Annotated in this window: 38 protein-coding genes and 1 other RNA gene; 23 read left to right on the top strand and 16 right to left on the bottom strand. The window is 67.1% G+C overall.

Features of this window, described 5'->3' with window-relative positions:
* Positions 1–105: 105 nt before the first annotated feature.
* Positions 106–1,236 (bottom strand): mechanosensitive ion channel family protein, encoded by a 1,131-nt coding sequence (locus tag GGR48_RS16215; RefSeq protein ID WP_183952884.1) that lies wholly within the window; start codon positions 1,234–1,236, stop codon positions 106–108.
* A gap of 218 nt (positions 1,237–1,454) precedes the next feature.
* On the bottom strand, positions 1,455–2,150 hold the full coding sequence (locus tag GGR48_RS16220; protein ID WP_183952885.1) for a hypothetical protein: 696 nt from the start codon (positions 2,148–2,150) through the stop codon (positions 1,455–1,457).
* A gap of 135 nt (positions 2,151–2,285) precedes the next feature.
* Here GGR48_RS16220 and GGR48_RS16225 point away from each other — a divergent pair, with 135 nt between their 5' ends.
* The 4 genes from GGR48_RS16225 to GGR48_RS16240 all read left to right on the top strand — a co-directional run bounded on the left by GGR48_RS16225 (position 2,286) and on the right by GGR48_RS16240 (position 7,382).
* Positions 2,286–2,954 (top strand): response regulator transcription factor, encoded by a 669-nt coding sequence (locus GGR48_RS16225; protein ID WP_183952886.1) that lies wholly within the window; start codon positions 2,286–2,288, stop codon positions 2,952–2,954.
* On the top strand, positions 2,951–4,321 hold the full coding sequence (locus tag GGR48_RS16230) for a sensor histidine kinase (RefSeq protein ID WP_183952887.1): 1,371 nt from the start codon (positions 2,951–2,953) through the stop codon (positions 4,319–4,321). The genes GGR48_RS16225 and GGR48_RS16230 overlap by 4 nt, the downstream gene beginning before the upstream one ends.
* Positions 4,322–4,340: 19 nt before the next feature.
* The gene (treA, locus tag GGR48_RS16235; RefSeq protein ID WP_240455962.1) at positions 4,341–5,924 is read left to right on the top strand and encodes an alpha,alpha-trehalase TreA; all 1,584 of its coding nucleotides are present in this window, start codon (positions 4,341–4,343) and stop codon (positions 5,922–5,924) included.
* A 174-nt stretch (positions 5,925–6,098) separates the two neighbouring features.
* Positions 6,099–7,382, top strand: coding sequence for an Hsp70 family protein (locus tag GGR48_RS16240; RefSeq protein ID WP_183952888.1), 1,284 nt, complete (start codon positions 6,099–6,101; stop codon positions 7,380–7,382).
* A 140-nt stretch (positions 7,383–7,522) separates the two neighbouring features.
* Here GGR48_RS16240 and GGR48_RS16245 read toward each other — a convergent pair whose 3' ends face one another.
* Complete coding sequence (locus GGR48_RS16245) at positions 7,523–9,919, bottom strand: TonB-dependent receptor (RefSeq protein ID WP_183952889.1); 2,397 nt, start codon at positions 9,917–9,919, stop codon at positions 7,523–7,525.
* 393 nt (positions 9,920–10,312) lie between these two features.
* On the opposite strand from GGR48_RS16245, the gene GGR48_RS16250 reads away from it, so the two are divergent.
* The gene (locus GGR48_RS16250) at positions 10,313–10,759 is read left to right on the top strand and encodes a hypothetical protein (RefSeq protein WP_183952890.1); all 447 of its coding nucleotides are present in this window, start codon (positions 10,313–10,315) and stop codon (positions 10,757–10,759) included.
* A 30-nt stretch (positions 10,760–10,789) separates the two neighbouring features.
* Positions 10,790–11,281 (top strand): hypothetical protein, encoded by a 492-nt coding sequence (locus tag GGR48_RS16255; protein ID WP_183952891.1) that lies wholly within the window; start codon positions 10,790–10,792, stop codon positions 11,279–11,281.
* A gap of 242 nt (positions 11,282–11,523) precedes the next feature.
* Here GGR48_RS16255 and GGR48_RS16260 read toward each other — a convergent pair whose 3' ends face one another.
* Entirely contained in the window at positions 11,524–13,782 is a 2,259-nt protein-coding gene (locus GGR48_RS16260; RefSeq protein ID WP_183952892.1) for an NADP-dependent malic enzyme, read from the bottom strand.
* Positions 13,783–13,914: 132 nt separating this feature from the next.
* Here GGR48_RS16260 and GGR48_RS16265 point away from each other — a divergent pair, with 132 nt between their 5' ends.
* The 3 genes from GGR48_RS16265 to mutS are packed head-to-tail and all read left to right on the top strand — an operon-like array spanning position 13,915 to position 16,956.
* A complete protein-coding gene (locus tag GGR48_RS16265; protein WP_183952893.1) occupies positions 13,915–14,094 on the top strand; it encodes an antitoxin in 180 nt (59 codons plus the stop codon).
* Positions 14,082–14,357, top strand: a complete 276-nt coding sequence (locus GGR48_RS16270; RefSeq protein WP_183952894.1) for a type II toxin-antitoxin system RelE/ParE family toxin — start codon at positions 14,082–14,084, stop codon at positions 14,355–14,357. Before GGR48_RS16265 ends, GGR48_RS16270 begins: the two co-directional genes overlap by 13 nt.
* A gap of 28 nt (positions 14,358–14,385) precedes the next feature.
* A complete protein-coding gene (mutS, locus tag GGR48_RS16275) occupies positions 14,386–16,956 on the top strand; it encodes a DNA mismatch repair protein MutS (RefSeq protein ID WP_183952914.1) in 2,571 nt (856 codons plus the stop codon).
* Between the two features lie 317 nt (positions 16,957–17,273).
* On the opposite strand, the gene ssrA is transcribed toward mutS, so the two are convergent.
* Positions 17,274–17,623, bottom strand: a transfer-messenger RNA (tmRNA) gene (gene ssrA, locus GGR48_RS16280).
* Between the two features lie 37 nt (positions 17,624–17,660).
* Here ssrA and GGR48_RS16285 point away from each other — a divergent pair.
* A complete protein-coding gene (locus tag GGR48_RS16285) occupies positions 17,661–18,092 on the top strand; it encodes an RrF2 family transcriptional regulator (protein ID WP_183952895.1) in 432 nt (143 codons plus the stop codon).
* 162 nt (positions 18,093–18,254) lie between these two features.
* On the opposite strand, the gene mscL is transcribed toward GGR48_RS16285, so the two are convergent.
* Positions 18,255–18,707, bottom strand: coding sequence for a large conductance mechanosensitive channel protein MscL (gene mscL / locus GGR48_RS16290; RefSeq protein WP_183952896.1), 453 nt, complete (start codon positions 18,705–18,707; stop codon positions 18,255–18,257).
* A gap of 108 nt (positions 18,708–18,815) precedes the next feature.
* On the opposite strand from mscL, the gene GGR48_RS16295 reads away from it, so the two are divergent.
* Genes GGR48_RS16295 through GGR48_RS16310 form a run of 4 tightly spaced genes read left to right on the top strand, consistent with a single transcriptional unit; the run spans position 18,816 to position 21,513 of the window.
* Positions 18,816–19,409 carry a LemA family protein gene (locus GGR48_RS16295; protein ID WP_183952897.1) on the top strand — a complete coding sequence of 198 codons (594 nt, stop codon included), beginning with the start codon at positions 18,816–18,818 and terminating at the stop codon, positions 19,407–19,409.
* 10 nt (positions 19,410–19,419) lie between these two features.
* Complete coding sequence (locus GGR48_RS16300) at positions 19,420–20,316, top strand: TPM domain-containing protein (RefSeq protein ID WP_183952898.1); 897 nt, start codon at positions 19,420–19,422, stop codon at positions 20,314–20,316.
* Between the two features lies 1 nt (position 20,317).
* Positions 20,318–20,983 carry a TPM domain-containing protein gene (locus GGR48_RS16305; RefSeq protein ID WP_183952899.1) on the top strand — a complete coding sequence of 222 codons (666 nt, stop codon included), beginning with the start codon at positions 20,318–20,320 and terminating at the stop codon, positions 20,981–20,983.
* The gene (locus GGR48_RS16310) at positions 20,980–21,513 is read left to right on the top strand and encodes an NUDIX hydrolase (RefSeq protein ID WP_183952900.1); all 534 of its coding nucleotides are present in this window, start codon (positions 20,980–20,982) and stop codon (positions 21,511–21,513) included. Before GGR48_RS16305 ends, GGR48_RS16310 begins: the two co-directional genes overlap by 4 nt.
* 443 nt (positions 21,514–21,956) lie before the next feature.
* On the opposite strand, the gene GGR48_RS16315 is transcribed toward GGR48_RS16310, so the two are convergent.
* The 3 genes from GGR48_RS16315 to GGR48_RS16325 form a co-directional block, all read right to left on the bottom strand.
* Positions 21,957–22,238 (bottom strand): ETC complex I subunit, encoded by a 282-nt coding sequence (locus GGR48_RS16315; RefSeq protein WP_007406935.1) that lies wholly within the window; start codon positions 22,236–22,238, stop codon positions 21,957–21,959.
* A gap of 12 nt (positions 22,239–22,250) precedes the next feature.
* A complete protein-coding gene (gene hrpB / locus GGR48_RS16320) occupies positions 22,251–24,701 on the bottom strand; it encodes an ATP-dependent helicase HrpB (protein ID WP_183952901.1) in 2,451 nt (816 codons plus the stop codon).
* 315 nt (positions 24,702–25,016) lie between these two features.
* Positions 25,017–26,027 carry a polyprenyl synthetase family protein gene (locus GGR48_RS16325; protein ID WP_183952902.1) on the bottom strand — a complete coding sequence of 337 codons (1,011 nt, stop codon included), beginning with the start codon at positions 26,025–26,027 and terminating at the stop codon, positions 25,017–25,019.
* Positions 26,028–26,136: 109 nt separating this feature from the next.
* Here GGR48_RS16325 and GGR48_RS16330 point away from each other — a divergent pair, with 109 nt between their 5' ends.
* Positions 26,137–26,415 carry a chorismate mutase gene (locus GGR48_RS16330; protein WP_183952903.1) on the top strand — a complete coding sequence of 93 codons (279 nt, stop codon included), beginning with the start codon at positions 26,137–26,139 and terminating at the stop codon, positions 26,413–26,415.
* Complete coding sequence (locus GGR48_RS16335; RefSeq protein ID WP_183952904.1) at positions 26,415–27,086, top strand: nucleoside/nucleotide kinase family protein; 672 nt, start codon at positions 26,415–26,417, stop codon at positions 27,084–27,086. Before GGR48_RS16330 ends, GGR48_RS16335 begins: the two co-directional genes overlap by 1 nt.
* A gap of 409 nt (positions 27,087–27,495) precedes the next feature.
* Here GGR48_RS16335 and GGR48_RS16340 read toward each other — a convergent pair whose 3' ends face one another.
* From GGR48_RS16340 to GGR48_RS16350, 3 genes are read right to left on the bottom strand one after another with little or no spacing between them, the layout of a single operon-like run.
* Positions 27,496–28,089 (bottom strand): NADPH-dependent FMN reductase, encoded by a 594-nt coding sequence (locus GGR48_RS16340; protein ID WP_183952905.1) that lies wholly within the window; start codon positions 28,087–28,089, stop codon positions 27,496–27,498.
* Positions 28,090–28,143: 54 nt separating this feature from the next.
* Positions 28,144–30,195 carry a putative bifunctional diguanylate cyclase/phosphodiesterase gene (locus GGR48_RS16345; RefSeq protein WP_183952906.1) on the bottom strand — a complete coding sequence of 684 codons (2,052 nt, stop codon included), beginning with the start codon at positions 30,193–30,195 and terminating at the stop codon, positions 28,144–28,146.
* Entirely contained in the window at positions 30,192–30,701 is a 510-nt protein-coding gene (locus tag GGR48_RS16350; RefSeq protein WP_244954871.1) for a GAF domain-containing protein, read from the bottom strand. The genes GGR48_RS16345 and GGR48_RS16350 overlap by 4 nt, the downstream gene beginning before the upstream one ends.
* A 237-nt stretch (positions 30,702–30,938) precedes the next feature.
* Here GGR48_RS16350 and GGR48_RS16355 point away from each other — a divergent pair, with 237 nt between their 5' ends.
* From GGR48_RS16355 to nusG, 4 genes are all read left to right on the top strand, one after another.
* The gene (locus GGR48_RS16355) at positions 30,939–32,984 is read left to right on the top strand and encodes a carbon starvation CstA family protein (RefSeq protein WP_183952908.1); all 2,046 of its coding nucleotides are present in this window, start codon (positions 30,939–30,941) and stop codon (positions 32,982–32,984) included.
* A 10-nt stretch (positions 32,985–32,994) separates the two neighbouring features.
* On the top strand, positions 32,995–33,177 hold the full coding sequence (locus GGR48_RS16360; RefSeq protein ID WP_183952909.1) for a YbdD/YjiX family protein: 183 nt from the start codon (positions 32,995–32,997) through the stop codon (positions 33,175–33,177).
* A gap of 543 nt (positions 33,178–33,720) precedes the next feature.
* On the top strand, positions 33,721–33,918 hold the full coding sequence (secE, locus tag GGR48_RS16365) for a preprotein translocase subunit SecE (RefSeq protein ID WP_007407051.1): 198 nt from the start codon (positions 33,721–33,723) through the stop codon (positions 33,916–33,918).
* Positions 33,919–33,928: 10 nt separating this feature from the next.
* The gene (nusG, locus tag GGR48_RS16370) at positions 33,929–34,465 is read left to right on the top strand and encodes a transcription termination/antitermination protein NusG (protein WP_007407052.1); all 537 of its coding nucleotides are present in this window, start codon (positions 33,929–33,931) and stop codon (positions 34,463–34,465) included.
* Positions 34,466–35,288: 823 nt separating this feature from the next.
* Here the strand turns inward: nusG and GGR48_RS16375 are convergent.
* Genes GGR48_RS16375 through GGR48_RS16385 form a run of 3 tightly spaced genes read right to left on the bottom strand, consistent with a single transcriptional unit; the run spans position 35,289 to position 37,829 of the window.
* Complete coding sequence (locus tag GGR48_RS16375) at positions 35,289–35,888, bottom strand: hypothetical protein (RefSeq protein ID WP_240455963.1); 600 nt, start codon at positions 35,886–35,888, stop codon at positions 35,289–35,291.
* Positions 35,885–37,048: a M48 family metallopeptidase gene (locus tag GGR48_RS16380; protein WP_183952910.1), complete on the bottom strand. Its 1,164-nt coding sequence runs from the start codon at positions 37,046–37,048 to the stop codon at positions 35,885–35,887. Before GGR48_RS16380 ends, GGR48_RS16375 begins: the two co-directional genes overlap by 4 nt.
* A gap of 10 nt (positions 37,049–37,058) precedes the next feature.
* The gene (locus GGR48_RS16385; protein WP_183952911.1) at positions 37,059–37,829 is read right to left on the bottom strand and encodes a hypothetical protein; all 771 of its coding nucleotides are present in this window, start codon (positions 37,827–37,829) and stop codon (positions 37,059–37,061) included.
* A 242-nt stretch (positions 37,830–38,071) separates the two neighbouring features.
* On the opposite strand from GGR48_RS16385, the gene rplK reads away from it, so the two are divergent.
* The 3 genes from rplK (at position 38,072) to GGR48_RS16400 (ending at position 40,118) form a co-directional block, all read left to right on the top strand.
* The gene (gene rplK / locus GGR48_RS16390; RefSeq protein WP_007407063.1) at positions 38,072–38,503 is read left to right on the top strand and encodes a 50S ribosomal protein L11; all 432 of its coding nucleotides are present in this window, start codon (positions 38,072–38,074) and stop codon (positions 38,501–38,503) included.
* A 4-nt stretch (positions 38,504–38,507) separates the two neighbouring features.
* Positions 38,508–39,200 (top strand): 50S ribosomal protein L1, encoded by a 693-nt coding sequence (gene rplA, locus GGR48_RS16395; RefSeq protein ID WP_056433483.1) that lies wholly within the window; start codon positions 38,508–38,510, stop codon positions 39,198–39,200.
* A 177-nt stretch (positions 39,201–39,377) separates the two neighbouring features.
* Positions 39,378–40,118, top strand: coding sequence for a FadR/GntR family transcriptional regulator (locus tag GGR48_RS16400; RefSeq protein ID WP_183952912.1), 741 nt, complete (start codon positions 39,378–39,380; stop codon positions 40,116–40,118).
* 235 nt (positions 40,119–40,353) lie between these two features.
* Here GGR48_RS16400 and katG read toward each other — a convergent pair whose 3' ends face one another.
* On the bottom strand, positions 40,354–42,579 hold the full coding sequence (gene katG, locus GGR48_RS16405; protein ID WP_183952916.1) for a catalase/peroxidase HPI: 2,226 nt from the start codon (positions 42,577–42,579) through the stop codon (positions 40,354–40,356).
* Positions 42,580–42,975 lie beyond the last annotated feature (396 nt).

Raw genomic sequence — 42,975 nt, forward strand, 5'->3', positions numbered from 1 at the left:
CAAGCCGTCATTGCGAGCGTAGCGAAGCAATCCAGAGCGTCTTGCCTGGACACTGGATTGCTTCGCTACGCTCGCAATGACGAATCCACCTCATGCCATCCTTCTCTAGGTATGCCCTACGCGGCTACCCCCCTCCACCACCGCTTCGCGGCGGTCCCCCTCCCCGTGCCGGGGAGGAGTGGAATGCTCCAACCGCCGCCGGGGCAGAGCCTCGGGCATCTCGCGCCGGATATACTCCAGCAACCCCTCCCGTATCTCGCAGCGCAAGTCGAACGCGGTCGAGGCATCGCGCGCGGTCATCAACCCGCGCACCTCGATCGAGTCCGGCTTCACGTCGGTCACCTGCATATTGAAGAAGCGCCGGTCCCAGCGTGTGCTCGCCTCGACCAGTTCGCCCATCTTCGCCCGCAACCGGGGAATGTCCGCCGCCGGGTCGAGATACCAGAAGACCGATCCCAGCAACTGGCTGGTCTCGCGTGTCCAGTTCTGGAAGCTGTTCTCCAGGAACTTGGCGACCGGCACGACCAGCCGCCGCTCGTCCCAGATGCGCACCACCACGAAGGTCAGGTGGATCTGCTCGATCCGCCCCCACTCATTGTCAATGATGACCACGTCGTCGAGGCGGATCGGCTCGGTAAAGGCCATCTGCACGCCCGCGATCAGGTTCTTGAGCGCGGGCTGCGCGGCGGCACCGACGACGAGGCCGGCGATACCCGCCGAGGCCATCAGCGTGACGCCGATCGTGCGGATGCCGGGCACGCTGAGCAGCATCAGGCAGACGGTCAGGAACACGATCAGGAAAATGCCGATCCGCCCCAATATCTGCGCGCGCGTTCGCTTGCGCCGGGCGCGGAGGTTGTCCTCGACGCTGATGTCGGCACGCAGATAGACGACGCCCTGCAGCGCACGCAGCGCGGCCACCGCCAGCCAGCCGAGCAGCGCCGGCACGCAGAAGCCCAGCGCCTGCCGCCAGATCTCGCGCCCGTCGCTCGACATCGGCACCAGCCGCATCGCGAAGCTGACCGCGATGGCGATCGCCACCCAGCGGAGCGGCTGGCGGATATGTTCGAGGACCAGATCGTCGCTTTGGCTGGCGGTGCGCCGCGCGGCATGGCCCGCGACGCGCATGGCGACCGCATGGACCAGCACCGCGATCAGCACCGCCGCCGCGATGACGAGGACATGTTGCAGCCACAGCCATTCGGCCGGAATGTCGAGCGATCGAAGCCAGCGCATGGGGGGCTAAAGGGTCAGCGAGGCGAATGTTCCCATTTCGGTGAGGGATTCCCGTGGCCTTCGACTTCGCTCAGGCTGAACGGGTTTCAGTACCAACCTCCGTTCGGCCTGAGCGAAGTCGAAGGCCACGCCCCACCCCGCCCAGTACAAACCCCACCCCCGTCCAGCACAAAAACGCCCCCCGACCAAGGCCGGAGGGCGTCTTCATCACGAACGGATCACCGCGCCGGGCGAACCGCGCCCGTGGGGGCCGGGACCGGAGCCCCGGCAGGCGGCGGGGGCGGCGCCACGGGGGCACCCTGCGGTGCGGCACCGTTGGCCGGCGGCGGGGGCGGAGGCATCATGCCCGGACCGCCAGGGCCACCCGGTGCGCAGCCACCCGGCGGGGGCGGCGGCGGCGCGCCCGGACCACCCGGCGCACCGGGTCCGCCCGGACCGCCGGGGGGCGGGGGCGGCGGCGGGCCGTCACCGCGCGGACCACCGGGGCCGCCCGGACCACGCGGCCCACCCGGCGGGGGCGGGGGCGGACCGACCGGGGTCACCGTCCCCTGCGGATTGACCAGATACTGCGCGTGCATCACGCCGTCGTCATAGCGGCCCTGCACCATCACGTTGCTGCCGACCGCCGGCATGGCATCGCGATTGCTGGCGACCATCGCGCGGCCGGTGGCGTCCTGCACCACGAAGCGGTCGCCGAAGACTTCGGCCACCCGCCCCTTGGCGGTGACGACGCCGCCGGTCGAGGCCAGCTTGGCGATCGGCGTCGGCGTGGTCGGCGCCATGGTGACGGTCGGCCGGGTCATCGAGACGGCGGCGGCGCCACCGCCGGCACCCAGCGCGATCAGGACGGTCGCTGCGGCGGCCAGCGGCGCCTTGCCCTGGAGGCGGAGATTCGAAACATTCCATCGAGACATGGTCTGAGGCTCCTTGGTTGATGCGCCTCTTCTAGGTGATTCGCCGCGATGCCCGCTGAACCACGCGGTTCAGATTGGGTTTAGGCTTTGACGGGATAGCCCGGCATCGGGGGCAAAGGGGAAGACAAGCACGTCATGCGTATCCTGTTGGTCGAGGATGATCCGGATCTGGGCCCCGCCATCGCCCGCGCGCTACGCGCCGAGCATTGCGCGGTCGACCTGTTCGACAGCGGCATCGATGCGGGCCATGCCGGCGATACCGAAATCTATGACGCTGCCGTCCTCGACCTCGGCCTGCCCGATGGCGACGGCATGACGCTGTTGAAGGCGTGGCGCGATTCGGGCCGCAGCCTGCCCGTGCTGATCCTGACCGCGCGCGACGGCTGGTCGGACAAGGTGGCGGGGTTCAAGGCGGGGGCGGACGACTATCTGACCAAGCCCTTCCGCGTCGAGGAACTGGTCATGCGACTGCGCGCGCTCGTCCGCCGCGCGGCGGGGCATGCGCAGCCGCGTCTGACCTGCGGCCCCCTCTCTTTCGACAGCCAGACCGGGCAGTTCGAGCTGGACGGCCTGCCGCTGAAGCTCACCGCGTTCGAATGGCGCGTCCTGTCGGCACTGATGCTGCGCAAGGAGGCGGTCATCCCCCGGCTCGAACTGCTCGAGCGCGTCTATGAGGGCGATGCCGATGTCGATTCCAACAGCCTGGAGGTGATCGTCGGGCGGTTGCGCAAGAAGATCGGGCCCGAGTTGATCGAGACGGTGCGCGGGTTGGGCTATCGCCTGACCGCCGGGGATGCGGGATGAGGCCGCGTTCGATCCGGGGGCGGATGGTCCTGATCGCGGCGCTGGCAATCCTGGCGTCGCTGCTGATCGCCGGCTGGGCGCTGGCCGGCGCGCTGGAGGGCTTCGTCACGCGCGGGCTGGACCAGCGGCTCGATTCGCAGATCACGCTGCTGGCGAGCGCGGTCGATGAACGCGGCGCGGTGGATCGCGCCCGCATCGCGCGGGTGCGCGGCATGCTGGAGGGCGAACCCGGCTGGCGCTGGCGGATCAGCGGCCCCGATGGCACGCTGGGCTCGGCCGACTTTCCGCCGCTGGCGACGCTGCATCCACCGGGACCGCCCCCCGCCGGCGAGGCCGGCCCCGCCGCGCCACCGCCCGGTCCGCTGCCGCCAGACGCCGCCCCCGACCGGCCCAGCCCCGCCGAGGGGCGGACCGAACAGGGCGTCCGCGTTCATGCCCGTCAGGTCCGCCTGCCCAGCCCGCGCGGCCCCGTGACGATCAGCGCCGCCGCGCCGCGCGCGGTGGTCGCGCGTCCGATCCGCGCCGCGCTGCTGCCCCTGCTCGCCATGCTGGCCGGCCTCGGCATCCTGCTCGCGGTCGCCAGTCTGGTCCAGCTACGGCTGGCGCTGCGCCCCTTGCGCCGATTGCGCGACGATGTTGCGGCGATCCGGGCGGGCGAGCGCGCGCGGGTCGGCGAGGACCAACCCGCCGAGTTGCAGTCGCTCGCCACCGAACTCAACGCACTGGCCGCCGACAGCGAGCGCGCGCTCGCCACCGCGCGGACCTCGGCGGCGAATCTGGCCCATGCGCTCAAGACGCCGGTCGCGACCTTGGCGCTCGATCTGGCGGGCGATGCGGCGCGCGCGGCGCAGGTCGCGCGGATCGACGAGACCATCCGCCATCATCTCGCCCGCGCACGGGTCCAGGCAAGCGCCACCCGCGCGACGACAACGCTCGCGCCCGCCCTGGATGATCTGGCGACCGCCATCGGCCGCCTTCACGCCGATCGCGGCCTGACGCTCTCGGTACAGGTGCCCGGCGACCTGGCGGTGGCGCTGGATGCGCAGGATCTGGACGAGGTGGCGGGCAATCTGGTCGACAATGCCGCGCGCCATGCCCGTTCGACGGTGACCGTCACCGCCGCAGCGGAAGGCCGCCAGATCCGGCTGACCGTCATCGACGACGGCCCCGGCATCCCCGAGACCGATCGCCTCCGTGCCACGCAGGCCGGCGCGCGGCTGGACGAGCGGGGCGACGGGCATGGCTTCGGCCTCGCCATCGCGCGCGAATTGGCTGAGCTACATGGCGGGCGGCTGATCCTCGACGAAGCCCCGGGCGGCGGGCTGTCCGCCACGGTGCTGCTGCCCCGCGCCGCCGAAACCGATTGAACAGGAGAGACGCGATCCCATGACGCCCCCGCCCCATCGCCACCGGTTCCGCCAACTGGCGCTGCTGCCCGCGCTCGCCTTGCTATTGCAGGCGCAGACGACGCCACCCTCGCCCGCCGACATTTACGGGCCGCTCTTCGCCGCGGTGCAGGAAGCGCGCGTCTTTCCCGACGGCAAGACCTTCGCCGATGCGGTCCCGCGCGAGGACCCGCAGGCGATCCTGGCCGCCTATCGCCGCGAGAAACCGCGCGACAAGGCCGCGCTCGCCGCCTTCGTCCGCCGGCATTTCGCGGTCCGTGGCGAGGATACACAGGCCAAGCCGCCCTTGCGCGCGCGCATCCGTGAACTCTGGCCGGTGCTGGGCCGCGCGCCCTTCGCCGCGACGCCGGGATCGTCGGCGCTGGGGCTGGACAGCGGCTATGTCGTGCCCGGCGACCGGTTCCAGGAGATCTATTACTGGGACAGCTATTTCACCATGCTGGGGCTGAAGGCCGATGGGCAGGCGCCGCTGGTCGAGGCGATGATCGCCAATTTCGGCGATCTGATCGAACGCTATGGGCATATCCCCAACGGCACGCGCAGCTATTATCTCAGCCGGTCGCAGCCGCCCTTCTTCGCGCTGATGCTGGACCTGTCGGACGATCGCGACCCCGCCCTGGCCAAGCGGCGGCTGGCGGCGCTGATCCGCGAGCATCATTATTGGATGGCGGGGGCGACCTGCCTCGATGCCGGCGGCGCGTGCCAACATGTCGTGCGCATGCCCGACGGCAGCCTGCTCAACCGTTATTGGGATGCGCGCGACACGCCCCGCGACGAAAGCTGGCGCGAGGATCGTGAGACGGCGGCCAAGGCCGCGCCTAGGGCGACCACCATCGTCCAGCGCGATCTGCGCGCGGCGGCGGAATCGGGTTGGGACTTCAGCTCGCGCTGGCTGGCCGATCCGATGCGGCTGGAGACGATTCACACCACCGACATCGTGCCGATCGATCTCAACAGCCTGTTGTGGATCACCGAGAACCGCATCGCCACCCGCGCCCGCGCGCTGGGCGATGCCGCCACCGCCGACCGGTTCGAGGGGCTGGCCACCCGGCGCAAGGCGGCGATCGACCGCTATCTGTGGGTGGCGGGCGAACGGCGCTTCGCCGATTGGGACCGGATGGCGCGCCGCGCGACGCCGTCGCGAAGCGCCGCCGAACTGTTCCCGCTCTTCGCCGGCCATGCCAGCCGCGAACAGGCGCGCGCGGTCGCGGCGACCACCCGTGCGACCCTGCTCGGCGAGGGCGGCCTGCGCACCACCGGCATCCGCAGCGGCCAGCAATGGGATTCGCCCAATGGCTGGGCGCCGCTGCAATGGATCGCGGTCGAGGGACTGGGTCGCTACGGCGAACAGCCGCTGGCGAAGGACATCGCGCGGCGCTGGGTCGCCACCGTCGCGCGCACCTATGCCGAAACGGGCAAGCTGCTGGAGAAATATGACGTCGAGGAGCGCAAGCCCGGCGGCGGCGGCGAGTATCCGACGCAGGATGGCTTTGGCTGGACCAACGGCGTGACGGCGGCGATGCTCGAGCGCTGGCCGGATTTGGGAGCGGAGACTCCCCGCTAGCCTTCTCCCCCTCCCGCAGGCGGGAGGGGGTCGGGGGGAGGGCCGAGAGTCTCACCGAGACCATCGCCTGTGGTCTTGCCCTCCCCCAACCCCTCCCGTTTACGGGAGGGGAGAAGAAAGGGGGGCTCGAAATAAACCCTCCCCCGCCCCGCCACATCGTGTAGCGGACGCCGCATGATCGACACCCCGCACACCATCTTCGGCATCGACTTCGGCACCACCAACTCGGTGATCGCCCGCGCCGAGGGGGGAGAGTCGCATCTCGTCTCCCTCAAGGCTCCGAAGGGCGAGGACCCGGTCTTCCGCTCGGCACTGTGCTTCTGGGAGGATGACGGGATCGAAGTCGAGGCGGGTCCCTGGGCCATCGCCGAATATCTCGACTTTCCCGGCGGCAGCCGCTTCATCCAGTCGTTCAAATCGGTCGCCGCCTCGCCGGTGTTCGAGCATGCGACCGTCTTCGATAAACGCTATCGCTTCGAGGAGCTGGGCCGCGCCTTTATCGATCGGATGACGGCGCGCAGCGGCGGGACGCTGGATGGTCGCGCGGCGCGGATCGTCGTCGGGCGCCCGGTCGAATATGCCGGGCATCGCCCCGACGAAGCACTCGCCCGCCAACGCTATGACGCGATGTTCGCGCGGCTGGGGGCGGAGATCCATTATGTCTATGAACCGCTCGGCGCGGCGTTCAGCTATGCCTCGCGCATTACCGAGCCCGCGACCGTACTGGTCGCCGATTTCGGCGGCGGCACCAGCGACTTTTCGGTCGTCCGCATCGCCGCCCCCGGCGCCGCCCGCCGCTGCGAGCCGCTCGGCCATGCCGGCGTCGGCATCGCGGGCGACCGGTTCGACCAGCGGCTGATCGATCACCTGGTCCTCCCGCTGCTGGGCGCGGGCGGAAAATATCGCTCGTTCGATAAGGTGCTGGAGATACCGCGCGGTTATTTCGCCGATTTCGGCGACTGGTCGCGGCTCGCCCTGATGCGCAACCGCAAGACGCTGGCCGAACTGGAAAAGCTGCGCCGTGCCGCGCTCGACCCGGACGCCATCGCGCGGATGATCGCGATCATCGAGGAGGAGCAGGGATACCGGCTCTATGATGCGGTCGGGCGGGTGAAGCGCGACCTGTCGGCGATGGAGGAGGCGAAGTTCCGCTTTGAGGGCGGCGGCCTGTCGATCCAGGCGGATGTGGCGCGCCGAGACTTCGAACGCTGGATCGCCCCCGACCTGGCGCGGATCGAACAGGCGGTCGACCGCGCGCTGACGGCCGCCGAAACCGAGGCGGGCGCGATCGACCGGGTGTTCCTAACCGGCGGCACCTCGCTGATGCCCGCGATCCGGCGGATGTTCGAAGCGCGGTTCGGGGCTGAGAAGATCGCGACCGGGGGCGAGTTGACGTCGATCGCGCATGGCTTGGCGCTGATCGGCGAGCAGGCGGATATTGGCGCCTGGGCGGTCTGAAAAGCCCCTCCTCCCGGCAGGGGGGAGGGGTTTGGGGTGGGGGCGAGGCCACAAGCGATGGTCTCGGTGAGACTCCCCGCCCTCCCCCATCCCCTCCCGCCTGCGGGAGGGGAGCGGCTAGAGGTTAGCGTAGGACGCTATCAGAACCCCTTTTTCAGCGTCACGAACCACTGGCGCGGTGCGCCCGCGAGCAGCGTCTGCGCGGTGCCATTGGGGTCGGTGGCGGTGAACCCGCCGCTGCCGATGGTCGAGATATAGCGCTTGTCGGTCAGGTTGGTCACGCTGCCCTCGATCGCAAAGCCGCCCCAGGCTTCGGGGAAGCGATAGCCGATGCTGGCATCGACGAGCACGCGCCCCGCCACCGACTGATCGTTCAGATAGGTGAAGTAGCGCTTCGACATATAGTCCGCGCCAACCCGGCCGAAGAACCGGCTGTCGTCATAGACCAGCTCGCCCTTGACCATGTTCTGCGGCGTGTCGACGACATAGCGGCCCTTCTCGGCGAGCAGATTGCCCGATCCGTCGCGCACCGTCTGCTGATAGGTCGCATGGTTGTACGAATAGCTCGCCAGTGCCGAGAAGGCCGGGGTCAGGCGGTAGAAGGCGGAGACCTCCGCGCCATAGCTTTCCACGCCACCGACATTGTTGAGCGTCGGGGGCAGGCCCTGGATCGCGGTGCCGATCGAATAGGTCAGCAGCCGGTCGGAGAAATCGATGTAATAGCCGACCGCCGACAGCTGCAGCCCGCCGGTGCGATAGCGCACGCCGCCTTCGGCGGTCTTCGACTTTTCGGGGCGCACGGTGTTCGCGACCGCGTTGAACGCCGCCTGGCTGATCGAAAAGGGCGGCGCGGTCGCGGCGGCGATGAAGGCGCGCATATTCTCGGTATAGCTGGCGAAGACCTCGGCCTGGTTGCCCAGATGCAGGACCGCGCCGACCTGCGGCAGGAACCAGTCCTGGCTCTGGATCTTACCACGCGCCAGCGTGCCGGCCAGCAGATTGGCCTGGTTGCGCACCCGCATCCCCTTCCAGCCGGCATTGATGGTCAGCTGACCGATGTCGAGCGTGTCGCCGACCGAATATTGCAGCGTCTCGGTGTCGTACTTGCCGTTCCAGGCGGTCGACATCGGGTTCTTCTGGAAATCGCGGGCGTCACGGTTGGGCGTCGCGGTGTCGGTCATGCCATAGAGGCGACGTGCCTGGTGCAGCGTGTTGCTCTCATACCAGCCGGTCAGCTCAAGCCTGTTGGCACCCGTGGTCAGGCCCAGCTTCGCGATCGTGCCCGCCCGGTCGAGGCTGTACTCGGTGGTGCGGAACGACAAGGGCGCGGGGTTGGTGATCGGCGTCCCATCGGCATTGGGCGCGCCCAGCATGGTTGGGCTGTAGGGCGTGATCCACGACCCCTGGCCCTTATTGTGGTGGTAATAGCTGGTCGAGGTCAGCGACAGGCTGTCGGTCAGCTTGGCATCGAAGATGATCCCGCCCAGATAATCGCGGCGAAGGCCGGCGGCGTCGTAATAGCCGTCGTCCAGCGTGACGTTCTGCGGATAGGGCAGGCCGACGCCCGCATAGGGCGCGGAGAAGCCGGTCAGCGACCCGTTGGCACGCTGATAGGCCGCAGCCGCCGCCTGGTTGTTGGCGATCTTGGCGAGCCGGACCGCCAGCGGATAGTCGTTGGTGATGTTGTCGTTGTACAGGCCACGGCGACGGATGATGTCGTAGCTCAGATCCTGATAGTCGTTCTCGCGCCGGTCGGAGAAATTGACGAAGCCGGTGATCGAGCCGCGATCCCCGAAATCCTTGACCAGCTTGGCATTGGCCTGATGCTGGCGCTGGCTGCCGAACCCCTTCCACTTGTCGGTGGTCAGATAGGCATAGCTGATAGTGCCCTTCAGCCCGCCGCCCAGATCGCCGCTGTCCGCGCGGACGAAGGCGCGGATCGTGTCGTTGCTGCCATAGGTGCCCGACGCGGCGAGGCCGGCGATGTCCGAGGGCGCGCGGCTGGTGAACTGGATCGTGCCGCCCAGATTGCTGGTCGACGCGGTGCCGAGCGCGCCGGCGCCCTGCGCCACGCTGGTCGCGGCGAGATTTTCGGAGATGATCGCGCGGCTGATGTGCAGGCCGTTGGTCGGGCCATAGCTCATATCGCCCAGCGGCACGCCGTCGAGCGTGAAGCCCAGCTGGTTCTGATTGAACCCGCGCAAGGAGATGCGGGTCGACCATTCATAGGCACCGAACGGGTCGGACGCCTGGAAATTGACGCCGGGCAGCTTCGAGATCGCTTTCAGCGGCGAGGTGCCGGGCGTCAGCCGACCGAGATCGGCGGCGGTGATCGTCTGCACCTGCCGGCTCTGACCGAAACCGAGCACGACGACATCGCCCGAGGCCCCGGCCTGCTCCCCATCGACCGGCGTGGGATCGGCGGCGACCGGATCGGTCGCGACGCCCGCGACCACGGCCTGCGCGGGCAGCGTCTGCGCCGACACGCCCGATGCGATCAGCGCCAGCGGCGCGACACCGATCAGAAACTTCACCATGAACTTTGGCCCCCAAATGGCTCGTTAACCCAATGGGCCGGGCGCATGGGGCCGGGGCATGACAGGCCCAAGACAGGCGAATGACCGGTTTGTGACTGTTTACGAACCGTTACTCAAAAACAACGGGCAGCGGCTTGCCTGTTGGATGACAATTCCTTGCCGATACTTGGACTTGCTTGGCACTACAGGTTTGTTCACCCTTCTCCGGCCACCCAATGGCGAGAGTCAATGATCATGGGCACGATAACGGCATCGGCAGGGCTGGGGCGGCGGCTACCGAAGCGCCAATCGGAAAGACGCGATGCATTTTGAATGTGGCTTGGCGCTGGTCAGGAGTTTTACGCTATGATGAACCAAACGATCGGGTTCGCCGCACCGCTGGCCATAGGGGGCATGACATCACCCGCCTCACCGCCAAAGCCGCGTCATACGACATCTTTTCCCACCACCTGCCGTGCTTCCGTTCCTGCTCGCTTTTCGGGCCAGCCGTCTCAATGGCTGGGCGCCTGTGTCGCAGGAAAGGCGCAAGGGCTGGGCGTCCTGCGCATCGGTGCGCGGCAACCTTTCGCTTTCCTGGTAGGGCGCATGAAGGAGGGCCGCCCAGCAAGCGGCTTGGTCTTCAATACTGACAAATCCTATGCCGCGGCACGGGGCTTCGATGCCCATGGCAGGATATTGGTGGCTGATGGCTATCATCTCAAGGAACAGGACGCCGTCTGGGCCGACGCCGTTCGCGCCGCGCGCAGCGTCGGCGACCGGTTCGCGAAGGCCGGCAATGCCGGGTCGGCAGCCTATTATCGCCGCTTCGCCTCGGAAATCGAGAATGGTCGCCCCGAATAACAGTTTGTCTTGAGTAAAGGAAACCCAGCCGTGATCTGGAGAATAGGCATTCCGATCGGTTTGCTGGTCTTCACGGCGGCAATTCCAGCCGCGACGCGAAAGTCTGACCGAGCTGTCCGATTTCCAACAACCTGCGCGGCCATTGCGCCGACCGATATTGCCCTCCGCCCGGCGATATGGCTTGGCGATTGTGTCTTAGGCAAGGCTGACGGCCTTGGCATTCTCCGCATGGGTGGGCGGCCACTCCATGCATTTTTCGCAGGGCGAATGAAGGCCGGGCGCCCGGCCAGTGGCCTATTGTTCGACGTGGACAAATCCTATTGGACAGCCCGCGGGTTCGACGCCAAGGGCCATGTGCTTATCGCCGATGGCAATTATCTGAAAGAACAAGACCAGGCGTGGGCCGACGCCGTTCGCGCCGCGCGCAGCGTCGGCGACCGATTCGCGAAGGCCGGCAATGCCGGGTCGGCGGCCTATTATCGCCGCTTCGCCTCGGAAATCGAAAATGGTCGCCCCGAATAATCCCTAGGGCAGATCGACATTCACTTCATTCCTGCCCTGGAAGGGGAGGTGGCAGGCCGCAGGCCTGACGGAGGGGCGTCCCGGCCTGCGAGGTCGATCAAACATCGCAAGCGGTGACACCCCTCCACCATGCTGCGCATGGTCCCCCTCCCCTTGCAGGGGAGGAATGGAGGGAGGACTGAATGTCAATCTAACCCTAGGGCGGTGAAAGGGGCGCTCCGCTCGGGAGCGCCCCTTGGGTATCAGCGTGCGATACCGCCCGCCGCCAGCACCGCCAGCGTGACGAGGTCGCCGGCCGTCGAGGTCATTGGTGCAATCTGCACCGGCTTCTCCATGCCGATCAGCATCGGGCCGATCATGGAGTCGCCGCCCAGCTCGCGCAGCAGCTTGGCCGAGATATTGGCCGACTGGAGGCCCGGCATGATGAGGACATTCGCCGGACCCGACAGGCGCGAGAAGGGGAAGTTCGCCATCTGCTTGGGGTTCAGCGCGACGTCGGGCGACATGTCGCCCTCATATTCGAAACCGACCTGCCGCTTGTCGAGCGCGGCCACACCGTCGCGGACATTGTCGATCCACTGGCCTTCGGGATTGCCGAAGGTCGAATAGGACAGGAACGCCACGCGCGGCTCATGCCCCATGCGGCGGGCGACCGCGGCGGTGCGCTCGGCGATGTCGGCCAGTTCCTCGCCCGAGGGACGCTCGTTGACCGTGGTGTCGGCGATGAAGACGGTGTGGCTCTGCCCGACGAGCAGATGGATGCCGAACGGCACCTTGCCGTCGACCGGATCGATGACCCGGCGGATCTCGCGGAAGCTCTGCGCATAGGTGCGGGTGATGCCGGTGATCATCGCATCGGCCTGACCCAGTTGCAGCATCACCGAGCCGAAGATGTTGCGATCCTGGTTGATCAGCCGCTCGGCATCGCGCTTGAGGTAACCGCGCCGCTGGAGCCGCTCGTACAGGAAGTCGACCATCTGCGGCACCATCTCCGAGGTGCGGCTGTTGTGGACTTCATATTCCTGCGGGTTGGTGACGCCCAGCGCGGCGAGGCGGTCATACACGTCGTCGCGACCGACCAGGACGGGCGTGCCGTAACCACCTTCCTTGAAGGCGATGGCGGCGCGCAGCACGACTTCTTCCTCGCCCTCGGCGAACAACACGCGCTTCGGGTGCGCGCGGGCGCCCTCGTACGCGAGCGTCAGCACCGAGGTGGTCGGGTTCAGGCGCGCGCGCAGCTTCTGGCGATAGGCGTCCATGTCCAGGATCGGCCGCGTCGCCACGCCCGAGTCCATCGCCGCCTTCGCCACCGCCGAGGGGACCAGCTCCATCAGGCGCGGGTCGAACGGCGCCGGGATGATGTACTCCGGACCGAAGCTATGCTGCGTACCGTACGCCAGCGCCACTTCCTCCGGGACCCGCTGACGCGCCAGTTCGGCGATCGCGTTGGCGGCGGCGATCTTCATCTCGTCATTGATGCCCGTCGCCCGCACGTCGAGCGCGCCGCGGAAGATGAAGGGGAAGCCGATGACGTTGTTGACCTGGTTCGGATAGTCCGAACGGCCGGTCGCCACGATCGCGTCGGGGCGCGCGGCCTTGGCGAGTTCGGGGCGGATTTCCGGCTCGGGATTGGCCATCGCGAAGATGATCGGCGACGGCGCCATGTCCTTGACCATCTCGGGCTTCAGCGCGCCCGCCGCCGACAGGCCCAGGAAGACGTCCGCCCCGTGCAGCGCCTCGGTCAGCGAGCGGCGGTCGGTGACGGCGGCATGCGCCGACTGCCACTGATTGATGTCGTCGCGGCCCTGATAGATCACGCCGGTGCGGTCGCACATGATGACATTGTCGTGGCGGACGCCCATCGCCTTCATCAGCTCGGTACAGGCGATCGCCGCCGCGCCCGCGCCGTTGACGACGACCTTGATCTCGTCGAGCCGCCGCTTGGTCAGCAGGCAGGCGTTGATGAGACCCGCCGCGCAGATGATCGCGGTGCCGTGCTGGTCGTCATGGAAGACCGGGATGTTCATCCGCTCGCGCAGCGTCTGCTCGATGATGAAGCATTCGGGGGCCTTGATGTCTTCCAGGTTGATGCCGCCGAAGCTCGGCTCCATCAACTCGATCGCATCGATGATCCGGTCGACATCCTCGGTCTTCAGCTCGATATCGATCGAGTCGACATCGGCGAAGCGCTTGAAGAGGACGGCCTTGCCCTCCATCACCGGCTTGGAGGCGAGTGCGCCCAGATTGCCGAGACCCAGGATCGCGGTGCCGTTGGATATGACCGCGACCAGATTGCCCTTGGCGGTATAATCATAGGCGGTGGCGGGATCGTCGGCGATGGCCAGCACCGGCACCGCGACGCCAGGCGAATAGGCCAGCGCCAGGTCGCGCTGCGTCGCCATCGGCTTGGACGCGATGATCTCGATCTTGCCGGGGCGCCCCTCGGAATGGAACAGCAGGGCCTCGCGCTCGGAGAACTGGTCGGTGGGTTCGTCGGACATGCGCGCGGCCTTCGATGCTGTGGATACAAGGACGCTACGGCTCTTGAAGCTTTCAGGCACGGCTGACAACCCTGTCACGCGGGAGTTTTGCCGCCCTAGGCAAGACGAGCCATCAGCCGTATAAGTTGATCTATGGAGCATGAGCCCGGCATTTTCGAGCAGCGTGACGAGGCGGCGGAGCTGGCCGCCGACGAACGTGCGCTGTCGGATTTCCGGGCGGGCCGTTTCGTGCCGCACGAGAAGATGGCCGAATGGCTGAAGACCTGGGGGACGCCCGATCGCAAGCCCCTGCCCCGCGAATGGCTCGAATAAGCTGGTCGGTCCAGGCCTCGCTGCAACTCGCCGCGATCGTCGATTATCTCGAAGAATTCGATCCCGCCGCAGCCCGACGATTGGGCGTGCGATTGCTGGAACTCGCCGATTCACTAAAGGATTTTCCCGATCGCGGCCGACCGATCGCACAGGGCCGTCGCGAGATGGTGACGGTTCGCCCCTATATTCTACGCTATGTCCATGAGGGCGATACGGTGGTGATCCTCGGTATCCGCCACGCCGCCCAGCTCGCCGAAGATTGAAGATATCTCCATGACCAGCCCCACCCCGATGATGGCGCAGTATCTGACGCTGAAGGCCGAGGCCGAGGATTGCCTGCTCTTCTACCGGATGGGCGATTTCTTCGAGCTGTTCTTCGACGATGCGCGCATCGCCTCGGGCGTGCTCGACATCGCGCTGACCTCGCGCGGGGAGCATGGCGGCGAGAAGATTCCGATGTGCGGCGTGCCGGTCCATGCCGCGACCGCCTATCTGCAGCGGCTGATCAAGGCCGGGCACCGCGTCGCCATCGCCGAGCAGACCGAGACCCCCGCCGAAGCTAAAGCGCGCGGTGGCTCCAAGGCCTTGGTGTCGCGCGGGATCGTGCGGGTGGTGACGGCGGGCACGCTGACCGAGGAGGCGCTGCTCGACGCCAAGTCCGACAACTGGTGCGTCGCGATCGGCGAGGCGGGCGGCGCGGTGGCCTTGGCCGCCGCCGACATCTCGACCGGGCGGTTCGTGGTGATCGACGTGAAGGCCGATGCGCTGGGGGCCGAACTCGCGCGCCTGGCCGCCGCCGAAGTGGTCGCGGCCGAAAATGCCGCGCACGCCGATGCCGCGACCACGCTACGCCCGTCCGCGACCTTCGACAGCGGCAGCGGCGAAGATCGGTTGAAGCGGCTTTATGGCGTCGCGACGCTGGACGGGTTCGGGCAGTTCACCCGCGCCGGGCTGTCGGCGGCGGGCGGGCTGGTCGCCTATCTCGACCATACCGCCAAGGGCGCGCTGCCCTTCCTGCGCCCACCGGTCCTGAGCCAGGCGGCAGGCGCCATGGCGATCGACGCGGCGACGCGCGAAAGCCTGGAGCTGACCCAGACCGCCAATGGCCAGCGGAAAGGCTCGCTGCTCGACGCGGTGGATCGCACGGTGACGGGCGCAGGCGCCCGCGCGCTGGCGGGTGATATCGGTGCGCCGCTGATGGACCGCGATGCGATCGAGGCACGGCTCGATCTGGTGCAGCATTTCCATGACGACGCCGCGCTTCGCGAACGGCTGCGTGCGGCGTTGCGGGCATTGCCCGACATCGGCCGCGCCATCGGGCGGATCGCGGCGGGGCGAGGCTCCCCACGCGATCTGGGGCAATTGCGCGACGGGCTCGACGGCGCCTGGGCGCTGTCCGAGCAGTTGAGCGACGGCCCGCCCCTGCTGCGCGACACCACGCCGCGTCTGCGCGGGCATGGCGCGTTGATCGACCTGCTCCGCCGTGCGCTGGTCCCCTCGCCCCCGATCGAGGCGAGCGAGGGCGGATACATCGCAGCGGGTTATGACGTGGCGCTCGACGATCTTCGCGATGCGGGCGCGGGCGGACGCCGCGCGATCGCCGCGCTGGAGGCGGAGTTTCGCCAGAAGACCGGCATCACCGCGCTGAAAATCCGCCACAACGGCGTGCTCGGCTATCATGTCGAGGTGCCCGCACGCTCGGCCGACGCGCTGATGAAGCCGGAGTCGGGCTTCACCCATCGCCAGACACTGGCGGGCGTGGTCCGCTTCAACACCCCCGAACTACACGAGGTCGCGAGTAAGGTCGCGCAGGCAGGCGCCCATGCGCTCGCCGCCGAGGCCGCCCATCTTGAGGAGCTGACCGCCGCCGCACTCGCCTCGCGCGAATCGATCGCCGCGACGGCGGACGCACTGGCCCGGCTCGACGTCGCGAGCGGTCTCGCCGAACGCGCGGTCGAGGGCGGCTGGGTGCGGCCCGAACTGGTCGATCACGCCTGTTTCGATGTCACGGGCGGTCGTCACCCGGTCGTCGAGGCGGCGGTGGCGCGCTCGGGCGAGCGGTTCGTCGCCAATGACTGCTCGCTGTCGGAAAGCTCGCGGCTCTGGCTGGTGACGGGGCCGAACATGGGCGGCAAGTCGACCTTCCTCCGCCAGAACGCGTTGATCGCCGTGCTGGCGCAGGCGGGGTCCTATGTCCCCGCCACGCACGCGAAGATCGGGCTAGTCGACCGGCTCTTCAGCCGGGTCGGCGCATCGGACAACCTCGCGCGCGGCCGCTCGACCTTCATGGTCGAGATGGTCGAGACCGCCGCGATCCTGGCGCAGGCGACGCCGCGCAGCTTCGTCATCTTGGACGAAGTCGGGCGCGGCACCTCGACCTATGACGGCCTCGCCATCGCCTGGGCGGTGGTGGAGGCGATCCATGAGGATAATCGCTGCCGCTGCCTGTTCGCGACGCATTATCACGAATTGACCCGGCTGGCCGAACGGTGCGAGGCGTTGTCGCTCCACCATGTCCGCGCGCGTGAGTGGAAAGGCGAACTGGTCCTGCTGCACGAGGTGTCGGAGGGTCCGGCGGATCGCTCCTACGGTCTGGCGGTGGCGCGGCTGGCGGGGATGCCGCCCGCGACGGTGGCACGGGCAAAGGCGGTGCTGGCCAAGCTGGAGGCCGGTCGCGCCAAGACCGGCGGGCTGGCGGCAGGGCTCGACGACCTGCCCCTGTTCGCCGCCGCCGCGCAGATCGAAGAGGAACAGTGCGACGCGATCCGGGCGGAGGTGGAGAAGCTCGACGTCGATGCCCTGTCGCCGCGCGAGGCACTGGATGCGCTGTACAAGCTGAAGGCGTTGGCGCGGGAGGGGTAAGCTACCCCGTCATTGCGAGCGCAGCGAAGCAATCCAGGGCGTCCTGATCCGGCTCTGGATTGCTTCGCTGCGCTCGCAATGACGCTCGCCCCGTTCAGCCTGAGCGAAGTCGAAGGCCACGCCCCATCGCCCCGCCTCAAACGTAGTCCGTGCACTTCGACTTCGGCGCTATGCGCCGAAGTTTATCCTGAGCGGCTGGCCTGCCAGCCAGTCGAAGGGCTCAGTGCGAACGGAGGGTGGGATAATCCCATCCTCAACATAGCTATGAAAATCCGGGAAAGTGGGGAGCTTCTGTTGCCCGGTGCTCCCCGTACCGCTGGATTCCCCTTCTGTTGCCCGGTGGGGTCCGACCGCGCTATTTTGGTGTAATCTCAGGCCGTGAGGCCCTCAATTACGCCGCAATCGCGAGTGCTTCGTTATCGTTGGCACTTGTGTGTATGGGCCGTTGCGGTGGTCCCATTCCGAACGAAAACAGCGCTTTTCAACACACGTCGATCCTGGTTCGGCCCCGTCAGAAACGGTGTCCAAGTACACCACCTTTTATGGTGGAGCCGCCGGGTACTGCCCCCGGGTCCGCTGCGTCTATTACTCGCCGCAGTTTATCGTCATAGCCGGGTGAAACCCGGCAAGGACGGATATAGGAAGCCGGGCGGCATTACGCAAATGCCTTTCGCTCGCCCCATTTTGGGTCCATGGAGGCGCCCATGTTGACCCAGCGGTCCCGTTATGCGCTGCGCGCGATGCTGTTCCTTGCCGAAATGCCGGTCGAAGGGCCGCCGACCTCGATGACCCGCATCGCGGCCGAGGCCAATGTGCCGCGCAAGTTCCTGGAGCTGATCCTCGCCGACCTGAAGGGCGCGAACCTGCTCGACAGCCAGCGCGGCAAGATGGGCGGTTATCGCCTGGCCCGCGCGGCGCACCTGATCTCGCTGGGCGACATTATCCGGACGATCGAGGGACCGCTGGCGCTGGTGCCCTGCGTCAGCCGCACCGCCTATCGCCCCTGCAACGACTGCAAGAGCGAGGCGGACTGCGCCATCCGCCATGCGATGATGCGTGTGCGTGACGAGACGGCACGTATCCTCGACGGCACCAGCCTGGCCGATGCCACCGCCAAGAAGCTAGCGGCGGCGTAAACCCGTCTATTCCTCCCCTGCAAGGGGAGGTGGAAGGCCGCAGGCCTGACGGAGGGGTGTCGCCCTCTCGATAGCGGGACACCCCTCCACCAGCTTTGCTGGTCCCCCTCCTCTTACAGGGGAGGAATTTCACATATTGCGTCTTACGCCAGAGATAGGATTTTAAGAACGCCGCGCGCGCAGTTCGTCGCGGATTTCGCGCAGCAGCGCGACATCAGCCGGCTCCGCCTTGGGCTCGGCGGCGGCGACCGCCTTTTCCTTTTCGAACATCGTCGTCGCGCGGTTCACGGTGCGGACCAGCAGGAAGATGATGAAGGCGACGATCACGAAATTGACCGCCTGCGTCACGAACGCGCCATAGCCCAGCAGCGGCACGCCCGCCTTCTTCAGCGCGGCATAATCGGTCAGCGAGCCCGCATAATTGGCCGGGATCGGCCCCATGCGCAGGAAGTAGCTGGAGAAATCCAGCCCGCCGAAAATTTTGCCGATCACCGGCATCAACACGTCGTCGGTCAGCGAGGTCACGATCTTGCTGAACGCCGCCCCGATGATGACCGCCACCGCCAGGTCGAGCACATTGCCCCGCGCGATGAAGGCGCGAAATTCCTTGAGCATCGCCAAATCCCTCTATTTCTCTGATGCAAAGCGTATCGTCGCTTTTGCCCTTCGCCAAGGGACGCGCGCGTCTTATATAGACCAGACAGTTGACGGAGGAATATTCGAATGCGTCGTCCCGTTCTTGCCCTGACCCCGGTCGTGATGGCTGTCGCTTTGTCCGGCTGCGGCATGAACAGCGTGCCCACGGCGGAGGAAAATGTGAACGCGAAATGGGCCGATGTTCAGGCCGCCTATCAGCGTCGCGCCAACCTGATCCCCAATCTGGAAGCGACCGTGAAGGGTGCCGCCGCCTCGGAAAAGTCGATCCTGACCGAGGTGGTCAACGCGCGCGCCAAGGCGACCTCGGTCCAGGTGTCGGGCGACGACCTGTCCGACCCCGCCAAGATGCAGCAATTCGCCCAGGCGCAAGGCCAGCTCAGCGGCTCGCTCGGCCGCCTGCTCGCCAATGTCGAGGCCTATCCGAACCTGAAGAGCCAGGACAATTTCCAGACCTTCATGAGCCAGCTCGAAGGCACCGAGAACCGCATCAACATCGCGATCGGCGACTATAACAAGGCAGTGCAGGCCTATAACATCCGCATCCGCACCTTCCCCGACGCGATCGGCGCGAAGGTCTTCTACGGCGCCAAGCCCAAGGCACCCTATCAGGCCACCACGGTGAATGCCGAGAATGCGCCGACGGTGAATTTCGGCAACTGATCGGTCGCTGATGACCCGGTTCACCCGGCTACTCCGCCCGGTCCTCGGGCTTTGGCTGATCCTCTGCACCGTCCCCGTGATGGCGCAGAGCTTTCCCAAGTTCGACGGACTGGTCGTCGATGCGGCGAACAAGATCGACCCCGCGACCAAGGCCCAATTGGAGGCGAAGCTGGAGGCCCTGCAAAAGGATACCGGCCGCCAGCTGGTCGTCGCGACCATCCCGGACCTGCAAGGCTATCCGATCGAGGATTATGGCTATCGACTCGGCCGGGCCTGGGGCGTCGGGCTGAAGGACGCCAACAACGGCGCGATCCTGTTCGTCGCGCCTAATGAGGGCAAGGGCCAGCGCGGCCCCCGGCTGGAGGTCGGGCGCGGACTGGAGCCGATCCTGACCGACGCCTGGTCGTCGCAGATGATCCGCACGCTGATGATCCCACGCCTGCGCGAGTCGGGCGACATATCCGGCGCGCTGAACGCAGGCGCGGATGCGGTGATCGCGCAGCTCCGTGCCTCGCCCGAGGAGGCCAAGGCCAAGGTGGCCGAGGCCGCCAAGCAGTTCGACCGCCAGCATCGGCGCGGTGGCGGCGATTCGGACGGCTTTCCGATCCTGATCGTTCTGGTCCTTTTCATCGGCGGCTTCGTCGTGCTGACGATCTTGCGCCGCAAACAGGGCCAGCGATTCCACGACGATGACGATGATGATCGCGGCGGCGGTGGTGGGCGTCGCGGCGGGGGCGGCTGGCCGATCATCCTCTGGGGCCCCGGCTGGGGCAGCGGCGGCGGATCGGGTGGCGGCTGGAGCTCGGGCGGATCGTCCGGCGGCAGCGACGGATCATGGTTCGGCGGCGGCTTTACCGGCGGCGGCGGAGGCGATTTCGGCGGCGGCGGCGCATCGGGGGATTGGTGAGATGTTGAGTGAAGCCGATAGCGATCTGGTCACCGCCGCCGTCGCACGCGCCGAGGCGACGACCGATGCCGAGATCGTCACCATCGTCGCGTCCCGTTCCGACGAATATCGCGACATCGCCTTGTGGTTCGCTTTGCCGGCCATGCTGCTGGTGCCAATGTTCGCCGCGCTCTTCCCCGATCTAGGGCTGAAGCTGCTCGCGCTGGTTCATGACGCGTGGAGTGCGCCGGGCGAGGACCTGATCCTGGGCGCGCTGATGATCGCGCAAGTCCTCGTCTTCGGCCTGGTCTACGCGCTGCTCGGCCCCGTATCGCGGCGGATCGCGCTCGTACCCAAGAGCATCCGCCATGCCCGCGTCCGGGCGCGCGCCGTCCTGCTGTTCCGCGTCTCGGCCGAGCGGCGGACCGACAGCCGCTACGGCGTGCTGCTCTATCTGTCCGAGGACGAGCATATGGCCGAGATCGTCGCCGATTCCGGGCTGACCGGCAAGGTGGGCCCCGAAACCTGGGGCCGGGCGATGGCGGTGATGCTGCCGCATGTCGCGAAGGGCAATGTCGGCGAAGGGATGAGCGCGGCGGTCGAACGCATCGGGCTTGTGCTCGCTGAGCATTTCCCCAAGACGGCGGCCGATACCAACGAACTGCCGGACAGACCCATCTCGCTATGACCGATCCCCGTATGGACGCCCCGCTCGAAACCCTGGCCGAGGGGCGGTTCCTGGCGCTGCGCAAGCGCGGCACCTGGGAATATGCCGACCGCCCGCGCGACATCCGCGCCGCCGTGATCCTGGCGGTGGAGGACGACCACATCCTGCTGGTCGAACAATTCCGCATTCCGGTCGGCGCGCCGTGCCTGGAAATGCCCGCCGGCCTGATCGGTGACGAGACCGAGGGCGAAGCGGTGCTCGACGGTGCTGCGCGCGAGCTGGAGGAGGAAACCGGCTATCGCCCGTCGCGGATCGAGGCGCTGGGGGAATTCTGCTCCTCGCCCGGCATGACCTCGGAGCGGTTCACCTTGGTCCGCGCGACCGGCCTGGTGAAGGTCGGCGAAGGCGGCGGCGATTCGGACGAGCAGATCGTCGTGCACCGGGTGAAGCTGTCCGAGGTTCCGACTTTCATCGCAGAGCGCCGTGCGGCGGGCGTGGTGATGGATGCCAAGCTCCTACTGTTGCTGGGGGGCGGCATCCTAGGCCTTTGAGGTCACGCGAAGCCGCGAAGGCGTGAAGACGATTTATCGCGCGGAGACGCGGAGACGCGGAGAAGTCGTATTCGCGGCAGCGAAATATCTCTTACAGCGGCCGTTTGTAGTACGCGTCCGACGCCACCGGACACGCCACCTCCGCGTTCTCTGCGCCTCTGCGCGAACCAATTCTGAAAATCTTCGCGTCATCGCGGCTTCGCGAGAACACATCACGATGCGTCGGAACTGACGGGGAGGGGCGAATAGAGTTTGTTCGCGCAGAGGCGCAGAGGACGCAGAGAGAATGAGGTCGCGCAAGCGACACACCGCTCCAACAGGCCGGTGATGATGCGATCCGGATGCCGCCGGGTGCGACACCTCCGCGTCTCCGCGCGAACCAACCTTCTCAAGGGCTGCGCGCGAAAGAAAAGCGCCCCGGTTTCAACCGAAGCGCTCGAAGCTCAGCGGAAATTGTCGGCGTAGCTTTGCAGCTTCAGCGTCTTTTGCGGCGTCGGCACGACATGGTGGTCGAGCCCTTCGCGCTGGCAATAGGCGATCGCCTCTTCCAGCGTCGCGAAGGTCAGGCGCACCTGCTCCCGCGTATCGCCGCTGCCGGCCCAGCCGGTCAGGGGATCGGGCTGTTTCGCCTCGGTGGGTTCGAATTCGAGTTGCCAGCGATCGGTCCGGTACTTGCCGGATTGCATCGCGTTCTTGGGGCGCTGGAAGATGCGAGCAGTGGCCATAATTTTTGTCCCTTATCGCGAACCGGCGGCTCTTGCATCCGCCTTTTTCGTACGCAGCGTCGCGGAGGCCGCCGCAGGGTCGTCGGGCCAGGGATGGCGGGGATAGCGGCCGCGCATTTCCTTGGCCACCGCGCTCCAGCTGCCCGCCCAGAAGCCGGGTAGGTCGCGCGTCGTCTGGATCGGACGCCCTGCAGGTGAGGTGAGGCTGAGGACCAGCGGCACCCGCTCCGTCCCGATCACCGGATGCTCGGCGAGGCCGAACAGCGCCTGCACGCGCAGCTCGACGCGCGGGCCGCCTTCGGCCGCATAATCAATCGCATGACTGCTGCCCGCCGGACTGGTGAAGTGCGAAGGTGCCATCGAATCGATCCGGCGCTGGTCGTTCCAATCGACGAGGTTGCGGATCGCCTCGGTCAGCGCACCGGGCGCGATGGCATCCAGCCGCCTCTTGCCTGCCACCAAAGCGGGCAGCCAGTCGTCCAGCCGCGCGATCAGCGTTTCGTCGTCCAGCGCCACCCCGGCATAGGCGGCCCGCGCGCGGTAGGCCCCTGCCCCGTCGCTCCATGGCAGCAGCGAGACACCATGCGTCCGCACCCCCTCGACCAGCGCCTCGGCGATCGCTTCGAGCGAGGCCCCCGAATCGGGACCACTCGACAGGCGAAGCCCGCCAAGCCGCCGCTCCCGCAACGCCTCGACCCCGCCGGTCGCGGGGTTGAAAGTGACGGTGCGTCGCGTCTCGATCCGATCGGCGAACAGCGCCTCGACCGTGGCGAGATCCAGCGGTGCGGCGGACAGGATACGCGCGCCCGACGCAGCCCCTTGCGTCTCGCCCACTGCCAGCCATTCCGAACTCGCCAGCCCGGACGCCGAATCGAGCCGGAAACCCCTGCCCCCCACGCTCGCCCAATTCTCGCCCGTGCCGTCGCGCCGCCGCGCCACCCGGTCGGGATAGGCGAGCGCGAGGCAGACGCCCGCCGGATGATCCCAGGCTTCCTGCTCGACCGGCTTGGGGGCAAGGCTCGCCCAGCGCTTGGCCATCTGACGCGCCGCTCCGGCCTTGGGGCCACGCTCGGTTCGCCAGCGGCGCAGGCGGTGTTCGACATCGACATCCTGCCCGCCGATGCCACGCTCGCCGAGCAGTACCGCGACCTCGGCGGCGGTGGCGGCGAGGCCCCGCTCGCCGCTGCGGATCAGCATATGCGCAAGACGCGGCGACATCGGCAGTTTCGCGATCGCCTTGCCATGCGCGGTCGGGCGGCCGCTATCGTCCAGCGCCTCCAGTACGGTGAGCCGCGCACGGGCCTCGGCGACAGCGGCTTCGGGCGGCGGGTCGAGCCAGGGCAGCGCGCGCGGGTCGCCGACGCCCCAAAGCGCGGTGCCGAGCAGCAGCGCCGACAGGTCCGCCTCCAGGATTTCGGGCGGGTCGAAGCGCGGCAGGCCCGCCGTCGCGGCCTCCTCCCACAGGCGATAGGCGACGCCCGGCGACTGGCGCGCGGCGCGACCCGCGCGCTGGATGACGGCGGCCTGGCTGGCACGTTCGGTGACGAGCCGGGTCATGCCCGCCGCACGATCGTAGCGTGGGCGGCGGGCGAGCCCCGAGTCGACGACGATCCGCACGCCATCGAGCGTCAGGCTGGTCTCCGCGATCGAGGTCGCCAGTACGATCCGCCGCCGTCCCTCCAGGTCCCGCCGGATTGCCGCGCGCTGCGCCGCCGGGTCGAGCGAGCCGTGGAGTTCGTGGATGGCGATGGCGGAGGGCAGGTTCGCCAGCCGCTCGACGGTACGCGCAATCTCGGCGGTGCCGGGCAGGAAGGCGAGGATGTCGCCCTCCGCCTCGTCCTGCAGCGCGCGGCGGATGGCGGCGGCGACCGAATCCTCGATTCGCGCCTCCGCCGTGCGGCCGAGATGACGCAGGGTCAGCGGATAGCTGCGCCCCTCGCTCTCGATCACGGGTGCGTCGTCCATCAGGCTGGAGAAGCGGCGGCCGTCGAGCGTCGCGGACATGGCCACCAGCCGCAGGTCGGGCCGCAATCCCGCTTGTGCGTCCAGCGCCAGCGCCAGGCCGAAATCGCCGTCGAGACTGCGTTCGTGCACTTCGTCGAACAGCACCGCCGACACGTCCGCCAGTTCGGGATCGGCCTGGATGCGCGCGACGAAGATGCCTTCGGTGACGACGGTCACGCGGGTCGCGGCGCTGACCTTGGTATCCATGCGGGTGGCATAGCCGAAGGTGCGGCCGACAGGCTCCTCGGCGAGCGCGGCCATGCGCTCGGCGGCGGCACGCGCGGCGAGGCGGCGGGGGGAGAGGAGCAAGACTTCGCCGGTGCACCAGGGCTGATCGAGCAATGCAGGTGCGACGGCGGTGGTCTTGCCCGCACCGGGGGGTGCGACGAGGACGGCGTTGGGGGCGTCGGCGAGCGCGGTCAGCAGGTCGGGCAGAACGGCGGTGACGGGCAGGGTCATCGGGGTGCGATACGGGGTTTGGCGGGCGGGGTGAAGGACTTCACCATTCCCGCCGCCGCCTCTCCGTCCATCCCAGCCTCCGTTCAGCCTGAGCGAAGTCGAAGGCCAAGGGAAATCTTGTCCATTTGGCGAATGTCGGGACGTGGGCTTCGACTTCGCTCAGCCTGAACGGAGGCTGGGGTGTATTTTCAGCGAAGCCGTTTCCCGGTAAAGGCCGGAGTCCAGGCTCTACCAACCCGGTGGCGGAGGTAAACCGGCGCGCGCCTTCGACAATGCACCGCATCTGGGCCCCGGCCTTCGCCGGGGTCGACGGAATCAGTAAGCCCGCGCGACGGCGAACTCGACGGCTTCGATCATCGCGCTCTTCGCCGGACCATCCGCAAAACCCCGGATCGCCTCGATCGCCAGGCCGCCATAATGCCGTGCACGCGCCATGGTGTCGTCGACCGCACGGCTCTTGCGAACCAACGCGATGGCGTGGGCGAAGTCCTCGTCCGACGTCCGCCGCCCCTCGACCGCGTCCTTCCAGAACTGGCGCTCCTCGTCGTTCGCACGGGCATAGGCCAGGATCACCGGCAGGGTCATCTTGCCTTCGCGGAAATCGTCGCCCGCATCCTTGCCCATCGTGCCGGCGTCCGACACATAGTCGATCGCATCGTCGATCAGCTGGAAGGCGATGCCGAGGTTGCGGCCATAGGCCTCCAGCGCCAGTTCCTCCGCCTCGGGCCGCTCGGCGACGACCGCCGCGATGCGGCAGGCGGCGGCGAAGAGTGCTGCGGTCTTGGCGTCGATGATCGAGAGATAGCGTTCCTCAGGGAGCCCCACCTGCCGCACGGCGGTCAGCTGGTTCACCTCGCCCTCGGCGATGACCGCCGACGCACCCGACAAGATGTTGAGCACCTTCAGGCTGCCCGCATCGACCATCAACTGGAACGACCGGCTGAACAGGAAGTCACCGACCAGCACGCTCGCCGGGTTGCCCCAGATGATGTTGGCGGTGCGACGCCCACGCCGCAGGTCGGAGCCGTCGACGACATCGTCGTGCAGCAGCGTGGCGGTGTGGATGAACTCGACGGCCGCCGCCAGCACATGGTGGCTGGTCCCCTGGTATCCGAGCAGTTGCGCACTCGCGAGCGTCAGCATCGGACGCATCCGCTTGCCGCCGCCCGAGATCAGATGCCCGGCCAGCTGCGGGATCAACGGGATCTCCGAGCGCATCCGGTCGATGATGACCTGATTCACGGCGTTCATGTCGTCGGCCACCAGCCGGATCATCGGGTCCAGCGAGGGCGCGGGCTTGGCGAGGCGGGTGGCGGTTACGGTCATGGGCAGGTAAGAGCCTCTGGCGACAACGCTTGCCGAACGCAAGCCTAAGCGCGAAAGGGCGGGCGCGAAATCGCGTCCATCCGTCCGCGCCAGAGGAGATACGCCCATCATGTCCGACACCGTGCTGACCGGTTATCGCCAGTCGATCGACAATATCGATGCCGCGCTGGTCTTCATGCTGGCCGAGCGGTTCAAGATCACCCAGGCGGTCGGGCGCTACAAGGCGGAGAACGAACTGCCCCCCGCCGATCCCGGCCGCGAGGAAACGCAGATCGCACGCCTGCGCCAGCTGGCGAGCGATGCGCAGCTCGACCCTGAATTTTCGGAAAAATTCCTGCGCTTCATCATCGACGAAGTGATCCGCCACCACGAAGGCTTTCGCGGCTGATGGCGTTTCTGCTCGCGATCGAGGGGGCGGACGGCGCCGGCAAGGCGACCGCGACGGCGGCCGTCACCGAGCGACTGAACGCCGCCGGGCTGTCGGCGGCGGCCTTGTCCTTTCCGCGCTATGCCGAGACGGTCGGCGGTTGGGCGCTGGGCGAGTATCTGGCGGGCCGCCTGCCCCATGCCGCCGCGCCCGAGACGGCGGCGACGCTCTATGCGCTCGACCGATTCGAATCGCGTCCGCATCTGGTCGAACTGGCGGAGGCGCATGACGTCATCGTCTTCGACCGCTACATCGCGTCGAACATGGCCTATCAGGCAGCTCAAGTGTCGCCCGACCGGGCGGAAGCGCTGCTGCAATGGATCGAGCAGCTGGAGACGGTGCAGTTCCGCCTGCCGGCACCGCATCTGTCGGTCTATCTCGACACGCCGCTGGACATCGCGCGCGACCTGATCGCCCGCAAGCGCAAGCGGAGTTACACCGACGACACCTATGACGCCTATGAGGCGGACCTGGGGCTTCAGGCGAGGGTGCGGGCGAACTATGCCGCGATGGCGGACGGCGCGATGCTGGGCGAATGGGTGACGGTATCGACCGTGGCCGGCGGGAATTTGCGTGATCCGGCGGAGATCGCGGACGAGATCACCGCGCTCGTGACGCGGCGTCTACGCTGACCGTTCCCCGGCGAAGGCCGGGGTCCAGTTTCTTGGCGCTATCGAAGGCGCGAGGCAGTTGCCTACTACGCTACCTTTTGGCGCGCCACTGGCCGAGAAGGAACTGGGCCCCGGCCTTCGCCGGGGAACGGATATATTGGACTCGCGAGCTTAGTCCCTCGACCGGGCGATCATTGATCTCACGCGAAGTCGCGATGCCGCGAAGAGAAGAAGATTGGTTCGCGCGGAGGCGCGGAGGACGCGGAGGTGCCGCACTCGCGTGCTCTTGCCGCCCTTCTTCCTCAAGCCAATCAAAATAGAGAACTGCGCGCCGTCGCGCGCGATACATCTCTGTGTCCTCCGCGCCTCCGCGCGACATCAAAATCTTCGCGACATCGCGGCTTCGCGTGAACCAGAATCCCGACGCCCTTCAGTTCGACGCGCGGATCGTCCCCGCCAGCGGCGCGAAGCGGGCGATCTGCTGGCCGACCAGCCGCAGCTGCCCCTCGACCGTCGCGTCGCCGATGCGCCCTTCCGCGTCGAAGCGCGTCTGCTGTGTGTTGACCGCCGCCGCGAACGGCGTCGGCCAGCCGCGCAACGCATGGACGATCGAGCGCAGCGCCGCGATGGTCGAGCCGGTCGCCTGCCAGCCATAGGCGGTCGCGATCAGCCCCACCGGCAGGTCGGCGAAATAGGGCCGGTCGTCCTTCGCCGTTTCCTCCAGCAGGTCGAGCGCGTTCTTCACGAGCCCTGAGATGCTGCCATGATAGCCCGGGCTGGCGATGATGATCGCCGAGGCCTGGCGCACCGTCTCGACGAACAGCCGCTCGTCCTCGGTCCGCGTCACGGCGCGCGGGTTGTAGAGCGGCAGCCGCGCCAGATCCTCGCCGCCGAAGACATGGGTGCGAAACCCCTCATCGGCCGCCGCCGTCATCGCGATGCGCAGCGCCCGCTCGGTCGAGGAGACGCTGCCGATCGTGCCGCCGATGCCGACGACGAGCGGGGAAGAGGAGGAACTGGCCATGCCATGCCTTTCACCCCGGACACGCCGCCGGGCAAGGAATAAGTTGGCGACGGCTCAGCCGACCGCCAGTTCCTCCAGCGCATGCGGGCGCAGCGACATGGTCTGCCGCACCTGCTCGGCATCGGCCAGCGCGCGCGATGGGTGGCCGATCAGATAGCCCTGCACCGCCGAACAGCCCTCACGCGACACGATGGACAATTGCGCCGCCTGCTCGACCCCCTCGGCCAGCACCGGGATGTTGAGCGTGGTGCCCAGCGCCGCAACCGAGCGCAGGATCGATACCGCCTGCTCATCATGCTCGATCTCGGCGACGAAGGACGCGTCCAGCTTGATCCGGTCGAAGGGGAAGGAGCGCAGCACGTCGAGCGAGGAATAGCCGACGCCGAAATCGTCAAGCGCGATCGCGATCCCCATCGCCTTCAACGCGCGCAACTGTTCGAGCGCGAAGCGGCGGTCATGGATGATCGCACTTTCGGTCAGCTCCAGCGTCAGCCGCTCGGGCGCTAGGCCGCTGTCCGCCAGCGCCGAGCGCACCGTCTCGACCAGACGCGGATCGGCCAGATGCACCGGCGACAGGTTCACCGAGATGATGTGCCGGTTCGGCCACAGCGCCGCTTCGAAACAAGCCTGACGGATGACCCAGATGCTCAGCGGGACGATGTCGCCGCTCTTCTCGGCCAGCGGGATGAAGATCGAGGGCGGGATCAGCCCCTGCGTCGGATGCCGCCACCGGATCAGCGCCTCGTACCCCGAAATCTCGCCCGAGGGGATCGCCGCCTGGACCTGATAATGCAGCTCGAACGCCTCGGCCTCCAGCGCGGTGCGTAGATCGGCGATCAGCTCGCGCCGGGCTTTCAGCGCATCGTCCATCTGGCTGTCATAGAAGCACGGCTCGTTGGAATGGGCCGACTTGGCGCGGTACATCGCCAGATCGGCCTTGGCGAGCAGCGCGTCGGCGTCACCGCCATCGACCTGCGCCAGCGCGATGCCGATATTGGCGCCGATCGCGGCGGTGAACCGCTCGAAGACGAAGGGCGCGTCGAACGCCGCCGTCACCCGGCCGAGAAAGTCGAGCAGTTCGGCACGGTCGCGATAGGAGACCAGCGCCGAGAACTCGTCCCCGCCCAGCCGCGCGACATATTCGCCCGGCCGCAGCATCGCCGCCAGCCGCGCCGCCAGCGCGACCAGCAACTGGTCGCCCGCCTGATGGCCATAGGTGTCGTTGACGACCTTGAAGCGCGACAGGTCCATCATGATCACCGCCATGCACGGATAGCCGCCCCGGATCTGGAAACGCTGTTCGATCTCCTGGATGAAGCTGGTGCGGTTGGGCAGATCGGTCAGGCCGTCATGCATCGCCATCTGGCGCAGGCGGCGATAGGATTCGCTCTGGGTATGCCCGTCGATCAGCGCGCTGATCGCGGCGCAGCCGACGATGATGCAGGTCGCCACCGTCGTGGTGACCGCCAGCGCGACCATGGTCAGGCTCGACAGCCCCTCGCCCATCTTCAGGACGGCGATGTCCATCGCCGCCATGCCGGTGAAGTGCAGCGAGGCGACCGCCACGCTGAGCAATCCTACCGCCCCTAGACTGCGCCACCGGCTCCGGCCGCGCAGGACGTGGAAAGCCGCCGCGCCGAACCCGGCGGCCAGCACCACCGATGCCACGACGTAGCGCTGCTCCCAGGTGACGATCCCGTCGACGCGGTATGCCACCATGCCGATGTAATGCATCACCGACACGCCGATGCCGACGACCGCGCCGCCGATCGCGGGCGCATGCCGGCGATCGCTGGCGGCCAGGGCGAGCCCCGGTACGGCCAGCAGGATGACCGCGAGCAGCGATACCAGCGTCAGGATCGGGTCGAGCACCACCGGCGCGGTTGCGCGAAACGCCATCATCGCGACGAAATGCGTGGCCCAGACCATGGTCCCGGTCGCCACCGCCGCCAGGACAATCCACCCCGTCCGGCTCAGTCCCGCCGCCGCGCGGACGCGGTGGAACAGCTGCACCGTCGCCGCCGATCCGATCACGCAGATCAGGACCGCCAGCAGCACCAGCCGCAGGTCATGCTGCTGCGTCAGGCATGAGAGAACGCGCATCATGCCGCCGGCCTCCGCACCAGACGATCGAGCCGTGCCTCCAGCGCCATGGAGGCCTGACGCGCCAGCCCGATCAGATAGGCCGCCTGATCGGGCGAGGCGGCCTGCCGCCGTCGGATGTCGAGGACGCACAGCGCGCCGACATGCACGCCGTTCAGCCGGCTCAGCGGAGCCCCGATGTAATAGCGGACATGGGGGGCGCCGGTGACGCCGGGCAGCGCGGCGAAGCGCGGGTCGCCCAGCGGATCGGTGCACTCCATCACCCCCGCCCGGTCGAGCGTATGGGTGCAAAAGCTGTCGCGGCGCGGATAATCCTCCAGGATGATGCCGTGGCTGGCCTTGATCCACTGCCGCTCGCGATGGATCAGCGACATCAGCGCGATCGGCGCGTCAAAGGCCGCCGCCGCGGCCGATACCAGCCCATCGAACACCGCTTCGGGGTCGGAGGCCAGAACCCTCAGCCCCCGCACCGCCCGGCTTCGCCGCCTTTCCGCGAACAGGCTTTGCATCATCGCTCATCTCGCCATTACGTAAACGAGCGATCCCATGCGTCACAAAGTTTAACGAACCATGTTCTGTCCGTAGGGCCGGCTTCTGTTTGATATTCAAATACAAATGCTGTTGCGTTCGTGACATTACTTTACCGTTACGATCACGCTCGCGCCGCCCCGCCCGAGGATAGGGGTGGCACAACCGCCCCGGCCGGTTAGAAGGGGCGTCAATCAGAACGGGAGGAGCCGGAAGGCATGACGAGACACCTGCCATGGATCGCATTGGCGATCGTCGGCGCGGGCGCATTGGGCGTGGTCGCCACGGTGCGCGGCGAGCCGATCAACGCGCTCTGGATCATCGCGGCGGCGGTGTCGGTCTATCTGATCGCCTATCGCTATTATGCGCTGTTCATCGCGCGGGTGATCGGCATCGACCCCAGCCGCCCCACCCCCGCCATCCGCCGCGCCGATGGCCTGGACTATGTCGCGACCGACCGCACCGTGCTGTTCGGCCACCATTTCGCCGCGATCGCCGGGGCCGGCCCCTTGGTCGGGCCGGTGCTGGCAGCGCAGATGGGCTATCTGCCCGGGACCTTGTGGATTCTGGCGGGCGTCGTGCTGGCGGGGGCGGTGCAGGATTTCCTGGTGCTGTTCCTGTCGATGCGCCGCGACGGCCGGTCGCTGGGCGAGTTGATCCGCATGGAGATGGGCCCCGTGGCGGGCACCATCGCGCTATTCGGCGCCTTCATGATCATGGTCATCATCCTGGCGGTGCTGGCGCTGATCGTCGTGCGCGCGCTGGCCGAAAGTCCCTGGGGGCTGTTCACCGTGGCAGCCACCGTGCCGCTGGCGATGCTGATGGGCGGCTATACGCGCTGGGTCCGGCCGGGGAAGATCGGCGAGGTGTCGATCATCGGCTTTATCGGCCTGATCCTGGCGATCGTCTATGGCCAGTCGATCGCGCAGTCGGCGGTGTTCGCGCCGCTGTTCACCTTCACGCCCGTGCAGCTCTGCTTCCTGCTGATCGGCTATGGCGCGGTCGCCTCGGTCCTGCCGGTGTGGCTGCTGCTCGCGCCGCGTGACTATCTGTCGACGTTCCTCAAGATCGGCGCGATCGTGGCGCTGGCGATCGGCATCGTCGTGATGGCGCCGCCGCTGAAGATGCCGGCCCTCACCAGATTCATCGACGGCAGCGGCCCGGTCTGGGCGGGGCCGCTCTTCCCCTTCCTGTTCATCACCATCGCGTGCGGCGCGGTGTCGGGCTTCCACGCGCTGATCGCCAGCGGCACCACGCCCAAGCTGATCGCCAGCGAGAAGGACGCGCCCTTTATCGGTTACGGCGCGATGCTGATGGAAAGCGCGGTCGCGATCATGGCGCTGGTCGCCGCCTCGATCCTCGATCCGGGCGTCTATTTCGCGATGAACGCGCCTGCCGCCGTGCTGGGCACCGATCCCGCCAGCGCCGCCGCCGCGGTCACCGCGATGGGCTTCCCCATCTCGGCCAACACGCTGGCGCAGGTGGCCAAGGATGTCGGCGAGCATACGATCATTTCCCGCGCGGGCGGTGCGCCGACGCTGGCGGTGGCGATGGCAGAGATCTTCAGCCACCTGTTCGGCGGACAGGCGATGAAGGCCTTCTGGTATCACTTCGCCATCCTGTTCGAGGCGCTGTTCATCCTGACCGCCGTGGACGCCGGCACCCGTGCGGGCCGCTTCATGCTGCAGGACTTAATCGGGCTGGTCGTTCCCAGCTTCCGAGGATCGTCGAAGGTCGCGCCGGGCCTGATCGCGACCGGGCTTTGCGTCGCGGCCTGGGGCTTCTTCCTCTATCAGGGTGTTACCGATCCGCTGGGCGGGGTGAACACGCTGTGGCCGCTGTTCGGCATCTCCAACCAGATGCTGGCGGCCGTGGCGCTGATGCTGGCGACCGTGGTGCTGTTCCGCATGAAGAAGGACCGCTATGCCTGGATCACGGTGGTGCCGACCGTCTGGCTGCTGGCCTGCACGCTGACCGCCGGGTGGCTGAAGATCTTTTCCGCCGATCCGCGCGTCGGCTTCCTCGCCCATGCCGACAAATTCGCCGGCGCGGCGTCGGAGGGCAAGGTGCTGGCCCCCGCCAAGACCATGGCGGAGATGGGGCGGATCGTCTTCAACGACCGGATCGATGCGGGGCTGTGCGCGATCTTCCTGGGCGTGGTGCTGGCGATCCTGGTCTATGCGGTGCGCACCTGCCTGATCGCACGTCGTATCGACCGACCAAGCGTCACCGAAATCCCGCCCGAGATGGTGGCGGCCGAATGAGCTGGGCCCAATGAGTTGGCTCAGCCGCCTGCGCCAGATCGGCAATGCGATGGTCGGGATGCCCAGCTATGACGCCTATGTGGCGCACATGGCGGCCAAGCATCCCGACCGGGAGCCGATGGACGAGGTGACCTTCTTCCGTGAGCGCCAACAGGCGCGGTATGGCGGGAAGAATGGCGGGCGGTGCTGTTGATTCACGCGAAGCCGCGAGGACGCGAAGAAGGCTGGTTCACGCGGAGACGCGGAGACGCGGAGACGCGGGGGGAAAGAGTGGAGCATCCCCCCGCCCTCCGTTCAGCCTGAGCGTAGTCGACGACCACGGGATAATATCCGCCACGCGGGCGGAACGCTCCAGCGTTCAGGGAGCCTGCGGCTCGAAGACCTTTGCGGCGGTGCTTGCCCTTGGCCTTCGACTGCGCTCAGGCTGAACGGCAGTTGGGGATCAGGAAACAGGATCAGTACAAGCCCCTCTCTGCGTCCTCCGCGCCTCTGCGCGAACAAAAATCTCCGCGCCTCCGCGTCTCCGCGCGAACCAAAACCCTTCGCGCCATCGCGGCGTCGCGGAAACAGAAAACCCCCACCCCGCCCCACCCTTGCCTTTTGGCCACACCACGGCTACATCGCGTTCCCATCCGAACAGCGCGGACGGACCTTTCGTCGCAGGACCCCCGGGTCAGGCGACGGCGGACCCATGCCCCGCTGACAGAATTTCAACGCAGGTGCGGGAACGGCACGAGTGGCGAAGACGACCCCCATCGAATTCTTCAATCAGGTCAAGACCGAGACCAAGAAGGTCGTCTGGCCGACGCGGCGCGAGACGGTGATGACCGGTGTGATGGTGGTCGTGATGACCACGATCCTGGCCATCTTCTTCCTGGCGGTCGACTCGTTCTTCGAGACGCTGGTCCGCACCCTGCTGTCGCTCGCGAAGTAAAAGGGTTCCCATGGCGCGCTGGTACATCATCCACGCTTATTCCGGTTTCGAGGGCAAAGTCCGCGACTCGATCATGGCCGAGGCGACCCGTCTGGGCCTCGACCATCTCGTCGCGCAGATCGAGGTGCCGACCGAGACCGTGACCGAGGCCCGCCGCGGCAAGAAGATCGCGGTCGAGCGCAAGTTCATGCCCGGTTACGTGCTCGCCAAGCTCGACATGAACGATCAGGTCTATCACCTCGTCAAGAACACGCCGAAGGTGACCGGCTTCCTGGGCGCGATGGGCAAGCCGCAGGCGATCAGCGAAAGCGAAGCCACGCGGATGCTGAACTCCAAGGAAGAGGCCGCCGCCGCCCCGAAGCACAAGGTCAAGGTCGATTACGAGATCGGCGACGCGGTCAAGGTGCTGGAAGGCCCCTTCGCCAGCTTCAACGGCGTGGTCGAGGAACTGGATTTCGACAAGTCCAAGGTCAAGGTGTCGGTGTCGATCTTCGGCCGCGCGACCCCGGTGGAACTGGATTTCGAGCAGGTCGAACGCTCGAAGTAAGTTCGGACCATCCGACGAAACAAGGGCCGGGGCGGCAACGCCACCGGCCCTTTTTCGTATCTGGAGCGAAGCCCCCTCCGTTTGGGCCGAGCGCAGCCGAAGCCCATGCCTTAACCTGCCGCACGCGCATCCCATGCACTTCGACTTCGCTCAGTGCGAACGGAGGGTGGGGCCAGTGGCGAGAAGGCCTCACCAGAGTGAGGATTCGGAGGAGGGCATGACCCCGGGCATGCCGCCCCCCCTTGCCCGTCGAACGGACCAATACCCCGATCCGCCTAACCACCACCTCCGTTCAGGCTGAGCGAAGTCGAAGCCCATGCCCCGCCCCCGCCGCACGCGCATCCCATGCACTTCGACTTCGCTCAGTGCGAACGGGGGGTGGGGCCAATGGCGAGAAGGCCTCACCAGAGCGAGGATTCGGGAGGAGGACAGACTCCCGCCACGCCTCCCCCCTCGCCGGCCAAACGAACCAAACTCCCCCGATCCGGCTACCACCGCCCCCGTTCAGGCTGAGCGAAGTCGAAGCCCGCGCCCCGCCCTCGCCGCACGCGCATCCCGTGCACTTCGACTTCGCTCAGTGCGAACGGAGGGTGGGGACAAGTGGCGAGAAGGTTTCACCCGAGTGAGGATTCGGAGGAGGGCAGACCCCCGGCATACCCACCCCTCGCCGGCCAAACGAACCAAACTCCCCCGATCCGGCTACCCCCGCCCCCGTTCAGGCTGAGCGAAGTCGAAGCCCACGCCCCGCCCCCCGCCGCACGCGCATACCCTGTACTTCGACTTCGCTCAGTGCGAACAGCGGGTGGGATCGAAGAAGCCCCCTTCACAATTTGGCGCTGTCCGCCACCTGCCGAAACGCGGTCACCCCGGCGTCGAAATAGTGCAGACGCGGCGCTTCGAAGGTGATCAGGTACAGCTTGCCGCCGATGATCGCCCCGCGTCCTTCGCCCTTGCGCGGCAGATCCTCGTCCGGCCGGGTAAAATTATAGGTGAAGCGGATGCCCGGCTTGCCGGCAAAGGCCATCGGTTCCATCCCCTCGACGGTGAACAATGGCGTGTCGAGCGCGATGCGGTAGCTGTTCTCGACCAGCGTCGGAATGTCGGTCACCAGCATCGTCACCTTGACGCGGGGCAGCGGCTTATTGCGCTTGCTGACCTCGCGGAACAGCGTCTGCTCAGGCTCGATCCCGCCATAGAAGGTCAGGTCGTTCAGCGCATCGCCGTCGAACGTCCAGGTCTCCGAATTGCGCCCCGGTCGCGCGCCCAGCTTGTTCCATTCGACCGACGGGGTCACCGTCAGCACCGACTTGGCGACCGCCACCGGCTGCCCCGCCGCGATCAGGCGATTGCCCGCCGCCACCGGTGCCGCGATCAGCGCCAGCCCGATCGCCCCCATCCCGAATCTGTTCCCGAACCTCTTCATTGCACGCCCCCTTCCCCGATCAACATCGCCATGGCCGCGCGGTCGCTCGCCGCCGGGGCCTTTTCCAGATAGGTCTTCAGCGCGGCACGCCCCGCCGCTACCTGCTGCCCGCGCAAGAGCGACAGGCCCAGCCCGCGCCAGGCGACCGGGTCGGTGCAGCCCTGGTCGATCGCCTGCTGATAGAATTGCGCCGCGCTCACCAGATCGCGGGGATTGCCGCGTTCGCGGTACAGCTCGCCGCGCGTCAGCAGCAGCTCGGGCGTCCATGCGCCATTCGCCAGTTCGGCGAGCAGATATTCGGACCCGCCGAAATCGTTGAGCTTGATCTGGTCGGCCAGAAAGCCCGCGCGCCATGGACGCATCGCCGTCTGGAACGCATCCAGCGCATCGTCGCCGCGATCCCCTTCGCTCCCGGCCGCCGCGCGCAGATCGATCGCCCGGCTGAGATGGGTCGGATGGTCGGCGAAGAACCCCGCCGCATAGCGATGGGTGACGTGTCGCTTGCGCCCCAGCGCGGTCGCATCCTGCTCCGCCATCAACCGCTCCCAGATGTGCGAGGCCGCGAACGGCCGATAGCCCGCCGCCGTCAGATAGCGCAGGCCCATCATGTCGGCCTCGCTTTCCTGCGCGCGGTCATAGGCGAAGTGCAGTTGGATCAGGCTGGCCGGCAAGGTGCTGTAGGGCGAGATCATGCTCGTCCAGGCGATGATGTCGCCGATCGTCCGTCCCCGGCGAAAGCTGGCCAGGGTGTGGCGCTGTTCGAAATGACCGAACTCATGGCCGAGCACCGCCGCCAGCTCCGCCTCGTCGCGCAGCCGCAGCAGCGCGCCGGTATAGACGACCATCATGCCGTTGGGCATCATCGAGGCGTTGAAGACCGGCGCGCGCACCACATAGATGCGCACGCCGCGACAGCGATCCTCCCCGACCGACCGGCAGAGCACCTTTGCCATATAGGCGTTCAGCGCCGCGTCGCGCACGACGACCGGCGAGTCGCGCAGGTCGCGCTCCGCCTCGTCGGCCTGTTGCCACAGCCCGCGCTCGTCGACCGTCGTCGGCGTATAGGCCGCACCATAAGGCGGCAGCGGCGCCGGCTTGTCCGGCACGCCGCCCCCCAGCGCCGCGCCGGCCAGCGCAACGGCGATTATCCATCCCGCCATGATCGCCCCCTCAGCGCGATGCGGTCTTGGCGGGAGCCGAAGGTGCCGGCGCGGCCGCCTCGACCGGCTTGCCCGGAAAGCCCTCCAGCAACTGCGCGACGCGCTTGGCCGCGCCTTCGGGTGTGCGCACATCGCCGCCCATCGCCTGATCGGCGTTCAGCCAGACCAGATCGCCGGTCTTCAGGTCGATCAGCCCGGCATAGCCCTTGTGCATGCCCGAGGTGACGCCGACCCCGACCGCCGCTGCGGCGAAGACCTGAAGCAGCTTGCGCCCGGTCGAGCCGTAATGATCCTCGGTCGTCACGAACAGCGCATAGTCGGCCCCCTGCACGCCCGGCAGGCTGGCGACCTCCGGCCCGATCGACCACAGGAAGCTGTCCTCGCGCTTCTTGGTGGGCAGGCGGTTGCCCGGAAAGAACTGATAGGTGATGACCGAGTCGGCCAAGGTGGTGAACAGCGCGCGATATTCATGCGCGGTCGCCGCGCCCTGCCCCACCGGCTCGACGAAATTCACGACGCGATTGCCCAGCCTGCCCTGCGCCTCGGCCAGCGCCTTGCCCAGATTCTCGCGCGCCTGATCGGTCCAGTCGGCATTGGGTTCATAGGCGCCGCCCGTCGATTGCGCGCCGACCTGGATTTCGGGCCGCATCAGGACGATGGTGGCCGTCCCCGGCGCCAGCGTGAAGCCGGGCCGGTTGCCGGTCTTCTCCTGCGCCGCCAGCGGCGCGGCCGCCATCGTCAACGCCGCCGCCAGTGCCAGCGCGTTCCATCCCCTCCGCATCGATCGAACCCCCGTTCGCGATGGCGGAGCCGGCCATCTCCCCCGGCCGACTCGTCCATCATGAACGCAGCATGACATGGCCGGATCGGCCACGCCAAGCGGATTCCCCGCCTTGCCATTCCCCCCATTTTCGGGTAACGGCGCACGCTTCCCAAGCATCATGCGACGGAACCCTTGCGGGAGGGTGCGCTGGCCTATGCCTTCGCGCCCGTCACGACCGCTAGACTCGAAAAGAGAGTGACATGGCAAAGAAGATTACCGGCTATATCAAGCTGCAGGTCCCTGCAGGCGCCGCCAACCCCTCGCCGCCGATCGGCCCGGCGCTGGGTCAGCGCGGTGTGAACATCATGGAATTCTGCAAGGCGTTCAACGCGCAGACCGGCGAAGTCGAGAAGGGCACCCCGCTGCCCACCGTCATCACTGTCTATGCCGACCGTTCGTTCTCGTTCGAGACGAAGACCGCGCCTGCGACCTACCTCATCAAGAAGGCGGCCAACCTGAAGTCGGGCTCGAAGGAGCCGGGCAAGGTGTCGGCGGGCAAGATCGCGCGCTCGAAGCTCGCGGAAATCGCCCAGGTCAAGATGAAGGACCTGAACGCCAACGATATCGAGGCTGCGACCAAGATCATCGAAGGCTCCGCCCGCGCGATGGGCCTCGAAGTGGTGGAGGGCTAAGATCATGGCGAAGCTGACCAAGAAGCAGAAGGCCGTCCAGATCGACGCCGAGAAGCTGCACGGCATCGACGAAGCGATCACGCTGGCTCGTACCAACGCGACCTCGAAGTTCGACGAGACGATCGAAGTCGCCGTCAACCTGGGCGTTGACCCGCGCCACGCCGACCAGATGGTCCGCGGCGTCGTCACCCTGCCCAAGGGCACCGGCAAGACCGTTCGCGTCGGCGTGTTCGCCAAGGGCGCGAAGGCCGACGAGGCACGCGCCGCTGGCGCCGACGTCGTGGGCGCCGAAGACCTGATGGAAACCATCCAGGGCGGCACCATCGACTTCGATCGCTGCATCGCGACCCCGGACATGATGGGCGTCGTCGGTCGCCTCGGTAAGGTGCTGGGCCCCAAGGGCCTGATGCCGAACCCGAAGCTGGGCACCGTGACCATGAACGTCGCCGAAGCCGTCAAGGCGGCCAAGGGCGGCCAGGTCGAGTACCGCGTCGAGAAGGCCGGCATCATCCATTCGGGCATCGGCAAGGCGTCGTTCCCGGCGGAAGACCTGCGCGCCAACTTCGACGCGCTGGTCGACGCTCTGATCAAGGCCAAGCCGTCGGGCGCCAAGGGCAAGTATGTCCGCAAGGTCGCCGTCTCGTCGACGATGGGCCGCGGCATCAAGGTGAACGTCTCGGAAATCCCGGGCGCGTAATCCTCAGCCCAGCGCATGCTGACAGATCAGGGGGTCGGGACTTCGGTTCCGGCCCCCTTTTCCTTTGAGCGGTCACGCGGTGATGACGGCCGGCCGGGCCAAGGATCCTCACGCCCGCCTTCAAGCCACGCCTCAGACCAGCTTGAACCAACTGGTAAGGCCGCATAGGGTGGCGCCATGGCCGAAAAGAGCGAAAATGGCCGCCTGTACGAACAGGTGGCGCGTGCGATCAGCGCAGATATTCTCTCCGGTAGCTATGTGGTCGGCCAGCGCCTGCCATCCGAGCGCGACCTGGCGCAGGCCCACTCGGTATCGCGCCCCACGGTGCGGGAGGCGATCATCGCGCTCGAACTCGACGGTCTGGTCGAGGTGCGGATGGGATCGGGCGTCTATGTGATCGCCTCTGCCCCCAATAACGGCCGGGCCGGCGAAACCGATATCGGCCCTTTCGAACTGCTCGAGGCCCGGCGCGCGATCGAGAGCGAGGTGTGCGCCTTGGCGGCGACCCGCATCGACGATGCGACGCTGGGCGAATTGCGCAGCCTGGTCGACATGCTGGAAAGCGCGGATGTTGCACTCGCCGAAGAGGCCGACCAGCGCTTCCACGAAACCATCGCCCGCGCGACGCAGAACAGTGCCATGGTCGCCAGCGTCGAAATGCTCTGGAAGGCCCGCGCCCGCTCGCCGCAATATCGGCTGCTCAGCGATAAGGCGCATGGTGCGGGCGTCGTACCCCGACTGGAAGACCATCTGACGATTTATGAGGCGCTGGCCGCCCGCAATCCCGACAGCGCCCGTGCCGCGATGCGCCAGCACCTGACGAACGTGCTGGAAGCGATCCTCGCCGCCACCGAGGTGCAGGAACTGGAAGAAGCCCGCGCCCGTATCGCCGCGCACCGCCAGCGCTACGCGGTGTGATGGCTTTCCCCTGAAAGGAAGGTCAAGATGACGTCCTTGGTCGGGCCCACGTCAGCGGCCATGCCAGTGGACCAAGCCCCTCCCCATCCGGCGTATAGGCCCGTCAATCACCCCATGCCGGTCGGACATCCGACACGATAGCATCATCCGGTAAGACCGCACGAGACGCGAAAAGGGGGCGCGGCACCCCGGACCCAGGTCCAAAGCACCACGCCCCCGATTTTCACCAGCCGGCTTAGCTGGCCTGGTTGGCCGACACCGGCTTGGCGGTCACGTCGAAGCGATCGGCGTTCATTACCTTCACCCACGCGCGCACGAAATCACGTACGAACTTTTCCTCATTGCCGTTCTCGGCATAGACCTCGGCGGTCGCGCGCAGCTGCGAGTTGGAACCGAAGATCAGGTCGGTCCGCGTCGCCCGCCACTTTTCCTGACGGCCGCCACGGTCGTAACCGATGAACTTCTCGTCGCTCGACGCATCGACCAGATCCCAGAAGGTATCGTTGTCGAGCAGGTTGACGAAGAAGTCGTTGGTCAGTTGACCCGGACGATCGGTCAGCACGCCCTCCGGCGCATCGGCGTGGTTCGCGCCCAGCACACGCAGGCCGCCGACCAGCACGGTCATCTCCGGCGCGGACAGGCCGAGCAGCGCCGCCCGGTCGAGCAGCAGTTCCTCGGTCTTCACCGGATTGCGGGTCTTCAGATAGTTGCGGAAGCCATCGGCCTGCGGCTCCATCCACTTGAAGCTCTCGACATCGGTCCATTCCTGCGTCGCATCGCCGCGGCCACCCAGGAAGGGTACGCTGATGTCGAACCCGGCATCGCGCGCCGCCTTCTCGACCGCAGCCGATCCGGCGAGCACGATCGCATCGGCCAGCGAGATGTCGCCGCGCAACTCGTTCAGCTTGGCCAGCACCTGCTGCAGCTGCTCGGGCTCGTTGACCGCCCAGTCCTTCTGCGGCGCCAGCGCGATACGCGCGCCATTGGCACCACCACGATGATCCGACCGGCGATAGGTCGAGGCCGAGGCCCAGGCGGTCTTGACCAGCTGTGCGACGGTCAGTCCGCTCGACAGCACCGCGCCCTTGAATGCGGTTACGGCGGCATCCGACGGCGCCGTGCCTTCGGGCACCGGGTCCTGCCAGATCAGCGTCTCTTCCGGCGCTTCTGGCCCGAGATAGCGGATCTTCGGCCCCATATCGCGGTGGGTCAGCTTGAACCAGGCGCGCGCGAAGGCATCGTCGAGCGCCGCCTGATCGTCACGGAAGCGCAGCGCGATCTCGCGGAACTCGGGGTCCATCTTCAGCGCCATGTCGGCAGTGGTCATCATGGTCGGCACGCGCTTGTTCGGGTCGCGCGCGTCGGGGGCCATATCCTCCGGCTCCGGATTGACCGGCGTCCACTGCTTGGCGCCCGCCGGGCTCTGCGTCAGCTCATAGTCATACTTGAACAGCAACCGCAGATAGTCGCCGGTCCACTTGGTCGGATTGTTCGACCAGGCGCCCTCGATACCGGAGGTCGTGATATGCCCCTGGCCGATCTCTTCACTGTCGGTCAGCCAGCCCAGACCCTGCTGATGGATCGCTTCCGACGCGGGGTTCTTGAAGCCCGTGGGCGGTTTGGCACCATGCGCCTTGCCGAAGGCATGGCCACCGGCGGTCAGCGCGACCGTCTCTTCCGAGTTCATCGCCATCCGCTGGAACGTCGCTTTCATGTCGCGCGCGGATTTCAGTGCATCGGGCTCACCGCCCGGGCCTTCGGGATTGACGTAGATGAGGCCCATCTGGATCGCGGCAAGCGGTCCTTCGAGCTCGGGCAGTTCCTCGGTGATGCGCGTCTGCGCGCCTTCATCAACCCACAGCTCCTCGGCGCCCCAGAAGGTGTCGCCTTCCGATGCATAGACGTCCTTGCGGCCGCCCGCGAAACCGAAGGTCGGCCCGCCCATGCTCTCGATCGCGACATTGCCTGCCAGAATGAACAGGTCGGCCCAGCTGATATGCTTGCCGTATTTCTGCTTGATCGGCCACAACAGGCGCCGCGCCTTGTCGAGATTGCCATTGTCTGGCCAGGAGTTGAGCGGCTCGAAACGCTGCTGCCCCGACGACGACCCGCCGCGCCCATCGGTCACGCGATAGGTGCCGGCGGCGTGCCAGGCCATGCGGATCATGAACGGACCATAATGACCGTAGTCGGCGGGCCACCACGACTTGCTGTCGGTCATCAGCGCGAGCAGGTCCGCCTTGAGTGCGGCATAGTCGAGCGTGTTGAACGCCTCGGCATAGTCGAAGTCTTCGCCCATGGGGTCGGGCGAAACGCCATGCTGGTGGAGCATATCGACAGGCAGCGCATCGGGCCACCAATCCTTGTTGGTCCGCCCCAGCAGCGACCGCGCCTTGACCTCGCCACCGCCCTTGCCACCCATCGGGCAACCGCCGCTCTTGGGCTGTTCGTAATCGGCCATCTCGGTGTCCTCTTCCAACCGGTGTTACCTTGATGTCTGAAGGTGCCGTATCCGAGTAAAATCTGTCCAACCGATTTTTCGGGCGGGATAGATTTTTATAATCGATCATGATCGGCACCGCGACTTCAGCATGAATGCCTGTCAGGGGAACCGGTTGCAGGCTGGCGTAGCGAAACATCGGCAGAGCGCGCGCATCATGCGCCTGCCCGATTGATCGACGGCTTCATACCATCGGACAACTCTCTGCCTTGTCAGTATGAATGCCGCTGGACTGCGTAGACCGTCTGGCACCCGATCCCGCCAGCCCATCGACGCAGATGGCATGGTGACGCCTACAATCCGGCAGCTATGCTTGAGCGTAAGCTGCACCCCGTCGTGGTGGCTTTCACCGCCCGC

The sequence above is a fragment of the Sphingomonas pseudosanguinis genome (assembly GCF_014196255.1).
Classification (GTDB): Bacteria; Pseudomonadota; Alphaproteobacteria; order Sphingomonadales; family Sphingomonadaceae; genus Sphingomonas; species Sphingomonas pseudosanguinis.

Coding starts and splice junctions, on each gene's coding strand:
- GGR48_RS16215 (WP_183952884.1), bottom strand. CDS start 1,236: ATGCGCTGGCTTCGATCGCTCGACATTCCGGCCGAATGGCTGTGGCTG.
- GGR48_RS16220 (WP_183952885.1), bottom strand. CDS start 2,150: ATGTCTCGATGGAATGTTTCGAATCTCCGCCTCCAGGGCAAGGCGCCG.
- GGR48_RS16225 (WP_183952886.1), top strand. CDS start 2,286: ATGCGTATCCTGTTGGTCGAGGATGATCCGGATCTGGGCCCCGCCATC.
- GGR48_RS16230 (WP_183952887.1), top strand. CDS start 2,951: ATGAGGCCGCGTTCGATCCGGGGGCGGATGGTCCTGATCGCGGCGCTG.
- treA (WP_240455962.1), top strand. CDS start 4,341: ATGACGCCCCCGCCCCATCGCCACCGGTTCCGCCAACTGGCGCTGCTG.
- GGR48_RS16240 (WP_183952888.1), top strand. CDS start 6,099: ATGATCGACACCCCGCACACCATCTTCGGCATCGACTTCGGCACCACC.
- GGR48_RS16245 (WP_183952889.1), bottom strand. CDS start 9,919: ATGGTGAAGTTTCTGATCGGTGTCGCGCCGCTGGCGCTGATCGCATCG.
- GGR48_RS16250 (WP_183952890.1), top strand. CDS start 10,313: ATGACATCACCCGCCTCACCGCCAAAGCCGCGTCATACGACATCTTTT.
- GGR48_RS16260 (WP_183952892.1), bottom strand. CDS start 13,782: ATGTCCGACGAACCCACCGACCAGTTCTCCGAGCGCGAGGCCCTGCTG.
- GGR48_RS16265 (WP_183952893.1), top strand. CDS start 13,915: ATGGAGCATGAGCCCGGCATTTTCGAGCAGCGTGACGAGGCGGCGGAG.
- GGR48_RS16270 (WP_183952894.1), top strand. CDS start 14,082: ATGGCTCGAATAAGCTGGTCGGTCCAGGCCTCGCTGCAACTCGCCGCG.
- mutS (WP_183952914.1), top strand. CDS start 14,386: ATGATGGCGCAGTATCTGACGCTGAAGGCCGAGGCCGAGGATTGCCTG.
- GGR48_RS16285 (WP_183952895.1), top strand. CDS start 17,661: ATGTTGACCCAGCGGTCCCGTTATGCGCTGCGCGCGATGCTGTTCCTT.
- mscL (WP_183952896.1), bottom strand. CDS start 18,707: ATGCTCAAGGAATTTCGCGCCTTCATCGCGCGGGGCAATGTGCTCGAC.
- GGR48_RS16295 (WP_183952897.1), top strand. CDS start 18,816: ATGCGTCGTCCCGTTCTTGCCCTGACCCCGGTCGTGATGGCTGTCGCT.
- GGR48_RS16300 (WP_183952898.1), top strand. CDS start 19,420: ATGACCCGGTTCACCCGGCTACTCCGCCCGGTCCTCGGGCTTTGGCTG.
- GGR48_RS16305 (WP_183952899.1), top strand. CDS start 20,318: ATGTTGAGTGAAGCCGATAGCGATCTGGTCACCGCCGCCGTCGCACGC.
- GGR48_RS16310 (WP_183952900.1), top strand. CDS start 20,980: ATGACCGATCCCCGTATGGACGCCCCGCTCGAAACCCTGGCCGAGGGG.
- GGR48_RS16315 (WP_007406935.1), bottom strand. CDS start 22,238: ATGGCCACTGCTCGCATCTTCCAGCGCCCCAAGAACGCGATGCAATCC.
- hrpB (WP_183952901.1), bottom strand. CDS start 24,701: ATGACCCTGCCCGTCACCGCCGTTCTGCCCGACCTGCTGACCGCGCTC.
- GGR48_RS16325 (WP_183952902.1), bottom strand. CDS start 26,027: ATGACCGTAACCGCCACCCGCCTCGCCAAGCCCGCGCCCTCGCTGGAC.
- GGR48_RS16330 (WP_183952903.1), top strand. CDS start 26,137: ATGTCCGACACCGTGCTGACCGGTTATCGCCAGTCGATCGACAATATC.
- GGR48_RS16335 (WP_183952904.1), top strand. CDS start 26,415: ATGGCGTTTCTGCTCGCGATCGAGGGGGCGGACGGCGCCGGCAAGGCG.
- GGR48_RS16340 (WP_183952905.1), bottom strand. CDS start 28,089: ATGGCCAGTTCCTCCTCTTCCCCGCTCGTCGTCGGCATCGGCGGCACG.
- GGR48_RS16345 (WP_183952906.1), bottom strand. CDS start 30,195: ATGATGCGCGTTCTCTCATGCCTGACGCAGCAGCATGACCTGCGGCTG.
- GGR48_RS16350 (WP_244954871.1), bottom strand. CDS start 30,701: ATGCAAAGCCTGTTCGCGGAAAGGCGGCGAAGCCGGGCGGTGCGGGGG.
- GGR48_RS16355 (WP_183952908.1), top strand. CDS start 30,939: ATGACGAGACACCTGCCATGGATCGCATTGGCGATCGTCGGCGCGGGC.
- GGR48_RS16360 (WP_183952909.1), top strand. CDS start 32,995: ATGAGTTGGCTCAGCCGCCTGCGCCAGATCGGCAATGCGATGGTCGGG.
- nusG (WP_007407052.1), top strand. CDS start 33,929: ATGGCGCGCTGGTACATCATCCACGCTTATTCCGGTTTCGAGGGCAAA.
- GGR48_RS16375 (WP_240455963.1), bottom strand. CDS start 35,888: ATGAAGAGGTTCGGGAACAGATTCGGGATGGGGGCGATCGGGCTGGCG.
- GGR48_RS16380 (WP_183952910.1), bottom strand. CDS start 37,048: ATGGCGGGATGGATAATCGCCGTTGCGCTGGCCGGCGCGGCGCTGGGG.
- GGR48_RS16385 (WP_183952911.1), bottom strand. CDS start 37,829: ATGCGGAGGGGATGGAACGCGCTGGCACTGGCGGCGGCGTTGACGATG.
- rplK (WP_007407063.1), top strand. CDS start 38,072: ATGGCAAAGAAGATTACCGGCTATATCAAGCTGCAGGTCCCTGCAGGC.
- rplA (WP_056433483.1), top strand. CDS start 38,508: ATGGCGAAGCTGACCAAGAAGCAGAAGGCCGTCCAGATCGACGCCGAG.
- GGR48_RS16400 (WP_183952912.1), top strand. CDS start 39,378: ATGGCCGAAAAGAGCGAAAATGGCCGCCTGTACGAACAGGTGGCGCGT.
- katG (WP_183952916.1), bottom strand. CDS start 42,579: ATGGCCGATTACGAACAGCCCAAGAGCGGCGGTTGCCCGATGGGTGGC.